At 69.8% G+C, this 57032-nt stretch carries 53 protein-coding genes and 1 tRNA gene (2 of these 54 cut by a window edge); 37 read left to right on the top strand and 17 right to left on the bottom strand.

Going from position 1 to position 57032, the window contains the following annotated elements:
• The 3 genes in view from ACWD5F_RS39255 to ACWD5F_RS39245 are tightly spaced (each overlapping or abutting the next) and all read left to right on the top strand, a layout consistent with a single transcriptional unit that may run on beyond the window.
• Positions 1-162: the 3' portion of a replication initiator gene (locus ACWD5F_RS39255; RefSeq protein WP_451261034.1), read on the top strand. The gene continues 1206 nt to the left of window position 1, outside the view; 162 of the gene's 1368 nt are visible here — the last part of the coding sequence; the start codon falls outside the window, past its left edge; it ends in the stop codon at positions 160-162.
• Complete coding sequence (locus tag ACWD5F_RS39250) at positions 152-355, top strand: helix-turn-helix transcriptional regulator (RefSeq protein ID WP_451261033.1); 204 nt, start codon at positions 152-154, stop codon at positions 353-355. The genes ACWD5F_RS39255 and ACWD5F_RS39250 overlap by 11 nt, the downstream gene beginning before the upstream one ends.
• On the top strand, positions 352-1740 hold the full coding sequence (locus ACWD5F_RS39245) for a tyrosine-type recombinase/integrase (RefSeq protein ID WP_451261032.1): 1389 nt from the start codon (positions 352-354) through the stop codon (positions 1738-1740). Before ACWD5F_RS39250 ends, ACWD5F_RS39245 begins: the two co-directional genes overlap by 4 nt.
• An 860-nt stretch (positions 1741-2600) precedes the next feature.
• On the opposite strand, the gene ACWD5F_RS39240 is transcribed toward ACWD5F_RS39245, so the two are convergent.
• Positions 2601-2672: transfer RNA gene (locus tag ACWD5F_RS39240), tRNA-Arg, on the bottom strand.
• Positions 2673-2908: 236 nt separating this feature from the next.
• On the opposite strand from ACWD5F_RS39240, the gene ACWD5F_RS39235 reads away from it, so the two are divergent.
• From ACWD5F_RS39235 to ACWD5F_RS39115, 25 genes are all read left to right on the top strand, one after another.
• Positions 2909-3406 (top strand): response regulator, encoded by a 498-nt coding sequence (locus ACWD5F_RS39235; RefSeq protein ID WP_451261031.1) that lies wholly within the window; start codon positions 2909-2911, stop codon positions 3404-3406.
• Between the two features lie 300 nt (positions 3407-3706).
• Positions 3707-5161, top strand: coding sequence for an ArgS-related anticodon-binding protein NrtL (nrtL, locus tag ACWD5F_RS39230; protein ID WP_451261030.1), 1455 nt, complete (start codon positions 3707-3709; stop codon positions 5159-5161).
• A 24-nt stretch (positions 5162-5185) separates the two neighbouring features.
• The gene (gene lysA / locus ACWD5F_RS39225) at positions 5186-6577 is read left to right on the top strand and encodes a diaminopimelate decarboxylase (RefSeq protein WP_451261029.1); all 1392 of its coding nucleotides are present in this window, start codon (positions 5186-5188) and stop codon (positions 6575-6577) included.
• A gap of 200 nt (positions 6578-6777) precedes the next feature.
• Positions 6778-8076 (top strand): homoserine dehydrogenase, encoded by a 1299-nt coding sequence (locus ACWD5F_RS39220; protein WP_123999264.1) that lies wholly within the window; start codon positions 6778-6780, stop codon positions 8074-8076.
• A gap of 6 nt (positions 8077-8082) precedes the next feature.
• Complete coding sequence (gene thrC, locus ACWD5F_RS39215) at positions 8083-9141, top strand: threonine synthase (protein WP_401728871.1); 1059 nt, start codon at positions 8083-8085, stop codon at positions 9139-9141.
• A 311-nt stretch (positions 9142-9452) separates the two neighbouring features.
• The gene (thrB, locus tag ACWD5F_RS39210) at positions 9453-10382 is read left to right on the top strand and encodes a homoserine kinase (protein WP_123997739.1); all 930 of its coding nucleotides are present in this window, start codon (positions 9453-9455) and stop codon (positions 10380-10382) included.
• A 417-nt stretch (positions 10383-10799) separates the two neighbouring features.
• Positions 10800-12863, top strand: coding sequence for a transcription termination factor Rho (rho, locus tag ACWD5F_RS39205; RefSeq protein ID WP_451261028.1), 2064 nt, complete (start codon positions 10800-10802; stop codon positions 12861-12863).
• A gap of 332 nt (positions 12864-13195) precedes the next feature.
• Entirely contained in the window at positions 13196-14299 is a 1104-nt protein-coding gene (locus ACWD5F_RS39200) for an LCP family protein (protein WP_451261027.1), read from the top strand.
• A gap of 171 nt (positions 14300-14470) precedes the next feature.
• Positions 14471-14695, top strand: a complete 225-nt coding sequence (gene rpmE, locus ACWD5F_RS39195; protein WP_266772584.1) for a 50S ribosomal protein L31 — start codon at positions 14471-14473, stop codon at positions 14693-14695.
• A 105-nt stretch (positions 14696-14800) separates the two neighbouring features.
• Positions 14801-15877, top strand: coding sequence for a peptide chain release factor 1 (gene prfA, locus ACWD5F_RS39190; protein WP_401728865.1), 1077 nt, complete (start codon positions 14801-14803; stop codon positions 15875-15877).
• A 38-nt stretch (positions 15878-15915) separates the two neighbouring features.
• Positions 15916-16761 (top strand): peptide chain release factor N(5)-glutamine methyltransferase, encoded by an 846-nt coding sequence (prmC, locus tag ACWD5F_RS39185; protein WP_280880681.1) that lies wholly within the window; start codon positions 15916-15918, stop codon positions 16759-16761.
• A gap of 55 nt (positions 16762-16816) precedes the next feature.
• The gene (locus ACWD5F_RS39180; protein WP_280880680.1) at positions 16817-17464 is read left to right on the top strand and encodes an L-threonylcarbamoyladenylate synthase; all 648 of its coding nucleotides are present in this window, start codon (positions 16817-16819) and stop codon (positions 17462-17464) included.
• Positions 17461-18141 carry an arsenate reductase/protein-tyrosine-phosphatase family protein gene (locus tag ACWD5F_RS39175; protein ID WP_451261026.1) on the top strand — a complete coding sequence of 227 codons (681 nt, stop codon included), beginning with the start codon at positions 17461-17463 and terminating at the stop codon, positions 18139-18141. The genes ACWD5F_RS39180 and ACWD5F_RS39175 overlap by 4 nt, the downstream gene beginning before the upstream one ends.
• 70 nt (positions 18142-18211) lie before the next feature.
• A complete protein-coding gene (locus tag ACWD5F_RS39170) occupies positions 18212-19453 on the top strand; it encodes a serine hydroxymethyltransferase (protein WP_451261025.1) in 1242 nt (413 codons plus the stop codon).
• A gap of 150 nt (positions 19454-19603) precedes the next feature.
• Complete coding sequence (locus tag ACWD5F_RS39165) at positions 19604-20911, top strand: MraY family glycosyltransferase (RefSeq protein ID WP_451261024.1); 1308 nt, start codon at positions 19604-19606, stop codon at positions 20909-20911.
• A 288-nt stretch (positions 20912-21199) separates the two neighbouring features.
• Positions 21200-21613, top strand: coding sequence for a hypothetical protein (locus tag ACWD5F_RS39160; RefSeq protein WP_123997730.1), 414 nt, complete (start codon positions 21200-21202; stop codon positions 21611-21613).
• 210 nt (positions 21614-21823) lie between these two features.
• A complete protein-coding gene (atpB, locus tag ACWD5F_RS39155; protein WP_401728857.1) occupies positions 21824-22657 on the top strand; it encodes a F0F1 ATP synthase subunit A in 834 nt (277 codons plus the stop codon).
• 76 nt (positions 22658-22733) lie between these two features.
• Positions 22734-22964 carry an ATP synthase F0 subunit C gene (gene atpE / locus ACWD5F_RS39150; protein WP_103780068.1) on the top strand — a complete coding sequence of 77 codons (231 nt, stop codon included), beginning with the start codon at positions 22734-22736 and terminating at the stop codon, positions 22962-22964.
• A gap of 42 nt (positions 22965-23006) precedes the next feature.
• Complete coding sequence (locus tag ACWD5F_RS39145) at positions 23007-23558, top strand: F0F1 ATP synthase subunit B (RefSeq protein ID WP_401728855.1); 552 nt, start codon at positions 23007-23009, stop codon at positions 23556-23558.
• On the top strand, positions 23555-24370 hold the full coding sequence (locus ACWD5F_RS39140; protein ID WP_401728854.1) for a F0F1 ATP synthase subunit delta: 816 nt from the start codon (positions 23555-23557) through the stop codon (positions 24368-24370). Before ACWD5F_RS39145 ends, ACWD5F_RS39140 begins: the two co-directional genes overlap by 4 nt.
• 169 nt (positions 24371-24539) lie before the next feature.
• Positions 24540-26129 (top strand): F0F1 ATP synthase subunit alpha, encoded by a 1590-nt coding sequence (gene atpA / locus ACWD5F_RS39135; protein WP_401728852.1) that lies wholly within the window; start codon positions 24540-24542, stop codon positions 26127-26129.
• A gap of 20 nt (positions 26130-26149) precedes the next feature.
• Positions 26150-27064 carry a F0F1 ATP synthase subunit gamma gene (locus ACWD5F_RS39130; protein WP_451261023.1) on the top strand — a complete coding sequence of 305 codons (915 nt, stop codon included), beginning with the start codon at positions 26150-26152 and terminating at the stop codon, positions 27062-27064.
• On the top strand, positions 27064-28500 hold the full coding sequence (gene atpD / locus ACWD5F_RS39125; protein WP_451261022.1) for a F0F1 ATP synthase subunit beta: 1437 nt from the start codon (positions 27064-27066) through the stop codon (positions 28498-28500). Before ACWD5F_RS39130 ends, atpD begins: the two co-directional genes overlap by 1 nt.
• 132 nt (positions 28501-28632) lie before the next feature.
• Complete coding sequence (locus ACWD5F_RS39120) at positions 28633-29007, top strand: F0F1 ATP synthase subunit epsilon (RefSeq protein ID WP_401728848.1); 375 nt, start codon at positions 28633-28635, stop codon at positions 29005-29007.
• 148 nt (positions 29008-29155) lie between these two features.
• Positions 29156-29602 (top strand): DUF2550 domain-containing protein, encoded by a 447-nt coding sequence (locus ACWD5F_RS39115; protein ID WP_401728847.1) that lies wholly within the window; start codon positions 29156-29158, stop codon positions 29600-29602.
• A 31-nt stretch (positions 29603-29633) separates the two neighbouring features.
• Here ACWD5F_RS39115 and ACWD5F_RS39110 read toward each other — a convergent pair whose 3' ends face one another.
• The 3 genes from ACWD5F_RS39110 to ACWD5F_RS39100 form a co-directional block, all read right to left on the bottom strand.
• The gene (locus ACWD5F_RS39110; RefSeq protein WP_451261021.1) at positions 29634-31454 is read right to left on the bottom strand and encodes a glycosyl hydrolase family 18 protein; all 1821 of its coding nucleotides are present in this window, start codon (positions 31452-31454) and stop codon (positions 29634-29636) included.
• Between the two features lie 135 nt (positions 31455-31589).
• Positions 31590-32231, bottom strand: coding sequence for a response regulator (locus ACWD5F_RS39105; RefSeq protein WP_451261020.1), 642 nt, complete (start codon positions 32229-32231; stop codon positions 31590-31592).
• A 19-nt stretch (positions 32232-32250) separates the two neighbouring features.
• On the bottom strand, positions 32251-33417 hold the full coding sequence (locus ACWD5F_RS39100) for a sensor histidine kinase (RefSeq protein WP_451261019.1): 1167 nt from the start codon (positions 33415-33417) through the stop codon (positions 32251-32253).
• Positions 33418-33567: 150 nt separating this feature from the next.
• On the opposite strand from ACWD5F_RS39100, the gene ACWD5F_RS39095 reads away from it, so the two are divergent.
• Entirely contained in the window at positions 33568-34200 is a 633-nt protein-coding gene (locus tag ACWD5F_RS39095; protein WP_451261018.1) for a hypothetical protein, read from the top strand.
• Here ACWD5F_RS39095 and ACWD5F_RS39090 read toward each other — a convergent pair.
• Genes ACWD5F_RS39090 through ACWD5F_RS39080 form a run of 3 tightly spaced genes read right to left on the bottom strand, consistent with a single transcriptional unit; the run spans position 34117 to position 36263 of the window.
• Positions 34117-34689, bottom strand: coding sequence for a cob(I)yrinic acid a,c-diamide adenosyltransferase (locus tag ACWD5F_RS39090; RefSeq protein WP_451261017.1), 573 nt, complete (start codon positions 34687-34689; stop codon positions 34117-34119). The two genes, ACWD5F_RS39095 and ACWD5F_RS39090, sit on opposite strands and share 84 nt — an antisense overlap.
• 13 nt (positions 34690-34702) lie before the next feature.
• A complete protein-coding gene (locus ACWD5F_RS39085; protein WP_451261016.1) occupies positions 34703-35452 on the bottom strand; it encodes an ABC transporter permease in 750 nt (249 codons plus the stop codon).
• A gap of 28 nt (positions 35453-35480) precedes the next feature.
• Entirely contained in the window at positions 35481-36263 is a 783-nt protein-coding gene (locus tag ACWD5F_RS39080; protein ID WP_451261015.1) for an ABC transporter ATP-binding protein, read from the bottom strand.
• An 80-nt stretch (positions 36264-36343) separates the two neighbouring features.
• Between ACWD5F_RS39080 and ACWD5F_RS39075 the strand changes: the two genes are divergently transcribed.
• The 4 genes from ACWD5F_RS39075 (at position 36344) to ACWD5F_RS39060 (ending at position 41230) form a co-directional block, all read left to right on the top strand.
• Positions 36344-36985 (top strand): TetR/AcrR family transcriptional regulator, encoded by a 642-nt coding sequence (locus ACWD5F_RS39075; RefSeq protein ID WP_401728836.1) that lies wholly within the window; start codon positions 36344-36346, stop codon positions 36983-36985.
• A 135-nt stretch (positions 36986-37120) separates the two neighbouring features.
• Positions 37121-37969, top strand: coding sequence for a 3-hydroxyacyl-CoA dehydrogenase family protein (locus ACWD5F_RS39070; protein WP_401728835.1), 849 nt, complete (start codon positions 37121-37123; stop codon positions 37967-37969).
• 177 nt (positions 37970-38146) lie between these two features.
• On the top strand, positions 38147-38470 hold the full coding sequence (locus tag ACWD5F_RS39065) for an STAS domain-containing protein (protein ID WP_123997713.1): 324 nt from the start codon (positions 38147-38149) through the stop codon (positions 38468-38470).
• A 243-nt stretch (positions 38471-38713) separates the two neighbouring features.
• Entirely contained in the window at positions 38714-41230 is a 2517-nt protein-coding gene (locus tag ACWD5F_RS39060) for an ATP-binding protein (protein WP_451261014.1), read from the top strand.
• Between the two features lie 102 nt (positions 41231-41332).
• Here ACWD5F_RS39060 and nucS read toward each other — a convergent pair whose 3' ends face one another.
• Complete coding sequence (gene nucS, locus ACWD5F_RS39055) at positions 41333-42004, bottom strand: endonuclease NucS (protein WP_401728833.1); 672 nt, start codon at positions 42002-42004, stop codon at positions 41333-41335.
• A 256-nt stretch (positions 42005-42260) separates the two neighbouring features.
• Here nucS and ACWD5F_RS39050 point away from each other — a divergent pair, with 256 nt between their 5' ends.
• Positions 42261-42653: an SCO5389 family protein gene (locus ACWD5F_RS39050; protein ID WP_280880658.1), complete on the top strand. Its 393-nt coding sequence runs from the start codon at positions 42261-42263 to the stop codon at positions 42651-42653.
• Between the two features lie 97 nt (positions 42654-42750).
• Here the strand turns inward: ACWD5F_RS39050 and ACWD5F_RS39045 are convergent, their stop codons facing one another.
• The gene (locus tag ACWD5F_RS39045) at positions 42751-43779 is read right to left on the bottom strand and encodes an LLM class flavin-dependent oxidoreductase (protein ID WP_401728831.1); all 1029 of its coding nucleotides are present in this window, start codon (positions 43777-43779) and stop codon (positions 42751-42753) included.
• Positions 43780-44001: 222 nt separating this feature from the next.
• On the opposite strand from ACWD5F_RS39045, the gene ACWD5F_RS39040 reads away from it, so the two are divergent.
• Positions 44002-44343 carry an ATP/GTP-binding protein gene (locus tag ACWD5F_RS39040; RefSeq protein ID WP_451261013.1) on the top strand — a complete coding sequence of 114 codons (342 nt, stop codon included), beginning with the start codon at positions 44002-44004 and terminating at the stop codon, positions 44341-44343.
• Between the two features lie 34 nt (positions 44344-44377).
• On the opposite strand, the gene ACWD5F_RS39035 is transcribed toward ACWD5F_RS39040, so the two are convergent.
• The 5 genes from ACWD5F_RS39035 to ACWD5F_RS39015 all read right to left on the bottom strand — a co-directional run bounded on the left by ACWD5F_RS39035 (position 44378) and on the right by ACWD5F_RS39015 (position 49880).
• A complete protein-coding gene (locus ACWD5F_RS39035) occupies positions 44378-45250 on the bottom strand; it encodes an ABC transporter permease (protein ID WP_451261012.1) in 873 nt (290 codons plus the stop codon).
• Positions 45247-46605 carry an ATP-binding cassette domain-containing protein gene (locus tag ACWD5F_RS39030; protein WP_451261011.1) on the bottom strand — a complete coding sequence of 453 codons (1359 nt, stop codon included), beginning with the start codon at positions 46603-46605 and terminating at the stop codon, positions 45247-45249. Before ACWD5F_RS39030 ends, ACWD5F_RS39035 begins: the two co-directional genes overlap by 4 nt.
• A gap of 123 nt (positions 46606-46728) precedes the next feature.
• The gene (locus tag ACWD5F_RS39025) at positions 46729-47499 is read right to left on the bottom strand and encodes an ABC transporter permease (RefSeq protein ID WP_451261010.1); all 771 of its coding nucleotides are present in this window, start codon (positions 47497-47499) and stop codon (positions 46729-46731) included.
• Positions 47500-47501: 2 nt separating this feature from the next.
• Positions 47502-48482, bottom strand: coding sequence for an ABC transporter ATP-binding protein (locus ACWD5F_RS39020; protein ID WP_451261009.1), 981 nt, complete (start codon positions 48480-48482; stop codon positions 47502-47504).
• 9 nt (positions 48483-48491) lie between these two features.
• Entirely contained in the window at positions 48492-49880 is a 1389-nt protein-coding gene (locus tag ACWD5F_RS39015; protein WP_451261008.1) for an MDR family MFS transporter, read from the bottom strand.
• Positions 49881-50016: 136 nt separating this feature from the next.
• Between ACWD5F_RS39015 and ACWD5F_RS39010 the strand changes: the two genes are divergently transcribed.
• Positions 50017-50634, top strand: coding sequence for a TetR/AcrR family transcriptional regulator (locus tag ACWD5F_RS39010; protein WP_451261007.1), 618 nt, complete (start codon positions 50017-50019; stop codon positions 50632-50634).
• Positions 50635-50662: 28 nt separating this feature from the next.
• On the opposite strand, the gene ACWD5F_RS39005 is transcribed toward ACWD5F_RS39010, so the two are convergent.
• The 3 genes from ACWD5F_RS39005 to mce form a co-directional block, all read right to left on the bottom strand.
• On the bottom strand, positions 50663-51598 hold the full coding sequence (locus ACWD5F_RS39005) for a coiled-coil domain-containing protein (RefSeq protein WP_401728820.1): 936 nt from the start codon (positions 51596-51598) through the stop codon (positions 50663-50665).
• A 188-nt stretch (positions 51599-51786) separates the two neighbouring features.
• On the bottom strand, positions 51787-55635 hold the full coding sequence (gene scy / locus ACWD5F_RS39000) for a polarized growth protein Scy (protein ID WP_451261006.1): 3849 nt from the start codon (positions 55633-55635) through the stop codon (positions 51787-51789).
• A 230-nt stretch (positions 55636-55865) separates the two neighbouring features.
• Positions 55866-56306, bottom strand: coding sequence for a methylmalonyl-CoA epimerase (gene mce, locus ACWD5F_RS38995; RefSeq protein ID WP_123997701.1), 441 nt, complete (start codon positions 56304-56306; stop codon positions 55866-55868).
• A gap of 148 nt (positions 56307-56454) precedes the next feature.
• Between mce and ACWD5F_RS38990 the strand changes: the two genes are divergently transcribed.
• On the top strand, positions 56455-57032 hold the beginning of the coding sequence (locus tag ACWD5F_RS38990; RefSeq protein ID WP_123997700.1) for an acetyl-CoA C-acetyltransferase. Its footprint extends 625 nt past the window's final position; only the first 578 of its 1203 coding nucleotides appear in the window; its start codon is at positions 56455-56457; its stop codon lies off the right edge, out of view.

The raw sequence follows: 57032 nt of genomic DNA, 5'->3' as shown, positions 1-57032 counted from the left end.
CGTGCGGAACACCGCGCCGAGGAGCAGCGGGCGGCGCTCGGACTTGCTGACCGACAGACCGTCACGGTCGGGCAGTGGCGCTATGCCGGGCGTGGCTACTCGCCGGAGGCGGCGTTGCTGGCGGCTTCCGTTCGTGAGGGTGGTGGTCTGCATGGTGCGTGAGAAGGCGGCTGAACTGCTCACCGTGCGGCAGGTACTCGACGAACTGGGCGGCATCTCCCGGCGAACCTTCTACCGCTGGCGGGAGCTGCGCACCGCGCCAGCCTGCATCCGCTTACCCAATGGGGAGCTCCGGGTCCGTCGGAAAACGCTCGACGAGTGGTTGGAAGAGCGTGCAGAGGGGGCCGCGTCGTGAAGTCGTACAAGGTCGTCATCTGGAAGCTCAGCATCAATCGCTCTGCCAAGAAGCCGACGTACCTGGTTCGTTGGTCCGTGGGTGGCGAGCCGTTCCACGAGTCGCACAAGACGAAGGCGCTGGCAGACCGCTTCAGGGCCAAGCTCCTCCGCGCCGCTGACAAAGGCGAACCGTTCGATACGGTGACCGGCCTGCCGGACTCACTCCGCGGAGGTAAGGCGGCGCTGTCGTTCCTCGACCTGGCGTTGAAGTACGTGGACGCGCGTTGGGCGGAAGCGTCAGCCAAGCAACGGGACAGCATGACCGATGCTCTGGCGACAGTCGTCCCTCTCCTCGTCAAGCCGTGGAGGGGGCGGCCCACTCCCGAGACGCTCCGGCGGGCGCTGCGCTCGTATGTCCTGCCGGTTCCCCGCCGGGAACGGGAGCGGCCAGAGGAGATCGCGGCGGCTGTGCGGTGGATCGAAAAGGCCTCGCTCCCCGTGGGGGAGTTGCAGGAGATCGCCCGAGTGCATGAGCTGATCGACGGGTTGGGCCGGAAGCTGGACGGCAAGCCCGCGGCGACTCAGACGTACCGGCGACGCAGGGCTGTGGTCTTCAACGCCCTTGAATACGCGGTGGAGTTGGAGCACTTGCAGTCCAATCCGCTGAGCCGGGTGCGGCGTAAGCGCGGCAAGCGTGCGGTGCAGGAGGTCGACCGCCGTGTGGTGGTCAATCCTCGACAGGCGCGGGAGCTGCTGATCGCCCTTACCTACGTGGGCGGTTACGACCGCGCGAGTGGCCGGCGGCTGCGGGGGTTCTTCGGTTGCCTGTATTACGCGGCCATGCGACCGGGGGAGGCGCTTGGGCTACGTCGATCCGACTGCACACTTCCCGCGTCCGGCTGGGGACGCATCGAGCTGGCGGAGACCCGCCCTACGGCTGGGAAGGTGTGGACGGACTCCGGGGAGGCGCACGATCGGCGCGGCCTGAAGCAACGGGCCCGCGGTGAAGTGCGCATCGTGCCGATACCGCCTCCGCTGGTTCGGCTTCTCCGAGAGCACTTGAAGGAGTTCGGTACAGCGAAGGACGGCCGACTGTTCTCCAGCGAGCGGGGCAACGTGATCGCTGCCTCGTCGTACTCCCGAGCGTGGAAACAGGCTCGGGAACTGGCGCTCGTACCGCATCAGGTGTCATCGGTGCTGGTCTTCCGGCCGTACGACCTCCGACACGCGGGCGTCTCCCAGTGGCTCAACTCCGGTGTACCCGCTCCGGAAGTGGCGGCCCGTGCTGGTCACTCCGTCGACGTCTTGTTGAAGATCTACGCCAAGTGCATCGACGGCCAAGAGCAAGAAATGAACGACCGGATCTTGAAGGGTCTGGGGGAGGTGGATGCCGTCGAAGAGTGAAGCGGCGGATGTGACCGTCCTACGCGAGCCCCGGAGAGATCCGGGGCTTTCGTCGTCCTCGAACGCCACACCGGGCGCATGAGCTCCCTGACAGGGGGGTGGCTCGCAATCAGGCGGGAACCGCAATGGCGATTCGTTCCGTTTGACCCTCCCACGTGACCCAAAGATGCGTCGGCATCCGCGTTGTGCCTGTTCGGTAGATCAAGAACTCACGTGCTGCTCCAGGAACAAGATCCACATTGTTGACTCGGTTACGGAAACTGAATTCTCGATCTTGGGTGGTGATGCCCGGTGCGTCGTGAATTCGCAGCCCTCGTGCCTCGGCCCCACCGACGTTGCGAAGACGCAAGCGACCGCTGTTCCCGGAGCGCTCGATCCGTAACTCGACCTGTGGTTCTGCTGCTCTGCGTCGTTCCTCTGCTTCCTGCTGTTGAAGGGTGAGTGACCCCTCCGCGGCGTTTGCCGACCGTTCTGCGGCATCCGAGGAACGTTGCGCCTCCAGCGCGGCTCTCCGTGACACTTCGGCTGACTGCTCGGAAGCCCGAGCGGAACGGACGCCGAGTCGGTAGCTGATCGCCACTGACACGATCGATACCACCAGGCCTGACCAACCCGGCACGTCGCCTATGTCCATGGCTGGACGATACTGATGGAGTCCACATGGGTGAGCCAAAATCTGTGCTGATCCGGGAGGTTGGGATCGGTCCGTGGCCTGCGGAAAGTACCGCGAAGATCATTACGTCGTCATTACGTGATCACTGGCAAACAGCTGCTCTCAGCGGCATCCGCCTGCACACACGCGAAGACCCCGCACTCAGCGAACGCGCTGATGGCGGGGTCTTTAGGCACCTAATCCAAGGTGCCCCCGGCAGGATTCGAACCTGCGCACACGGCTCCGGAGGCCGTTGCTCTATCCCCTGAGCTACGGGGGCGTGTCGGCGGCGCGGTGTGCGCGGCGACGGGTTGAACACTACCAGCTCCCCCGGGGTGTTCATGAACGGGTTTCTCGGGGTCGAGGCGCCGCCCCGCGTCGGTCGAACAGGGTGGACCCGCCTCCGTCGAACGGAGTGGACCCGCATCCGTCGCACCGGGTGGCCCGCGTCGCTCGCACGGGGTGGAAGTGGGGAAAACCCGGACGCGGTGGCCGGTCCGGACCTACTCTCGAGTTGTGCCAGGCGCGTCGGGCCGGGTTCTTGTTGTGGACGACAACAAGGTCATCCGGCAGTTGATCAGGGTCAATCTCGAGCTTGAGGGTCTCGAGGTCGTGACCGCGGCCGATGGTGCCGAGTGTCTGGATGTCATTCATCAAGTGCGGCCCGATGTGGTCACCCTGGATGTGGTCATGCCCCGGTTGGACGGGCTGAGGACTGCCGCCCGGCTGCGTTCCGACCCGCGTACCCGTGAGTTGCCGCTCGCCATCGTCAGCGCCTGTACTCAGTACGAGGTCGAGAGTGGCCTCGACGTCGGCGTCGACGCCTTTCTTGCCAAGCCCTTCGAACCCGCCGAACTCGTACGCCTCGTACAGGAGTTGATCGAGCGGAAGCGGAGTGGGCGGAGCGGGTGGGACGGGTCGAGCGAGTCGGATGGGGGAGACCCGGTCGGTGGGGGTGGAGGGCTGGGGAGCACCTTCGGGGCCGTCGGCGAGGCCGAGCGCGCGAGTAGCTAGAGGTCGAGTGCTCCAGTAAGCAGTTGGTGGTCCGGCTCCGGCCAGTAGTTAGCGGTTGAGTGGGCGGCGCGCTGGGTTCGTTGGCGTTGTCGGTTCAGCGGTGAGTCCGTCGACGTCCGAGCCGCCGCAGGTCTCCCCCTTGCGCGACCCACCCCGCGTTCAGATCCCAGCACCCAACCCAAACCGACTCCCTCACCCGACCCACCCCGTCCTCCCTCCCCCACCCACCCCCGTCCACATCCCGGGACCCCACCCAATCCGGCTCGCCTACCCACCCCCCTCCTCCCATACGCTTGTCCCGTGACCCCCGTCGAGCTCTCCCGTACCGTGCTGCGCGCGGTGCGTCGTGCTGTTGACGAGGGGGAACTGGAGGTGGCGGTGCCGGAGCGGGCCGTGGTGACCGTTCCTGGGCCAGGGGGCTGTGGCGACTACGCCACGAACATCGCCCTGCAGCTCGCCCGCCCCGCAGGGCAGCCGCCCCGGCGTGTGGCCGAGATCCTGCGGCCGCATCTCGTCGAGGTGGCCGGCGTCGCCGATGTCGTCGTCACCGGGCCCGGCTTCATCAACATCAGCTTGCGGGACGCGGCGGACGGCGCGGCCGCCCTCGTCGAGGAGATTCTGCGGGCGGGCCCGCGGTACGGACACGGGGACGCCCTCGCCGGCCAGGTCGTCGAGTTGCGCATTCCGTACGACGTCCGTGCCGAGGTCGTCGCCGACGCGATCGTGCGGATCGTTGCCGCGCAGGGCGGCCGGGTCGAGGTCGACCATGGTGAACCCGTCAATCTCCGGCCCGTTCCCGCGCCCGAGGACCCCGCCCCGCTCGGCCCCGACGCCGCCCGTTGGGCCCTCCTCCACCCCGCCGCTCACGACCGGCCCCGCATCACCGCCGACCACCTGGTCCAGCGCGCGAGCAACCCCCTCTTCCGGGTCCGTTACGCCTACGCCCGCACCCGCGCCCTCACCCGCAACGCCGCGGCCCTCGGCTTCACGGCCGACCCCGGGGCCATCTCCACCGCCCTCGACGTCGACGCCGAGGCACCGGGCAGCGCCCCCATTTCCGGCGAGGCGCCTCCTTCTCTCACCGCAGACTCGATCGCCGCTGCTCCTGAGACTGAGGCCGCCACCTTCGCCACCGCGCCCACCCCTGCCGACGGCGCGCCGCTTCCCTTCGCCCCCGACTCGATCGCCGCCGCCCCTGAGCCAGAAGCCCCCACCTCCGCCGCCACGCCCACCGCCGCCGACGGCGCGCCGCTTCCCCCCGCCCCCGACTCGATCGCCGCCGCCCGTGAGCCAGAGGCCCCCACCTCCGCCACCGCACCCACCCCCGCCGACGGCGCGCCGCTTCCTCTCACCCCCGGCGCCATCACCGCCGCCCCCGGCACCCTTCACTCCACCCCCGTCACCCCCCACCCCAGCACCACTCCCACCCCCGTCACCCCTCACCCCACCACCCCTCCCTCCCTCGCCCCCCTCCTCCCCCCAACCCCCTCCCTCCTCGCCCCCCTCCTCACCGCCCTCGCCACCCACCCCCCCACCCTCACCCGCGCCGCCACCCACCGCGCCCCCGATCGTCTCGCCCGGCATCTCGTCACCGTCGCCGATGCCACGCTCGCCTTTCTCCCCACCGTGCTGCCGTTCGGTGACGAGAAACCCTCGGCCGCCCATCGCGCCCGGCTCGCGCTCGCCGAAGCCGCCGGGGCGGTGCTTGCCGGTGGCCTGTCCCTGCTCGGCATCGACGCACCTGATCACCTCTGAGAGCCACGAGAGAGCCACACAGCCATGAGCCGTTCCGCACACCCCGCCGGGCCCCGCCACGCCGACGTCCTGCCCGAGGGCCACTACGCCGCCCCGCCCACCGACCTCAACGCCCTCGACTCCAAGGTCTGGGCGCAGACGGTCACCCGGGACGAGGACGGTGTCGTCACCGTCGGCGGCAGGGACGTCAAGTCGTTGGCCGAGGAGTTCGGTACCCCGGCCTACGTCGTCGACGAGGCCGACTTCCGGGCCCGGGCGCGGGCCTGGCGCAGCGCCTTCGGGCATGACGCCGACGTCTTCTACGCCGGCAAGGCGTTCCTGTCCCGTGCCGTCGTGCGGTGGCTCGACGAGGAGGGGCTCAACCTCGACGTCTGCTCCGGCGGCGAGCTCGCCACCGCCCTCTCCGCCGGCATGCCCGCCGACCGCATCGCCTTCCACGGCAACAACAAGTCCACCGAGGAGATCGAGCGGGCCATCCGCTCCGGTGTCGGGCGGATCGTTCTCGACTCCTTCCAGGAGATCGTCCGCGTCGCCCACATCGCGCAGTCCCTCGGCAAGCGGCAGCGCGTGCAGATCCGTATCACCGTGGGGGTGGAGGCGCACACGCACGAGTTCATCGCCACCGCCCACGAGGATCAGAAGTTCGGGATCCCGCTCGCGGGCGGGCAGGCCGCCGAAGCCGTGCGGCGCGCTCTTCAGTTGGACGGGCTTGAGCTGATCGGGATCCACTCCCACATCGGGTCGCAGATCTTCGACATGTCCGGATTCGAAGTCGCTGCCCATCGCGTGGTCGGGCTGCTCAAGGACATTCGCGACGAGCACGGGGTCGAGCTTCCCGAGATCGACCTCGGGGGTGGGCTCGGCATCGCCTACACCAGCGACGACGACCCCCGCGAGCCGCACGAGATCGCCAAGGCGCTCACCGAGATCGTCACCCGCGAGTGCGACTCCGCCAAGTTGCGGACTCCTCGGATTTCCGTCGAGCCCGGACGCGCCATCGTCGGACCCACCGCCTTCACGCTCTACGAGGTCGGCACCATCAAGCCCCTCGACGGGCTGCGGACGTACGTGTCGGTCGACGGAGGCATGTCCGACAACATCCGGACCGCGCTCTACGACGCCGAGTACAGCGTCGCTCTCGTCTCCCGCACCTCCGACGCCGGGCCCATGCTCGCCCGGGTCGTCGGCAAGCACTGCGAGAGCGGGGACATCGTGGTCAAGGACGCGTTCCTGCCGGCCGACCTGGCACCGGGTGACCTCATCGCCGTACCCGCCACCGGTGCGTACTGCCGGTCCATGGCCAGCAACTACAACCATGTGCTCCGCCCGCCGGTCGTCGCCGTCAACGAAGGCGAGGCGCGGGTCATCGTGCGGCGCGAGACGGAGGAGGACCTGCTGCGGCTCGACGTCGGATGAGCAGGGAGGGCCCAGAAGTCCAGAGGCCCAGCGGTCCAGCGGTCCAGCGGTCCAAGGGAGATCCGGAGCGGAAGATCTTCGGTTTTCCGGGGCCGCGGAAATGAAATCAATGTCTCACGATCCGGACAAAGGACAGAAACTCCCGTCCGGTGCGTGAGACTGTTCCCACCGTAGACGGTATGAGGAAACGAGGTCGGATGATGCGTACGCGTCCGCTGAAGGTGGCGCTGCTGGGCTGTGGAGTGGTCGGCTCAGAGGTGGCGCGCATCATGACGACGCACGCCGACGACCTGGCTCAGAGGATCGGTGCTCCGCTGGAGCTGGCGGGGGTCGCTGTACGGCGGCCCTCGAAGGTTCGCGACGGGATCGACCCGAGTCTTGTCACCACGGACGCCACCGCCCTCGTCAAGCGTGGGGACATTGATGTCGTGGTCGAGGTGATCGGGGGGATCGAGCCCGCTCGTTCTCTGATCACCACCGCTTTCGAGCACGGCGCCTCCGTCGTCTCCGCCAACAAGGCGCTGCTCGCCCAGGACGGCGCCGCCCTGCACGCGGCGGCCCAGGAGGCCGACAAGGACCTCTACTACGAGGCCGCCGTCGCCGGCGCCATTCCGCTGATCCGGCCGCTGCGCGAGTCCCTCGCCGGCGACAAGGTCAATCGGGTCCTCGGGATCGTCAATGGGACGACCAACTTCATCCTCGACAAGATGGACTCCACGGGGGCGGGGTACCAGGAAGCCCTCGATGAGGCGACCGCGCTCGGGTACGCCGAGGCCGATCCCACCGCCGATGTCGAGGGCTTCGACGCCGCCGCCAAGGCCGCCATCCTCGCCGGCATCGCCTTCCACACGCGCGTGCGTCTCGACGACGTCTACCGCGAGGGCATGACCGAGGTGACCTCGGCCGACTTCGCCTCCGCCAGGAACATGGGCTGCACCATCAAACTGCTCGCCATCTGCGAGCGCGCGCAGGACGGCGGGTCCGTCACCGCGCGCGTGCACCCCGCGATGATCCCGCTGAGCCACCCCCTCGCCTCCGTGCGCGGCGCCTACAACGCCGTGTTCGTCGAGTCCGACGCGGCCGGGCAGCTCATGTTCTACGGTCCCGGCGCGGGTGGTTCCCCGACCGCCTCCGCCGTGCTCGGCGATCTCGTCGCCGTGTGCCGCAACCGGCTCAACGGCACTACGGGGCCAGGGGAGTCGGCGTACGCGGCCCTGACCGTGTCGCCCATGGGCGATGTCGTCACGCGCTACCACATCAGCCTCGACGTCGCCGACAAACCGGGCGTCCTGGCGCAGGTGGCGACCGTGTTCGCCGAGCACGGTGTCTCGATCGACACCGTGCGCCAGCACGGTCGACAAGACGGAGACGGCGAGGCCTCTCTCGTCGTCGTCACCCATCGCGCGTCCGACGCCTCCCTCACCGGGACCGTCGAGGCGTTGCGCAAGCTCGACACCGTGCGGGGTGTCGCCAGCATCATGCGGGTTGAAGGAGAGTAACCAGCAATGACCCACCAGTGGCGCGGAATCATCGAGGAGTACCGGGACCGGCTTCCGGTGTCCGACAGCACGGAGGTCGTCTCCCTCCGCGAGGGCGGTACGCCCCTCGTGCCCGCGCAGGTGCTCTCCGAGCGCACCGGCTGCGAGGTCCACCTCAAGGTGGAGGGTGCCAACCCCACCGGGTCCTTCAAGGACCGCGGTATGACCATGGCCATCACGCGGGCCAAGGAGGAGGGCGCGCAGGCCGTCATCTGCGCCTCCACCGGCAACACGTCCGCGTCCGCCGCCGCCTACGCGGTGCGCGCCGGGATGGTCTGTGCCGTCCTCGTTCCGCAGGGAAAGATCGCGCTCGGCAAGATGGGCCAGGCCCTCGTGCACGGCGCGAAGATCCTCCAGGTCGACGGCAACTTCGACGACTGCCTCACCCTCGCGCGCGAGTTGAGCGACAACTACCCGGTGGCACTGGTCAATTCGGTCAACCCGGTGCGCATCGAGGGGCAGAAGACAGCCGCCTTCGAGATCGTCGACATGCTCGGCGACGCGCCCGACATCCACGTCCTCCCGGTCGGCAACGCGGGCAACATCACCGCGTACTGGAAGGGGTACAAGGAGTACGCCGCCGACGGCATCGCCGCCAAGTCGCCCCGCATGTGGGGCTTCCAGGCGTCCGGCTCGGCGCCCATCGTGCGCGGCGAGATCGTCAAGGACCCCTCGACCATCGCGACCGCGATCCGCATCGGCAACCCGGCCTCCTGGCAGTACGCGCTGGCCGCGCGGGACGAGTCCGGCGGCGCCATCGACGAGGTGACGGACCGTGAGATCCTGCGCGCCTACCGGCTGTTGGCCGCGCAGGAGGGCGTTTTCGTCGAGCCCGCGTCGGCCGCTTCGGTCGCCGGTCTGCTGAAGGCGGCCGAGCAGGGCAAGGTCGACCCGGGCCAGACCATCGTGTGCACCGTCACCGGCAACGGCCTCAAGGACCCCGACTGGGCCGTCGCCGGCGCCCCGCAGCCGGTCACCGTCCCGGTCGACGCGGCGACGGCGGCCGAGCGTCTCGGGCTCGCGTAACTCCGTACGACCGCCCGTCACTCCGTACAACCGGCGGGCGCCAGGGGGTTTCCCGCGTGGGGGTGCACAGGGGGCTTACGACACGCATCGTGCGCCTCCTGTGCGCCCTATGTCGCCACAGAACCTTCCTTCGATAGGCTGTACCGAACCCGCCCGATGCATATGCCTCCACGCATGGAGCATGTGGGCGGTGCCGCGCCGTCTCCGCGGCCCGGAGACGGCCCCAGGGGATTCCCCGTGGGTTCCCCGTACGCATCGAACTCCATCGAATGTCTTCGACAGTCACGCAGCTCAAGGAGAGTCATCGAGCGATGGCCGGTCCAGCCTTCCGCGCCGCCGCCGTCAGGGTGCGCGTCCCCGCCACCAGCGCCAACCTCGGCCCGGGCTTCGACGCCCTGGGCCTCGCGCTGGGGCTCTACGACGACGTGGTCGTCCGGGTGGCCGACTCCGGGCTGCACATCGACATCGCGGGCGAGGGCAGCGAGACGCTGCCCCGCGACGAGAACCACCTTCTGGTACGCGCGCTGCGCACCGCCTTCGACCTGCTCGGCGGACAGCCGCGCGGCCTGGAGATCGTGTGCGCCAACCGCATTCCGCACGGACGCGGCCTCGGTTCCTCCTCCGCCGCGATCTGCGCCGGCATTGTCGCCGCGCGCGCCGTGACCATAGGCGGCGAAGCACGGCTCGACGACATCGCCCTGTTGGAGCTCGCGACCGAGATCGAGGGCCATCCCGACAATGTGGCGGCCTGTCTGCTCGGCGGATTCACGCTCTCCTGGATGGAGTCCGGCGCCGCCCGCGCCATTTCCATGGAGCCCGCCCATTCCATCGTTCCGGTGGTTTTCGTGCCCGGAAAGCCGGTGCTCACGGAGACCGCGCGCGGTCTGCTTCCGCGCACCGTGCCGCACGTCGACGCCGCCGCCAACGCGGGCCGTGCCGCGCTGCTCGTCGAGGCCCTCACCAGGCGCCCCGAGCTGCTGCTGGCCGCCACCGAAGACCGGCTCCACCAGGAATATCGCGCTCCGGCCATGCCGGAGAGCGCCGCTCTGGTGGAGCGGCTGCGGGCCGACGGAGTCCCGGCAGTCATCTCCGGAGCAGGACCCACCGTGCTCGCGCTCGTCGACGGGGACAGCGCGGACAAGGTGGCCCATCTGGCGGGCGAGGGGTGGGCCGCCAACCGGCTCGACCTCGACGCCCAGGGCGCGTGCGTACTGCCGCTCGCGGCCTCCGGAGACATCTAGGAGTGCACGGTTGCCGGATTTCGAGAGGGGGAATGTTTGTTGGATCCGGTAGTGTTAATCTCAAGTCTGCACCCGACCCCACCATGGCGAGGTGCTTGTTGTCCCCGTCAGGGACAGACATTCTTCCGGGAGCCTCCCAAGCCGCACTGTGTTCCGTACGACGTACGTGGGCAGTACCTCGTACGCGGGCGCTGAGCGACTTGCCGGGCACGCTCCGGAATCGGTGCTACCGAGCCACGTGACACTGAAACACCCGGTGCCGCGCCCAGGCTCAGGCAAGTGCCATCCCAGAAATTCCCTCCGCCTGCATTGGCGGACCACCGCCCCGGCACGGTCCACACAGCAAGGACCACTGCCGGACAGCACAACCGGTCGCCGAGCCAGAAGGCCGACGTCCGCTCCAGGGAAGGACCCTTCGTGAGCGACACCACCGATCTGATGGGCGCACGTGTCGAGGAGACCGCTGCCGCGCCCGCCACGGACGCCTCCGCGCCTGCCACCGGTGCCGGCTCCCGGCGGCGCCGCGGTACCGGCCTCGACGGCATGGTGCTGGCCGAGCTGCAGCAGGTCGCCTCGGGCCTCGGTATCAGGGGCACCGCGCGTATGCGCAAGAGCCAGCTGATCGAGGTCATCAAGGAGGCGCAGGCCGGGGGCGCCCCGGCGAAGGCTGCCTCTTCCCCCGCCGGGGAGACCGCCGAGACCAAGCCCAAGCGCCGCGCCACCTCCAAGGCCCGTACGGGCGACGAGGCCGCGCCCGCCGCCGAGAAGGCGGTCGCCGAGGCTCCCGCCGAGAAGGCCGTGGCCCAGCAGCAGATCGAGATTCCCGGTCAGCCCGCCTCCGACGACGCCCCCGCTGAGCGCCGTCGTCGCCGTGCCACGGCCGAAGCCGGCAGCCCGGAGACCGTAGTCGCCGAGGCGAAGAGCGAGTCGAAGGCCGAGACGCCCGTCCAGGCGCAGTCGCAGGGCGAGGCCAAGGGCGACGCCGACGCGGACGGCCGTCAGGGCCGCCGTGACCGTCGCGACCGCGGTGAGCGCGGTGACCGCACCGACCGTGACCGCGGCGGACGCGACCGCGACCGTCGTGGCAACAAGGGCGACGAGCAGCAGGGCGGCCAGGGCGCCGGCCAGGGCCAGCCGCGCCAGGAGCGCCAGGACCGCGGGGACCGTCAGCAGCAGGGCGGCGGCGCACGCCAGGACCGCCAGCAGCGGGACAACGGCCCCCAGGACGACGACGACTTCGAGGGCGGCCGGCGCGGCCGTCGTGGTCGCTACCGGGACCGGCGCGGTCGCCGCGGCCGTGACGAGATCGGTGGCACGAGCGAGCCGCAGGTCTCCGACGACGACGTCCTGATCCCCGTCGCGGGCATCCTCGACATCCTCGACAACTACGCGTTCATCCGGACCTCCGGCTACCTGCCGGGCCCGAACGACGTGTACGTCTCCCTCGCCCAGGTCCGCAAGAACGGCCTGCGCAAGGGCGACCACGTCACCGGCGCGGTCCGTCAGCCCAAGGAAGGCGAGCGCCGCGAGAAGTTCAACGCGCTCGTCCGCCTCGACTCCGTCAACGGCATGGCGCCCGAACACGGCCGCGGCCGCCCGGAGTTCAACAAGCTCACGCCGCTCTACCCGCAGGACCGCCTCCGCCTGGAGACGGACCCGGGTGTCCTCACCACGCGCATCATCGACCTGGTGTCGCCGATCGGTAAGGGTCAGCGCGGTCTGATCGTGGCCCCGCCGAAGACCGGCAAGACCATGATCATGCAGGCGATCGCCAACGCGATCACGCACAACAACCCCGAGTGCCACCTGATGGTCGTCCTGGTCGACGAGCGTCCGGAAGAGGTCACCGACATGCAGCGGTCGGTGAAGGGCGAGGTCATCTCCTCGACCTTCGACCGTCCCGCCGAGGACCACACCACGGTCGCCGAGCTCGCCATCGAGCGCGCGAAGCGGCTGGTGGAGCTGGGCCACGACGTCGTCGTCCTGCTCGACTCGATCACGCGTCTGGGCCGTGCGTACAACCTCGCCGCGCCCGCCTCCGGCCGCATTCTGTCCGGTGGTGTCGACTCGACCGCGCTGTACCCGCCGAAGCGGTTCTTCGGTGCGGCGCGGAACATCGAGGACGGCGGTTCGCTGACGATCCTGGCCACGGCGCTGGTGGACACCGGGTCGCGCATGGACGAGGTCATCTTCGAGGAGTTCAAGGGCACGGGTAACGCCGAGCTGAAGCTCGACCGGAAGCTCGCCGACAAGAGGATCTTCCCGGCCGTTGATGTCGACGCGTCCGGTACTCGTAAGGAAGAGATCCTGCTCGGCAGCGACGAGTTGGCGATCACCTGGAAGCTTCGTCGGGTGCTGCATGCGCTTGATCAGCAGCAGGCGATCGAGCTGCTGCTGGACAAGATGAGGCAGACGAAGTCGAACGCGGAGTTCTTGCTGCAGATTCAGAAGACGACGCCTACTCCTGGTAACGGTGACTAGGTAGTTCGTCGGCTGCCGGCCGAATGTGGCTGGTCGCGCAGTTCCCCGCGCCCCTGGCGGCGATCAGGTCGGCCCCCGTCCATATGTGACGGGGGTCGACCTTTTTTCGTGCGAGATCTTTGCCACAGGCGGCTCGGTCGGTGGTGATTTTCGGCGAGGCGCGGTTGTGCGGCTAAAGCCCAGGTCAGGGACGTAGGAGCCCTCGTGATCGTTACGCAGTGTGTCTAAGTTTGTTCATATTGGGCACAGGGCGTTGTGCAACTCTTTGTCGAGTTTCGCCGTCTGACCGGACGGGAGCGACGATGGAGCTGTAGCCGAGATTCGAGGAGCACATGTCCGCCGACGACACGACCGAGACCGACGCCACAGGACCGCGTCACCGCAAGACCCGCGACAAGCGTCGTAAGGGTCTGGTCGTGACGGCCTGGGTCGCCGCGGGCATCGTCGTGCTCGGCGGTACCGGGGCCGGCTACCTGTACTTCAAGCTCAACGGCAACATCAAGAGCGTCAACATCGACCAGGCCCTGGGCAGCGCCCGGCCGACGAAGGTCGACAACGGCTCCGAGAACATCCTCGTGCTGGGCTCCGACTCCCGCTCCGGCACCAACAAGAAGCTCGGCGGCGGCACGGACGACGGCAGTGCCCGTTCGGACACCGCGATGATCGTGCACGTCTACAAGGGCCACAAGAAGGCCAGCGTGGTCTCCATACCCCGCGACACCCTCATCGACCGGCCCGAGTGCACCGACACCAAGGGCGGTACGCACGACGCGGCGTCCGGCGTCATGTTCAACTCCGCGTACACCACGGGTGGCGCGGCCTGCGCGGTGAAGACCGTCGAGTCCCTCACCGGTATCCGCATGGACCACTACCTGGAAGTCGACTTCAGCGGCTTCGAGAAGCTCATCGACGAGCTCGGCGGGGTCCCGGTCACCACGACCAAGAACATCAGCGACCCCGACAGCCACCTGAACCTGAAGGCCGGCACGCACACGCTCAACGGCGAGCAGGCCCTGGGCCTGGTCCGCACCCGGCACGGCGTCGGCGACGGCTCCGACCTCGGCCGCATCCAGCTCCAGCAGGCCTTCATCAAGGCGCTGGTCAACCAGGTCAAGCACATCGGCGTCTTCACCAGCCCGAAGAAGCTCTACGACCTCGCCAACACCGCCACCAGCGCCGTGACGACCGACTCCGACCTCGGCTCGGTCAACTCCCTGATGTCCTTCGCCAACGGCCTCAAGACCATCAGTTCCAAGAACATGACCATGGTCACGATGCCGGTCCAGTACGACCCGGCCAACCCCAACCGCGTCATCGTCGAGAAGTCCAAGGCCCAGCTGGTCTGGACGGCTCTGAAGAACGACCAGGCGATCCCGAAGGCGGCCACGAAGGGCACGGCAACGGGGGAGGCCAAGGGCGTAGTCAGCGCCCCGTAAGGGGCGCGGGGAACTGCGCGCTCAGCCCCCACCGGGCCCGCAGGGAATAGACCACACCCGCCCCCGGTTTTGGGGGATGGCCCCAGTCCTGGCAGACTGGTACGTCGGCCCCGGTTCACGCCCCGCAAACCCGCGGAGCGACCCGGTGCCCTCCCGAAACTAGGAGACACCTTGAAGCGCGAGATCCACCCCGAGTACGTCGAGACCCAGGTCAGCTGCACCTGTGGCGCGTCGTTCACCACCCGCAGCACGATCACGAGCGGCAACATCCGCGCCGAGGTCTGCTCCGAGTGCCACCCGTTCTACACGGGCAAGCAGAAGATCCTCGACACCGGTGGCCGCGTGGCCCGCTTCGAGGCCCGCTTCGGCAAGGCTGCGGCCGGCTCCAAGAAGTAGCGAGCTCCATTCCGCCGGTCCACGGCCGCGCCCTCCACAGGCGCGCCGGGACCGGCGTTTTTGGTCGCCCGCCTTCCCTCTTCTTACGTAGTTCAGGAGCCCAAGATGTTCGAGGCCGTCGAGGAACTCGTCGCCGAGCACGCCAACCTGGAGACGAAGCTCGCCGATCCGTCGGTCCACGCCGACCAGGCCAACGCGCGCAAGCTGAACAAGCGCTACGCCGAGCTCACCCCGATCGTCGCCACGTACCGCTCCTGGAAGCAGACCGGCGACGACATGGAGACCGCGCGCGAACTGGCCGCCGACGACCCGGACTTCGCGGCCGAGGTCAAGGAGCTGGACAAGCAGCGCGACGAACTCACCGAGAAGCTGCGCCTGCTGCTCGTACCGCGTGACCCCAACGACGACAAGGACGTGATCCTTGAGGTCAAGGCGGGGGCCGGCGGTGACGAGTCCGCGCTGTTCGCCGGTGATCTGCTGCGCATGTACCTGCGCTACGCCGAGCGCGTGGGGTGGAAGACCGAGATCATCGACGCCACCGAGTCCGAGCTGGGCGGCTACAAGGACGTCCAGGTCGCCGTGAAGACCAAGGGCGGCAACGGCGCCACCGAGCCCGGTCAGGGCGTGTGGGCCCGGCTGAAGTACGAGGGTGGCGTGCACCGCGTGCAGCGGGTGCCGGCGACCGAGTCCCAGGGGCGCATCCACACCAGCGCGGCCGGTGTCCTCGTCACCCCCGAAGCGGAGGAGGTCGACGTCGAGATCAATCCGAACGACCTCCGCATCGACGTCTACCGCTCCTCGGGACCCGGCGGGCAGTCCGTCAACACGACCGACTCCGCGGTGCGCATCACGCACATTCCCACCGGAGTCGTCGCCTCCTGCCAGAACGAGAAGAGCCAGCTGCAGAACAAGGAGCAGGCGATGCGTATCCTGCGCTCCAGGCTGCTCGCCGCGGCGCAGGAGGAGGCGGAGAAGGAAGCCGCCGACGCCCGCCGCAGTCAGGTCCGCACCGTCGACCGCTCCGAGAAGATCCGCACGTACAACTTCCCGGAGAACCGCATCTCCGACCACCGCGTCGGCTTCAAGTCGTACAACCTGGACCAGGTCCTGGACGGCGACCTCGACGCGGTGATCCAGGCCTGCGTCGACGCGGACTCCGCGGCGAAGCTGGCAGCCGCGTAAGACACGTCGGCGCGTACGAGTACGACACGGAGGAATGCGTGAACCTGCTGCTCGCAGAGGTGGCACAGGCCACCCAGCGGCTGGCCGACGCCGGCGTGCCCTCGCCGCGCAACGACGCGGAGGAGCTGGCCGCGTTCGTGCACGGTGTGAAGCGGGGCGAGCTGCATTCCGTCAAGGACTCGGACTTCGACGCCCGCTACTGGGAGGTCATCGCCCGGCGTGAGCAGCGCGAGCCGCTGCAGCACATCACCGGCCGGGCCTACTTCCGCTATCTGGAACTCCAGGTCGGGCCGGGCGTGTTCGTGCCCCGGCCCGAGACCGAGTCGGTGGTCGGCTGGGCCATAGACGCCGTGCGCGCCATGGACGTCGTGGAGCCCCGCATCGTCGATCTGTGCACCGGCTCCGGCGCCATCGCGCTCGCCCTGGCCCAGGAGGTCCCGCGCTCGCGCGTGCACGCCGTGGAGCTGTCCGAGGACGCCCTGGCATGGACCCGCAAGAACGTCGAGGGCTCCCGGGTCGACCTGCGTCAGGGCAACGCCCTGGACGCCTTCCCCGACCTCGACGGCCATGTCGACCTGGTCGTCTCCAACCCGCCCTACATCCCGCTCACCGAGTGGGAGTACGTCGCCATCGAGGCACGGGACTACGATCCCGAACTCGCCCTGTTCTCGGGGGAGGACGGCCTCGACCTGATCCGCGGCATCGAGCGCACCGCGCACCGGCTGCTGCGCCCGGGCGGTGTCGTCGTCATCGAGCACGCCGACACCCAGGGCGGCCAGGTGCCGTGGATCTTCACCGAGGAGCGGGGCTGGGCCGACGCGGCCGACCACCCCGACCTCAACAACCGCCCGCGCTTCGCCACCGCCCGCAAGGCGATGCCGTGAGCTCCGCCCCGACTTTCGACCCGCAGCAGTACGTGTACGAGGAGGCCCGCTAGATATGGCACGGCGATACGACACCAACGACGCGACCGACCGCACGACCGGTCTGCGCGAGGCCGCGTCCGCCGTCCGCCGTGGCGAGCTCGTGGTCCTCCCGACCGACACGGTGTACGGCATCGGCGCGGACGCCTTCACCTCGGAGGCCGTCGCCGACCTGCTGGAGGCCAAGGGCCGGGGCCGCAACATGCCCACGCCCGTCCTCATCGGCTCCCCGAACACGCTGCACGGCCTCGTCACGGACTTCTCCGAGCTGGCCTGGGAGCTGGTCGACGCCTTCTGGCCCGGCGCCCTCACGCTGGTCGCCAAGCACCAGCCGTCCCTCCAGTGGGACCTGGGGGACACCCGGGGCACGGTCGCCATCCGTATGCCGCTGCACCCCGTCGCCATCGAACTGCTCACCGAGGTCGGCCCGATGGCCGTCTCCTCCGCCAACCTGACCGGCCACCCGGCGCCGGAGGACTGCGACGCCGCGCAGGAGATGCTCGGCGACTCCGTCTCCGTCTACCTCGACGGCGGCCCGACCCCGGGCAACGTGCCGTCCTCCATCGTCGACGTGACCGGCCCGGTGCCGGTGCTGCTGCGCGCGGGCGCGCTGTCGGCCGAGGAGCTGAGGAAGGTCGTACCCGACCTCGAGGTGGCGAATTGACGGCCCCTGAAGCGGGGCGTGGCATAGGCAACGGGGAACGCGCCACGGAGATCACGACGACGTTCGTCGGGCTCCCGCGCGACAGCTTCCGCATCCTCCATGTCAGCACCGGAAACGTATGCCGCTCACCCATCACCGAGCGGCTGACCCGGCATTACGTGAAGCAGCGGCTCGGCATCCTGGGCGGCGGGCTGATCGTGGAGAGCGCGGGCACCTGGGGTCACGAGGGCGCGCCCATGGAGGCCAACGCGGAGGCGGTGCTGGCCGACTTCGGCGCGGACGCCTCCGGCTTCGTCGGCCGCGAGCTGCTGGACGAGCACGTCATCAGGGCCGACCTGGTGCTGACCGCGACCCGCGACCACCGTCAGCAGGTCATCTCCATGGGCCACTCCGCGGGCCTGCGCACCTTCACGCTGAAGGAGTTCACCCGCCTGGTGCGGGCGATAGACACCGCGACCCTGCCGCCCCTGGAGGACGGCGTGGTCGTCCGCGCGCGTGCCCTGGTCCGCGCGGCCGCCGCCCTGCGCGGCTGGCTCCTGGCCCCGACCGCCGAGGCGGACGAGGTCTACGACCCGTACGGCGCCCCGCTGACGTTCTTCCGCTCCATCGGGGACGAGATACACCAGGCCGTGGATCCGGTCGTCACGGCACTCACGGGTGTCTCCACACGCACATAACGGCCGCGCACCCCGTCGGCCCCGGGCCTACATTGGACGTACGTCATCCTCGACGCCCCCGGAGCCCATCATGGCGGTCATCCACACCCTTGAGGCCACGGACGTCCTGCGTCGCCAGGACCCGGAACTCGCCGAGATCCTGCTCGGGGAACAGGAGCGGCAGTCGACGACGCTCCAGCTGATCGCCGCCGAGAACTTCACCTCGCCCGCCGTGCTCGCCGCACTCGGCTCACCGCTGGCCAACAAGTACGCCGAGGGCTACCCCGGCGCCCGTCACCACGGCGGCTGCGAGATCGTCGACGTCGCCGAACGCGTCGCCGTCGACCGCGCCAAGGCCCTGTTCGGCGCCGAGCACGCCAACGTCCAGTCCCACTCGGGCTCCTCGGCCGTCCTGGCCGCGTACGCCGCCCTGCTGCGCCCCGGCGACACCGTCCTCGCCCTCGGCCTGCCCTACGGCGGCCACCTCACGCACGGCTCACCGGCCAACTTCTCCGGCCGCTGGTTCGACTTCGTCGGCTACGGGGTGGACGCGGAGACCGGCCTCATCGACTACGACCAGGTCCGCGCCCTGGCCCGTACCCACCGCCCCAAGGCGATCGTGTGCGGCTCGATCGCCTACCCCCGGCACATCGACTACGCCCTGTTCCGCGAGGTCGCCGACGAGGTGGGCGCCTATCTCATCGCCGACGCGGCCCACCCCATCGGGCTCGTCGCCGGGGGAGCGGCGCCCAATCCGGTGCCGTACGCCGATGTCGTCTGTGCCACCACCCACAAGGTGCTGCGCGGGCCGCGCGGCGGGATGCTGCTGTGCGGCGCGGAGCTCGCGGGGCGGGTGGACCGGGCCGTGTTCCCCTTCACGCAGGGCGGGGCGCAGATGCACACCATCGCCGCGAAGGCGGTCGCGTTCGGGGAGGCGGCAACACCGGCGTTCACCGCGTACGCCCATCAGGTGGTCGCCAATGCGAGGGTTCTCGCGGCCGGGCTCGCGGCGGAGGGTCTTGTCGTCACGACCGGCGGGACGGACACCCATCTGATCACCGCCGACCCCGCGCCCCTCGGCGTCGAGGGCCGTGCCGCCCGCGGCCGGCTCGCCGCGGCCGGTCTCGTCCTGGACTGCTGCGCGCTGCCGCACGGGGACGGGCGGGGACTGCGCCTGGGCACGGCGGCCCTGACCACGCAGGGAATGGGGGAGGAGGAGATGGCGTACGTGGCGGCGCTGGCGGCGCGGGTGCTGCGCGGGGAGACCGAGAGCCAGAAGGCGCGTGACGAGGTACGTGAGCTGGCGGGTAGATTTCCTCCGTACAGCGGCTGAGCGGGGGTACACGCACCTGCGTACACCTGGGTGCAATCCGCGTGCACAGGCACGCGTGCAACCATCGTCGCTACCCGGAAGTCCCCACTCATATGCGTCCCTCGCTAGGGTGTGGGGCTGAGATGGCCAGCGAGACCTGTGGGGAAGCCTGTGCGTGAATACCTGCTGACGCTCTGCATCACGGCCGCGGTGACGTATCTGCTGACAGGGCCGGTGCGGAAGTTCGCGATCGTGGCCGGAGCGATGCCGCAGATCAGGGCCCGTGACGTGCACCGGGAACCCACTCCGCGGCTCGGCGGTATCGCGATGTTCTTCGGCCTGTGCGCCGGACTGCTGGTCGCGGACCACCTGACCAACCTCAGCGAGGTCTTCGACAACTCCAACGAGCCGCGGGCGCTGCTCTCCGGGGCGGCCGTGATCTGGCTGATCGGTGTCCTGGACGACAAGTTCGAGATCGACGCCCTGATCAAGCTGGGCGGCCAGATGATCGCCGCGGGTGTGATGGTCATGCAGGGTCTGACGATCCTGTGGCTGCCCATCCCGAAGGTCGGCACGGTCGCGCTGACCCAGTGGCAGGGCACCCTGCTGACGGTCGCGCTCGTCGTCATCACGATCAACGCCGTCAACTTCGTGGACGGCCTCGACGGTCTCGCCGCCGGCATGGTGTGCATCGCGGCCGCCGCGTTCTTCATGTACACGTACCGCATCTGGTACTCGTACGGCATCGAGGCCGCCGCCCCCGCGACGTTGTTCGCGACCATCCTCATGGGGATGTGCCTGGGCTTCCTGCCGCACAACATGCATCCCGCGCGCATCTTCATGGGGGACTCGGGCTCGATGCTGATCGGGCTGGTGCTCGCGGCGGGCGCGATCTCCGTCACGGGTCAGGTCGACCCGGACAACCTGTTCAGTTCCGAGCGCTCCACCGTGCACCAGATGGTGCCCGTCTACATCCCGCTGCTGATGCCGCTGACGATCATCGCGGTGCCCACCGCCGACCTGGTGCTGGCGATCGTGCGCCGCACCTGGAAGGGCCAGTCGCCGTTCGCCGCCGACCGCGGGCATCTGCACCACCGGCTGCTGGAGATCGGCCACTCGCACAGCCGGGCGGTGCTGATCATGTACTTCTGGTCGGCGCTGATCGCGTTCGGCGCGCTCGCCTACTCGGTCAACTCGGCTTCCATGTGGATCGTGTTGGGGATCGTGTTCCTCAGCGCGATCGGTCTCGCGCTGTTGCTGCTGCCGCGCTTCACACCGCGTGCCCCGCGCTGGGCCGAGGCGTTCGTGCCGCCGCGCTACCGGCGCCGCCGGCGGGCCGCCGCGGCGGAGCACACCGAGGAACTGGAGCCGGTGGCCGCCGCGTTGGCGGAGGAATGTGCGGAATCTCGCACTCCGGTTGCCGTCGGGGTATCGGGAGTCAACGGGGCGACCGCCCTCGGCGCCCGACGCCGTAGGTAAGAATCTGACTAGAGCATTGCCAACTCGTGGGGGAGCAAAGCTTCCCAATACCAGACAAGTTGCCCGTGAATCCGCACAGACGCGCACTGTCACTCTCATGTGTGACAGCGAGCACACCTACTTGGTAAAGACCGCATCAAATAGTTTGTGATACGGTTCACGAGAACCCCGGACAGAGCCGAAGGACCGTAGTGCGACGGTCCATTGGCGTGAGACTCCTCATCGCCCCGGGGCTACGCTCGTCCATGACGACACCCCCAGCCCCCCTGCGAAAGCGGAGTTGCCGCCATGCCGTCCAATGACGTCCGGATCCTGGCCCAGGCCGCCGTGCCCACGGCTGCCGTCGGCGCGATCGCCGCCGTCGTCAGCGGCGTGGTCGCGGGTGGCAAGGGTGCGATCGGGGCGGCCGTCGCGACGCTGATCGTCATCCTCTTCATGGGAATCGGGCTCTACGTTCTTCAGCGCACTGCCAAATCGCTTCCGCACCTGTTCCAGATGATGGGTCTGATGCTCTACGCGGCACAGATTCTTCTGCTGTTCATGTTCCTCGCGATCTTCAAGAACACGACGTTGTTCAACCCCCGGGCCTTCGCGCTCACGCTCGTCGCCGGCACTCTCGCCTGGATCGCCGCGCAGACGCGAGCCCACATGAAAGCCAAGATCCTCTACGTCGAGCCCGAAAAGACGGGGCACTCGTCGTGAGAGGTAGGGCCGGGATAAAAGCGCACGCGGGACCCTGCTATCGTCCGGTGCCAACTGCGGCATCGCGGGCGCGGGCATCTGAGCTGACGCCTGCTCAATCGCGAGGCGAGATGCCCCCCAGCCGCCCCCACATCCGTCACACCAGTCCCGTGCCGAACCGCGGCCTCGCGCCGCGCCGACACAACGAGGTTGTCGTACCCATGCGCCACGATGAAGGAGCCCGCGGTGAGTGCTGATCCGACGCAGACGCTCGCTTTCGACGCAAGCTGCCACCTGTTCGACGGGTGCGGCTTCCCGGCTCCGGGCCTGCACTCGTTCCTGTTCGAGCCGATCGCCGGCGACACCGACGGCCTGTACTTCAACAAGCCGATGCTGCTCGCCCTGCTCGGTTCGATCCTCGTGGTGGGATTCTTCTGGGCCGCGTTCCGCAAGCCCCAGATCGTGCCGGGCAAGCTCCAGATGGTCGCCGAGGCCGGCTACGACTTCGTCCGGACCGGCATCGTCTACCAGACGATCGGCAAGCGCGAGGGCGAGAAGTACGTACCGCTCGCCGTCTCGCTGTTCTTCTTCATCTGGATGATGAACCTCTGGTCGATCGTCCCGCTCGCGTCCTTCCCGGTGACGTCGATCATCGCCTACCCGATGGTGCTGGCGGCGATCGTCTACATCACCTGGGTCTCGCTCACCTTCAAGCGGCACGGCTTCGTCGGCTTCTTCAAGAACGTCACCGGCTACGACAAGTCGCTCGGCGCCGTCCTGCCGCTCTCCATGACCATCGAGTTCTTCTCGAACCTGCTGGTCCGTCCGTTCACGCACGCGGTGCGACTCTTCGCGAACATGTTCGCCGGTCACACCCTGCTGCTGCTCTTCACGATCGCCAGCTGGTACATGCTGAACGGCATCGGCATCGCCTACTCCGCTGTCTCGTTCGTGATGGTCATCGTGATGACCGCCTTCGAGCTCTTCATCCAAGCGGTTCAGGCGTACGTCTTCGTGCTCCTGACCTGCACCTTCATCCAGGGCGCGCTCGCCGAGAACCACTGAGCGACCCCCTGACCCAACCGACAGACCCACCGGTGGCCAACCCCCACCGGTCACTGAAAGAGAAGGAAGAACCGGCATGTCCGCTCTCCAGACCCTCGCTGCGGTCGACGGCAACCTCGGCTCCATCGGTTACGGCCTCGCCGCGATCGGCCCGGGCGTCGGCGTCGGCATCATCTTCGGCAACGGCACCCAGGCCCTCGCCCGTCAGCCCGAGGCGGCCGGCCTCATCCGCGCCAACCAGATCCTCGGCTTCGCGTTCTGTGAGGCGCTGGCCCTCATCGGCCTCGTCATGCCGTTCGTCTACTAAGACGAACGACGACGACAGCCCCATTCGACGAAAGGCACTGATGTGAACCACGCACTGGTTCAGCTGGCGGCCGAGGCGGAGAAGGAGAATCCCCTCGTTCCGCCGTGGCCGGAGCTCGTCATCGGCCTGATCGCCTTCGTCATCGTCTTCGGCTTCCTCGCCAAGAAGCTCCTTCCGACCATCAACAAGGTCCTGGAAGAGCGTCGCGAGGCCATCGAGGGCGGTATCGAGAAGGCCGAGGCCGCGCAGACCGAGGCCCAGAGCGTCCTTGAGCAGTACAAGGCCCAGCTCGCCGAGGCCCGGCACGAGGCCGCGCGACTGCGCCAGGAGGCGCAGGAGCAGGGCGCCACGCTCATCGCCGAGATGCGGGCCGAGGGCCAGCGTCAGCGCGAGGAGATCGTCGCCGCCGGTCACGCCCAGATCGAGGCCGACCGCAAGGCCGCCGCGTCCGCGCTGCGCCAGGACGTCGGCAAGCTCGCCACCGACCTGGCAGGCAAGCTGGTCGGCGAGTCCCTCGAGGACCACGCCCGGCAGAGCCGCGTGATCGACCGTTTCCTCGATGACCTTGAGGAGAAGGCCGAGGCGGCTCGATGAACGGAGCGAGCCGCGAGGCCCTGGCAGCCGCACGCGAGCGTCTCGACGCCCTGACGGACAGCACGTCCGTGGACGCCGGCTCGCTCGCCGACGAGCTGGCCGCCGTCACCGCGCTGCTCGACCGCGAGGTGTCCCTGCGTCGGGTCCTCACCGACCCGGCGCAGGACGGTGCGGGCAAGGCCCAGCTGGCCGAGCGCCTGTTCGGCGGTCAGGTCGGCGGGACGACCGTGGACCTGGTGTCCGGCATGGTCCGCTCGCGCTGGTCGCAGTCGCGTGACCTGGCGGACGCGCTGGAGGAACTGGCCAACGTCGCCGACCTCACCGCGGCCCAGCAGGCCGGCGCGCTCGACGACGTGGAGGACGAGCTGTTCCGGTTCGGCCGGATCGTCTCCTCGAGCACCGAGCTGCGCGCCGCGCTGACCGGCCGCAAGGACGTCGGCACCGCCAAGACCGAGCTGCTGCACCGGCTGCTCGGCGGGCGGGCCAACCCGACCACCGAGCGTCTGGTGACGCGACTGGTCACCGCGCCCCGGGGACGTAGCCTGGAGACGGGACTGGAATCCCTGTCCAAGCTCGCCGCCGAGCGCCGGGACCGCATGGTGGCCGTGGTCACCTCGGCCGAGCCGCTGAGCGACTCGCAGAAGCAGCGCCTGGGCGCCGCCCTCGCGAAGCTCTACGGCCGCCCGATGCACCTGAACCTCGACGTCGACCCCGAGGTCGTCGGCGGGCTGCGGGTGCAGGTCGGTGACGAGGTCATCAACGGTTCGGTCGCGGACCGCATCGAGGACGCCGCCCGCCGCCTGGCGAGCTAGCAGCACCTTCAAAGCAGCAGAGCAGTACCGCAGTACCGCAGTAGCAGTGACAGAGCAGTACGTACCTACGGCCCGGTTGGGCCGTGCAGAGGATTCACCTCTTTCAGGGGGGAGTCCCCATCCCCCCAAAGTGAAACTTCGGGCCCAACAAGGAGAGCAGGGAACCCAGATGGCGGAGCTCACGATCCGGCCGGAGGAGATCCGGGACGCGCTGGAGAACTTCGTCCAGTCGTACAAGCCGGACGCGGCCTCGCGCGAGGAGGTCGGTACGGTCACCCTTGCCGGCGACGGCATCGCGAAGGTCGAGGGCCTCCCCTCGGCCATGGCCAACGAACTGCTGAAGTTCGAGGACGGCACCCTCGGTCTCGCGCTCAACCTCGAAGAGCGTGAGATCGGTACCGTCATCCTCGGCGAGTTCAGCGGTGTCGAGGAGGGCCAGCCGGTCACCCGCACCGGAGAGGTCCTGTCCGTCGCCGTCGGCGAGGGCTACCTCGGCCGTGTCGTCGACCCGCTCGGCAACCCGATCGACGGCCTCGGCGAGATCGAGACCACCGGCCGCCGCGCCCTGGAGCTGCAGGCGCCGGGCGTCATGGTCCGCAAGTCGGTGCACGAGCCGATGGAGACCGGCTACAAGGCCGTCGACGCGATGACCCCGATCGGCCGTGGCCAGCGTCAGCTGATCATCGGCGACCGCCAGACGGGCAAGACCGCCCTGGCCGTCGACACGATCATCAACCAGCGCGACAACTGGCGCTCGGGCGACGTGAACAAGCAGGTCCGCTGCATCTACGTCGCCATCGGTCAGAAGGGCTCCACCATCGCCTCCGTGCGTGGTGCGCTCGAAGAGGCCGGCGCCCTGGAGTACACGACCATCGTCGCCGCCCCGGCGTCCGACCCGGCCGGCTTCAAGTACCTGGCGCCGTACACCGGTTCGGCCATCGGCCAGCACTGGATGTACGACGGCAAGCACGTCCTCATCATCTTCGACGACCTCTCGAAGCAGGCCGACGCCTACCGCGCCGTGTCCCTGCTGCTGCGCCGTCCGCCGGGCCGTGAGGCCTACCCGGGTGACGTCTTCTACCTGCACTCCCGTCTGCTGGAGCGCTGCGCGAAGCTCTCCGACGACATGGGCAAGGGCTCGATGACCGGTCTGCCGATCGTCGAGACCAAGGCCAACGACGTCTCGGCGTTCATCCCGACCAACGTCATCTCCATCACCGACGGCCAGTGCTTCCTGGAGTCGGACCTCTTCAACGCCGGTCAGCGCCCCGCGCTGAACGTCGGTATCTCCGTCTCCCGAGTCGGTGGTTCCGCGCAGCACAAGGCGATGAAGCAGGTCTCCGGCCGACTGCGCCTCGACCTCGCCCAGTACCGCGAGCTGGAGGCGTTCGCCGCCTTCGGTTCCGACCTGGACGCCGCGTCGAAGTCGCAGCTGGAGCGCGGTCAGCGGCTGGTCGAGCTGCTCAAGCAGCCGCAGTACCAGCCGATGCCGACCGAGGACCAGGTCATCTCGGTGTGGTCCGCGACCACCGGCAAGATGGACGACGTACCGGTCGACGACATCCGGCGCTTCGAGAAGGAGCTCCTGGAGTACCTGCACCGCAAGCAGCAGGGCCTCATGACCTCCATCAAGGAGGGCGGCAAGATGTCGGACGACACTCTCACCGCCGCCGCGGACGCGATCACCGAGTTCAAGAAGCAGTTCGAGACCTCGGACGGCAAGCTCCTCGGCGAGGACGCCCCGGCCGCGGCCAAGTGACGTAGGAAGGGACCTGACTCATGGGAGCCCAGCTCCGGGTCTACAAGCGTCGCATCCGATCCGTCACCGCGACCAAGAAGATCACCAAGGCGATGGAGATGATCGCCGCCTCGCGCGTCGTCAAGGCGCAGCGCAAGGTGAGGGCCTCCACGCCGTACGCGACCGAGCTCACCCGCGCGGTCACGGCGGTCGGCACCGGCTCGAACACCAAGCACCCGCTGACCACCGAGGCCGAGGCACCGACCCGTTCCGCGGTTCTGCTCCTCACGAGCGACCGCGGTCTGGCCGGCGCCTTCAACTCCAACGCCATCAAGGCCGCGGAGCAGCTGACCGCGCGTCTTGAGGCCGAGGGCAAGGAGGTCGACACGTACATCGTCGGCCGCCGCGGTCTGGCCCACTACAACTTCCGCGAGCGCAAGGTCGTGGAGTCGTGGTCGGGCTTCACCGACGAGCCCACGTACGCGGACGCGAAGAAGGTCGCGGGTCCGCTCATCGAGGCCATCGAGCTGGACACGGCCGAGGGCGGCGTGGACGAACTCCACATCGTCTACACCGAGTTCGTCTCGATGATGACGCAGACGGCGATCGACAGCCGGCTGCTTCCGCTCAGCCTCGAAGAGGTGGCGGAAGAGGCGCCCAAGGGCGAGATCCTTCCGCTGTACGACTTCGAACCGTCGGCGGAGGACGTCCTGGACGCCCTGCTGCCGCGGTACGTCGAGAGCCGTATCTACAACGCGCTGCTCCAGTCGGCTGCTTCCAAGCACGCCGCCACGCGCCGCGCGATGAAGTCGGCCACCGACAACGCGGGAGACCTGATCACCACGCTCTCCCGCCTTGCCAACGCGGCCCGCCAGGCCGAAATCACCCAGGAAATCAGCGAGATCGTCGGTGGCTCCGCAGCCCTGGCCGACGCGACCGCGGGGAGTGACAGGTAATGACGACGACAGTTGAGACGGCCGTTGCCACGGGCCGCGTCGCCCGGGTCATCGGCCCGGTCGTCGACGTGGAATTCCCCGTCGACGCCATGCCGGAGATCTACAACGCCCTTCACGTCGAGGTGGCCGACCCGGCCCTCGCCGGCGAGAAGAAGACGCTGACCCTGGAGGTCGCCCAGCACCTGGGTGACGGCCTGGTCCGCACCATCTCGATGCAGCCCACCGACGGTCTGGTCCGCCAGGCCGCCGTCACCGACACGGGCACGGGCATCACCGTCCCGGTCGGCGACTTCACCAAGGGCAAGGTGTTCAACACCCTCGGCGAGGTGCTGAACAGCGACGAGAAGTACGACGGTGAGCGCTGGTCCATCCACCGCAAGGCCCCGCGCTTCGACGAGCTCGAGTCGAAGACCGAGATGTTCGAGACCGGCGTCAAGGTCATCGACCTGCTCACCCCGTACGTCAAGGGTGGCAAGATCGGCCTGTTCGGCGGTGCCGGCGTCGGCAAGACGGTGCTCATCCAGGAGATGATCTACCGCGTCGCCAACAACCACGACGGTGTCTCCGTGTTCGCCGGTGTCGGCGAGCGCACCCGTGAGGGCAACGACCTCATCGAGGAGATGGCCGACTCGGGCGTCATCGACAAGACCGCCCTGGTCTTCGGTCAGATGGACGAGCCCCCGGGCACCCGTCTGCGCGTGGCCCTGGCCGGTCTGACCATGGCGGAGTACTTCCGCGATGTGCAGAAGCAGGACGTGCTGTTCTTCATCGACAACATCTTCCGCTTCACGCAGGCCGGTTCCGAGGTCTCGACCCTGCTCGGCCGTATGCCCTCCGCGGTGGGCTACCAGCCGAACCTGGCCGACGAGATGGGTCTCCTCCAGGAGCGCATCACCTCGACCCGCGGTCACTCGATCACCTCGATGCAGGCGATCTACGTCCCCGCGGACGACCTGACCGACCCGGCCCCGGCCACCACCTTCGCCCACCTCGACGCGACGACGGTTCTCTCCCGTCCGATCTCCGAGAAGGGCATCTACCCGGCCGTGGACCCGCTGGACTCCACGTCCCGCATCCTGGACCCGCGGTACATCGCGGCGGACCACTACAACACCGCCATGCGCGTCAAGACGGTGCTGCAGAAGTACAAGGACCTCCAGGACATCATCGCCATCCTCGGTATCGACGAGCTCGGCGAGGAGGACAAGCTCACCGTCCACCGCGCCCGTCGCGTGGAGCGCTTCCTGTCCCAGAACACCCACGTCGCCAAGCAGTTCACCGGCGTCGACGGATCGGACGTCCCGCTGGAGGAGTCGATCACCGCGTTCAACGCGATCATCGACGGTGAGTACGACCACTTCCCGGAGCAGGCGTTCTTCCTGTGCGGTGGCATCGAGGACCTGAAGGCCAACGCCAAGGAGCTGGGCGTCTCCTGAGCCCTGAGCTCGACGTGAGTCCTACGACTCACAGGTGAGGGGGCGGGGCACGTCCCGCCCCCTCATTCACGCCCACTAGACTTGTAACCAACACCCGGCACAACCGCCGGGTGGTGACCCGAGGAGCCAACCTTGGCTGCTGAGCTGCACGTCGCGTTGGTCGCGGCCGACCGAGAGGTCTGGTCCGGCGAGGCCACCCTGGTCGTCGCGCGCACCACGTCCGGCGACATCGGCGTCATGCCCGGTCACCAGCCGCTGCTCGGTGTGCTGGAGTCGGGCCCGGTGACCATCCGTACAAGCGACGGGGGAACGGTCGTGGCGGCTGTCCACGGCGGTTTCATCTCGTTCGCGGACAACAAGCTGTCCCTGCTGGCCGAGATCGCCGAGCTGTCGGACGAGATCGACGTCCAGCGCGCGGAGCGGGAGCTGGAGCGCGCCAAGGCGGAAGGGGACGCGTCCGCCGAGCGTCGCGCGGACGTACGACTGCGTACGGCGGCTGGGAGCTGAGCTTGATCCCAGCGCAGCTGCGATGACGTCACTCAGCCGCGATCGGCACCGGAGCAATCCGGAGCCGGTCGCGGCTGAGGCAGATCTGGATGTTTTTTCCGTTCCGTTATCTGTTTTCGGTACCTAGGAGACGAGGAGGTCGGTGTCGATGGTCCTCGCTCTGACTGTGTGCGGAATCTTGGTGGCCCTGGTGGTACTGGGGCTGTTCGTCTTCGGTCTGCGCCGCAGACTCATCCAGCGCTCCGGCGGCACCTTCGACTGTTCCCTGCGCTGGGACGTCCCGGAGAAATCCGACACCAGTGGCAAAGGCTGGAGTTACGGCGTCGCCCGCTACAACGGCGACCGCATCGAGTGGTATCGCGTCTTCTCCTACGCCTACCGTCCGCGCCGGGTCCTTGAGCGCGCCGCGATCGAGGTGGCCGGCCGCCGACTGCCCGAGGGCGAGGAGGAGTTGGCGCTGCTGTCCGACGCCGTGGTCCTCACCTGTCTGCACCGGGGCACGCGTCTCGAACTCGCCATGAGCGATGACGCGCTGACCGGATTTCTCGCGTGGCTCGAAGCAGCCCCGCCCGGTCAGCGCGTCAATGTCGCTTAGGTCCTACGGATAACTCTTACGGTCAACCCGCTTACGCGAGCCCGTTGTTGATGGCCGTCACCAGCTCACCGTTGCTGGTGTCGCCGCTGAAGTCCCAGAAGAACGCGCCGCCCAGACCCTGGGTCTTGGCCCACGCCATCTTCGTGCCGATGGTCGCCGGGGTGTCGTACGACCACCAGTTGTTGCCGCAGTAGGCGTACGCCGTGCCGGCGATCGTGCCGGTGGCCGGGCAGGATGTCTTGAGGACCTTGTAGTCCTCGATGCCCTGCTCGTACGTGCCCGGGGCGGGGCCGGTCGCCGAGCCGCCGGGTGCGGCCTGGGTCACGCCGGTCCAGCCTCTGCCGTAGAAGCCGATGCCGATGAGCAGCTTGCTCGCGGCGACGCCCTTCGACTTGAACTTGGCGATCGCGTCGGCCGTGGTGAACCCGGCCTGCGGGATGCCGCTGTAGGTGGTGAGCGGGGAGTGCGGGGCGGTCGGGCCGTCCGCGTCGAAGGCGCCGAAGAAGTCGTACGTCATCACGTTGTACCAGTCGACGTACTGGGCCGCGCCCGCGTAGTCGGCGGCGTCGATCTTGCCGCCGGAGGTGCCGTCCGCCGTGGTGGCGGCGGTGACCAGGTAGTTGGAGCCGAACTTGGCACGCAGGGCCTGCATCAGGTTCTTGTAGGCCGCCGAGCCGCTGCTGTCGCAGGACAGACCGCAGGCGTTGGGGTACTCCCAGTCGATGTCGATGCCGTCGAAGACATCGGCCCAGCGCGGGTCCTCGACCAGGCTGTAGCAGGAGTTGGCGAACGCGGTCGGGTTGGCCGCCGCCTGGGCGAAGCCGCCGGACCAGGTCCAACCGCCGAAGGACCACAGGATCTTGATGTTCGGGTACTTGGCCTTCAGCTGGCGCAGCTGGTTGAAGTTGCCCGCCAGCGGCTGGTCCCAGGTGTCGGCGACGCCGCTGACCGACTGGTCGGCGGTGAACGTCTTCTGGTAGTCGGCGTAGGCGTCACCGATCGCGCACTGCCCGTTGGTCACGTTGCCGAAGGCGTAGTTGATGTGCGTGATCTTCGAGGCCGAGCCCGAGGTCACCAGGTTTTTGACCTGGTAGTTGCGGGTGTAGGTGCCCCACTCGGTGAGATAGCCCAGCTTGACCTTGTTGCCGGTGGGCGGGGTCGTGGTGCCGCCCGTGGTGTGCACGGCGACCGCGCCGCTGACCGGGCCGGTCTGGTCGACGGTGTCCCGGGCCTGGATCGTGTACGAGTAGTCGGTGCCGGCGGTGAGGCCGGTGTTGGTGTACGACGTCGTCGTCACCGTGGCGACCTTGGCGCCGTCGCGCAGGACGTCGTAGTTCTTGATGCCCTTGTCGTCGGTGGCCGCCGACCAGGACAGGTTCACCGAGGTGTCGGTGATGTTCGAGGCGGTCGGGGTGCCGGGCGCGGAGGGCGCCGCGTCGCCGGGAACCGTGGTGCCGTCACAACTGTCGCCGTTCAGCTTGCAGTTGGAGGGCGAGCCGGAGCCGGCGCCGTTGAAGCCGAAGGAGACGGAGGCGCCCGCGGCGATGGTGCCGTTGTAGGACTTGTTCTTCGCGGTCCAGTGGGTGCCGGAGGACGTGACGTCGGCGTCCCAGGCGGAGGTGACGGACGTGCCGGAGGGGAAGTCCCACTCGACGGTCCAGGTGCTGATGGCCGTGGTGCCGGTGTTCTTGACGGTCCACTGACCGCCGAAACCGGTGCCCCAGTCGCTGGTCTTGGTGAAGGTGGCGGTCGCGGTGGTCGCGGCCTGGGCGGGGCTCGCGAGGCCGACGAGACCGGCCAACGGGAGCAACAGGGATGCGAACCCTGCGGCGGCTCTGTGTCTGAAGCGCATCGTGCGCCTCCTCTTTTCAAAGAGCTCAAAGAGCGGGGGTGGGGGTGCGACTGAGCCTTCGCACCCACGGTGCCGCGAGAATAGAAAGGTCTGGACCACAGGTCAAGAGGTCTGGACCACTACTCGTATACGGGATCAGATCCCCAACTCCTGCGCCAGTACGGCCGCTTGCACCCGGCTGCGCAGCTCCAGCTTCCCCAGCAGTCGGCTGACGTGCGTCTTCACCGTCGCCTCCGCCATGTCCAGCCGGATCGCGATCTCCGCGTTGGACATTCCCTCACCGAGGCAGGACAACACCTCCCGCTCGCGCCGGGTCAGGGCGTCCAGGACGGTCAGGTCGGCTTCCGGCCGTCGTGCCGGTCCCGCGGCGAACTCGGCGATGAGCCGCCGGGTGACGGCCGGGGCGATCAGACCCTCGCCGCGCGCGACCGTACGCACCGCCTCCAACAGGTCCTTGGCATCGGTGTTCTTCAGCAGGAAACCCGCGGCGCCCGCGCGCAGCGCCCCGAAGACGTACTCGTCGAGGTCGAACGTGGTCAGCACGAGGACGTCCGCGAGGTGTTCCTCGACCACCTGCCGCGTCGCCGACACCCCGTCCAGGCGCGGCATCTGAACGTCCATCAGCACCAGGTCCGGGCGCAACTCCCGGGCCAGGGCCACCGCCTGCTCCCCGTCCGCCGCCTGGCCGACCACCTCGATGTCGGGTGCGCTGCGCAGGATGAGGACCAGCCCGGCGCGCACGGCGGACTGGTCCTCGGCGACCAGGACACGGATCATGCGGCGGTCCCTTCGGGGATCATGCGGAGGTTCCTTCGGACAGGGGGAGGGTGGCGTGCACGGCCCACCGCGCGCCGGTGGGGCCCGCCTCGAAGGTGCCGCCGAGGAGCGCGGCCCGCTCCCGCATCCCCACCAGCCCGGCGCCGGAACCCGGGGCGCGCGGACCCTCCCGGTCGCCGTACGGACTGGTCACACGGACGTCGAGGACGCCGTCCCGCTGGGCCAGCCCCACGGTGACCCGGCCGGGCGGGGCGTGCTTGAGCGCGTTGGTCAGGGACTCCTGGACGATCCGGTAGGCGGCGAGTTCGACCGGGGCCGGGACCTGGTCGTGGTCGGTGTCGAGGACGACGTCGAGGCCGTTGGCGCGGGCGGTGTCGACGAGGGCGCCGACGCCGTCCAGGGTGGGGGTCGCGGTGGGCGTGCCGTCCCCGGTCCGCAGGATGCCGATCAGCCGGCGCATCTCGGCCAGCCCCTCGACGCTGTTCTCCCGGATGACGGCCAGCGCGTCCTTGGACGTCTTCGGGTCGTCGAGCGAGAGCGCCGCCGTGGAGTGGATGGCGATCGCCGACAGGTGGTTGGCGACCATGTCGTGCAACTCCCGTGCCATCCGGGCGCGTTCGGCGGTCACCGCCTGGACGCGGTCCATCTCGGCCAGCAGCGCGGTCTGTTCGGCGCGCAGCCGGGCGCTGTCGGCGGCGTCACGGTGGTTGCGGACGATCCAGCCGGTGGCCGCGGGCGTGAACGCCACAAGACCGACGGCCACCCCGATCAGCAGCGCCTCGGGCTTGCGCAGGGTGGCGAGGGGCAGCACGGTGGCGACCACTGTCGTCAGCCCGCTGATCCACAGCACCCGGCGGGCGGTGGCGGGCGGGGTGTACAGGACCCCGGCGTAGACGAGGTCCGTGAACATCACGAGGGTGGCCAGGTTGCCCTGGGTGATCGTGTCGACGGTCAGCGCGGCCACGCCGATCAGCAGGCCCGTACGGGGGCGGGTCCGGCGCAGCAGCTCGCAGCCGGCCATCACCACCAGCGGCACCAGGATCGGCCAGTGGCCGTGCCAGCGGACGATGGGGTCGTCGTGCGCCCGGATGCCGACGCTCACCGACCAGACGAGCAGTCCGCCGAGCAGGCCCCCGACGGCGATGCGTACGTCGTCGCGGTGCGGGCGGGGGAGCGTCACGGCCATGACTCCATCCAACACGGCACACGCGCCGCCCGCCTGCTCCCCGGGAAGGGTCCCGAACTGCATCGTTCGATGTACCGCGACTTCGTCACTCGCGACGACGAACCGTCCGGCGGCTGCCGGGAGCCTGGAAGGGAAGGAAGGGAGCACATCGTGATCGTCGCGCTGATCATCGCCTGCGAGGTCGGGTTCTGGGTGCTGCTGGCCGCCGGGCTGGCCGTCCGCTACCTGCTCAGGATGCGCCGCACGAGCGTGGCGCTGCTGCTGTGCGAGCCGGTCCTCGAACTGGTCCTGTTCGTCGTGACGGCCGTGGACCTGAAGAACGGCGCCGAACCGAGCTGGGAACACGGCCTCGCCGCCCTCTACATCGGCTTCACCGTCGCCTACGGCCACTACACGATCCGCTGGCTGGACGGCCACGCCGCCCATCGCCTGGCCGGCGCCCCGCGCCCGCCCAAGCCGCCCCGCTACGGGGCGGCCCGGGCCCTGCACGAGGGCCGGCTGTGGCTGCGCACGGTCCTGATGGCCGCCGTCGCCTGTGCCCTGCTCCAGGCCGCCATCCGGTACGTCGGCGACGGGGACACCTCGTCCCTGCGCAGCTTCCAGTGGGTGGCGCTCAGGGCCGCCGGCATCCACGGCCTGATCGCGCTGACGTACGTGATCTGGCCCAAGCAGCGCCCGGAGAAGGAATCCGAGACCGGGTCAGCGCTCTCCGCCGGGGACCCACAGGACATCCCCGACACTCGCGTTCGCCGTGCGCGCAAGGATGAAGAGCAGGTCCGATAGCCGGTTGAGGTAGGTCGCGGTGAGGGGGTTCATGACCTCGCCGTGGACCTCCAGCGCGGCCCATGTCGACCGCTCGGCCCGCCGTACGACCGTGCAGGCCTGGTGGAGCAGGGCTGCGCCGGGCGTGCCGCCGGGGAGGATGAAGGAGCGCAGCTTCTCCAGTTCCTCGTTGAAGCGGTCGCAGTCGGCCTCCAGCTTGTCGACGTAGAACTGCTCGACGCGCAGCGGCGGGAACTCCGGGTTCTCCACCACCGGCGTCGACAGGTCCGCGCCCACGTCGAAGAGGTCGTTCTGGACGCGGACGAGGACCTTGACGATCTCCTCGTCCAGGCCGCCCAGCGCGATCGCCGTGCCGATCACCGCGTTGGCCTCGTTGGCGTCGGCGTACGCGGAGATCCGCAGATCGGTCTTGGCGACCCGGCTCATGTCGCCGAGGGCGGTGGTGCCCTGGTCGCCGGTCCTGGTGTAGATGCGCGTCAGATTGACCATGGGGCCAGCGTAGTTACGCCCCGGCGGTCCGGAACACGCGTGTGCCCACCGTCACGGTCAGTGTCGCGAAGGCGACGGCCACCAGGACCCCGTGGAGCATGGCGGCGCTCGTGTACGAGCCGACGTACGCGTCCCGCACCGCGTCCACCAGATAGCGCAGCGGCATGACGCGCGAGAGCAGGTCCAGCCAGCCCGGGGCCAGGGTCATCGGGAGCATCAGACCGGACAGCAGCATCGACGGCAGGGTCACGGCGTTGACCAGCGGGCCGAACTCCTGCGGGGTCGAGACCCGCATCGCCAGGGCGCACGACAGCGAGCCCAGCGAGACGGTGAGCAGACCGACGAACGCGAACCCGATCAGTACGCCGGCCAGCGGTGCGCGCAGTCCCATCACCGCCGCCGCCAGCACCAGCAGGACCGCCTGGACGATCAGGACCGTGGCGTCCCGCAGCACCCGGCCGAGCAGCAGCGCGAGCCGGCTGACCGGCGTCACCCGCATCCGCTCGACCACCCCCTGCCCGTTCTCGACGATGACCGAGAACCCCGCGAACGCGGCCCCGAACAGCCCGAGTTGAAGCAGCAGCCCCGGCACGAGCACCTGCCAGGAGCTGCCTCGACCGCCGAGCGGCAGCCCGGTGAGCAGCGGACCGAAGAACAGCAGATACAGCAACGGCATCAACAACCCGAAGAGCAGCGCGAACCGTGAGCGGAGGGACTGGCGCAGATAGCGGCCGTAGATCAGCGCGGTGTCGTGGACGAACATCGGTCTCCTGTAGGGCGGTTCGGGTCGGTCATACGGCTACGGGGGCGGCGTCGGCCGGGGCGGGGCCGCGGCCGGTGATCGCGAGGAAGGTGTCCTGGAGGGTGGCGTCGATCGAGCCGCCGTACCGCAGCTTCAGGGCGCTCGGCGTGCCTTCGGCCACGACGACGCCCTTGTCGACGATCACCAGCCGGTCCGCGAGGGCGTCGGCCTCGTCGAGGTAGTGGGTCGTCAGGAAGACGGTCGTGCCGTGCTCGTCGCGCAGTCCGCGGATCAGGTCCCACAGGTCGGCGCGGCTGCCGGGGTCGAGGCCGGTCGTGGGCTCGTCGAGGAACAGGACCTTCGGGCGGTGGGCGAGCGCCAGCGCGATGTCCAGGCGCCGCCGCTGACCGCCGGAGAGCGTGCCGCACCTGCGGTCGAGGAGATCGGTGAGGCCGAGGGAGTCGGCCAACTCCCGCGCCCGCGCCGCCGCTTGATCCTTCGACAGCCGGTACAGGCGCCCCTGCGTGACGAGTTCCTCCCGTACGGAGATCTGCGGGTCGACGCCGCCCGACTGGGCCACGTATCCGCAGACCCGGCGCACTCCGGTCGGGTCGGTGGCGAGGTCGCGGCCGGCGATGGTGGCGGCGCCGCCGGTGGGCTCGAGGAGGGTCGTGAGCATGCGGAGGGTGGTCGTCTTCCCGGCGCCGTTCGGGCCCAGGAGGCCGAGGATCTCGCCCTCCCGGACGGCGAGGTCGATACCGCGCACGGCCGCCACCGGGCCGAGCCTGGTCTGGAAGGTACGGGCCAGTGAGGCCGTACTGATGATGGGCATGGCCCTAGAAAAACAGAGTCTCTGAAAGTTTGCAATGACCCCAAAGTTTCATAGGGTCCATCGAAGTTAGGATGTGGACCATGGCGGAAGGGCTCAGGGAGCGGAAGAAGCGCGAGACGCGGCAGCGCATCTCGGACATGGCCACCGGGCTGTTCCTGGAGCGCGGGTTCATGGAGGTGACCATCGCGGAGATCGCGGAGGCGGCCGACGTCTCGGTCAACACCGTCTACAACTACTTCCCCGCCAAGGAGGACCTCTTCCTCGACCGCTCCGTCGAGGTGGTGGAGCGGACCTCCCGTTGGGTGCGCGGCCGGGACGCGGGGGAGTCGGCGGCCCGGGCCGTGCTGCGCGAACTCCGTGCCGAGGTCGAGGTGGTCTCGCCGCGGGTCGGTCTCATGGCGGGCTACGGCCGCTTCATGCGCGTCATCCACGAGGCCCCGCCCCTGCGTTCGCGGCTGTGGACGCTCCAGCAGGAGATCCTCGACCACCTCGAAGCGACCCTTCGTGAAGAGGTGGGCGCCGCCGCGGACGACCCGCTGCCCGGCCTGATCGCCGGTCAGATCTGCTGGGTCCAGCAGATGGTCATGGTGAGCGTCGGCCGCGCGATGCTCGCCGGGCGCAATCCGGACGTAGTGTCACGAGAAGTGCTCGTCCTCCTCGACGAGATCGAGGAGCTGTTGGGCGAGAAGGTGCTCAACTACGCCGTCCGTGGCGCCCCGTGACCCGTGCCGGTGTGATGTCCGTCAGATGAGACGTGACGCGCGTTACTTACCGGTCACACAGCGCTTCACGAGCGCTAAGGTCCGCCGAAGAGGCAACTAAACAGCGTGTAAGGCGTTCAAAAGGGGAGTCGCACAGTGGCACGGAAGCTGGCCGTCATCGGCGCCGGTCTGATGGGTTCCGGTATCGCCCAGGTCGCCGCGCAGGCGGGCTGGGAGGTGGTCCTCCGGGACGTCACCGACGAGGCGCTGAAGCGTGGCACCGACGGCATCAAGGCGTCGTACGACAAGTTCGTCAGCAAGGGCAGGCTGGAGGCGCACGACGCCGACGCCGCCCTCGGCCGGATCACCGCGACCACCGATCTGGACGCCGCCGCGGACGCCGACCTCGTCGTCGAGGCCGTCTTCGAGAAGCTGGAGGTCAAGCACGAGATCTTCCGCGCGCTCGACAAGATCGTGCGCCCGGATGCCGTGCTGGCGTCCAACACCTCCGCCATCCCGATCACCAAGATCGCGGCGGCCACCGAGCACCCCGAGCGGGTGGTCGGCGTGCACTTCTTCTCGCCGGTGCCGATGATGCAGCTCGTCGAACTGGTCCGCGGGTACAAGACGAGCGACGAAACCCTCGCCACCGCGCGGGAGTTCGCCGAGTCCGTCGGTAAGACCTGCGTCGTCGTCAACCGTGATGTCGCCGGCTTCGTGACGACCCGTCTCATCTCGGCGCTCGTCGTCGAGGCGACCAAGCTCTACGAGTCGGGCGTGGCGAGCGCCGAGGACATCGACCTCGCCTGCAAGCTGGGCTTCGGCCACGCCATGGGTCCGCTGGCCACGGCCGACCTGACCGGCGTCGACATCCTGCTGCACGCCACCGGCAACATCTACACCGAGACGCAGGACGAGAAGTTCGCGCCGCCGGAGCTGATGCGCCGGATGGTTGACGCCGGTGACATCGGGCGCAAGAGCGGGCAGGGCTTCTACACGTACTGAAACACCCGTACGTACCGCCACTGAAACCGCACAGTCCCCAGAGGCATCACTCTCTGGGGTGAATTCGGTATCGGTTCGCTTACAGACGGCAACCTGTCCGCCGCTGAAGCAGTCAGACGTTGCACAGCCACCGTCACGGAGTACGAGGACACACCACCGCACTCACGGGGAGCGCATATGCACATCAGGGGCGACCACGCCGAGCTGGTCGTCGGGGGCCGCCTCGACGTCCGCAGCGCGGCGGACGCCCGTACGGTCCTGCACTCGGCCGTCGACGACGGAGTCGGCGATCTGGTGCTGGACCTGTCCGAGCTGGACTCCTGGGACGCCACCGGACTCGGCGTGATCATGGGTGTCCACCGACGGGCCGGCCGCTGCGGCCGGCGTCTGGTGCTGCGCGACGTACCGCCGCAGATGCAGCGCCTGCTGGTGGCCACCCGGCTGCACCGGATCCTGGCGATCGAGGGCGGCATCGGCGTGGAGTCACTGCCCCGCGTGTGACGCGCGGCGCGGGCGGACGGGCGGGGCGCGAAACACCGGGCGCGCGCAATCCTCACGAGACTGTGACGTCTCGGGCGGCGCGGTACCCCGGGCTGTCGGACATACTGTGCGAAGGTTTAGGGTTCGCCTGCCCGCCACCTTGATCCCTCGTGTGGGCACCGGACCAGAAGCGACAGCGTGGTGTGCGGCAAGGCCGGGAGGGGCTTGAAGAGCACACGAGCGCTTTTGGGGGGCTTGAAACCTATGGACCCGAACGACCGGGGACCCGAGGAGTACGGCCATGACGCCGACGGCAGCCCGCCGCGTCAGCGCCCGCCCAGGGAACCCCTCACCACCGACTTCGGACAGCCCGCACCCGCGCTCGCGCGCACGGTGCAGCTCGTCACCGGCGACTACCTGCTCACCGTCAATCCCGTGGACGGCAGCGAGATAGAGGCCTGCCCGCCCAGCGAACGCCCCGGACGGCCCGCCAAGCTCACGGCCGACGAGCGCGTCGAGACGGACCGCGCCGCCCGGCCGCCCGTCCCACCGGGACAGACCCGACCGGCCCTGCCTCTGCTGGAACGCCAGGACGACCGCGAGCGCCTGGTGCGGCTGCTCGCGCGCGGCCGCTCGGTGCTGCTGACCGGCCCCGCCGGCTCCGGCCGCACCAGCCTGCTCGACCTGGTCGCCGAGGACTGCGAGGACCTCGCCCCCGACGGCGTCGTCCGCCTCGACGGCTTCCACCGCACCGCCGACGACCTGCTCCACGACCTCTTCTACGCCGTCTACAACGCGCCCCTGTACCGGCCGGCCCCCGACGAGGTGCGCGCCCTGGTCCGGGAGATCGGCGCGGTCGTCGTCCTCGACGACCTCGAGTTCGGCGGCGCCGCGCTCGACGACCTGCTGGACGCGACACCCGAGTGCGCCTTCCTGATCGCCGCGACGCCCGACGTACCGGCGCCCTCCGTCGACTCGTCCGTCGAGGAGGTCTTCCTGGCCGGCCTCGACCGCGCGGGCAGCGTGGAGATCCTGGAGCGCGCCGTCGGCCGGGTCCTCACCGAGGAGGAGGCCAACTGGGCCGGCGACGTCTGGTTCGAGTCCGAGGGCCTGCCGCTGCGCTTCGTCCAGGCCGGCGCCCTGCTGCGCCAGCGCGACCGGATCCGCAACGGCACCGGCGCGGTCGACGAGTTCGGCGTCTTCGCGGACGCCCTCCCGGTGGACGCGCCCTTCGAGACCGAGCCCGGCGACGAGGTGCCCCTGCCGTCCCTCGGCGAGGCCGCCGCGCCCGCCCCGCTGCTCGCGGCCCGGCTCAGCGCCTCGGCCCGCGCCACCCTGCGGTTCGCCGTCGCGCTCGGCGGCGAGGTGCCGCACCAGGCCCATCTGCCGGCGCTGGTCGGCGACACCCACGCGGACGCCGCCCTCGGTGAACTCGCGGGCTGCGGCCTGGTCACCCCGGTCGGCACCCGCTACCGGCTCGCCGCCGGAGTGGCCGCCCAGCTGGTGGCCGCCGGATACGGCGACGACGCCGAGACGCAGGCCCTGGCCGCCGCCCGGCACTACGCCTGGTGGGCCGGGCACCCCTCGGTCACCCCGGAACGGGTGTGCGCCGAGGCCGACGCCCTGCTCACCGCCCTGGACCTCCTGGTGCCGGGCACCACGGCGCCCGCCGAGGACGAGGAGAGCGTCACCGTCCAGCTGGCCCGCACGGCGGCGCCCGCGTTCGCCGCGGGGCTGCACTGGAGCGCCTGGGAGCGGGCCCTGCGGTCCGGTGTCCAGGCCGCCGGGCTGTCCGGCGAGGCGTCGGAACAGGCCTACTTCCACCACGAGTTGGGTATTCTCGCGCTCTGCGGCGGAGAGTTCGACCAGGCACGCGCCGAGTTGGAGGCCGCCGTCGGCCTGCGCGGCGCGGTCGCCGACAAGCGCGGCACCGTCGCAGGCCGCCGGGCCCTGGCCCTGGTCGCCGACCGGACCGGCACCACGCCGGGCTTCGGTTCGACCGCGGCCGAGGAGGTGCCGGACGCGCGCTCCGAGGAGTCGCAGTCGCCGCCCGGCGGTGTCCCCGCGGTCGTCCTGGCGCTGCCGCCGGGCGGCGACGGCACGACGCTGGTCACCCACCGCTCCGCGACCCCCGGCCCCTCCAGGGCCCGCCGCGGCGGCCTGCGGGGCCTGGCCCGGCGCAACCTCGTGGCGGCCGGCGCGGGCGCCCTGCTCGCGGCCGTGCTCGGCACGGTGGTGACGCTCGGCGCCACGTCCAACAACGACGCCGACAACCCGTCGAACCAGGTCGGCCCCGACCCGTCCGCGAGCCAGGGCCTCGAGGACGGCAGCCTGGGCGCCGACCTGCCGACGAGCGGCGACGGCAAGGGCGACACCGGTACGGCGACCAGCCGGCCGACCGACCCGGGCCCCGACGGCACCTTCGGCACGTCCGACGACCCGACACCGCCGTCGGACACGTCCAAGCCGTCCGACGACCCGAGCGGGACGCAGGGCGGTTCGTCGCACTCGCCGTCGCACTCGTCCTCGTCGAAGCCGCCGTCGAACACTCCCTCGACGACGCCGACGGATCCCGGTACGCCCACGGATCCCGGTACGCCGACCGATCCGGGCACGCCGACGGACCCGGGCACGCCCACCGGGACGCCGTCGACGACACCGACCGAGCCGACCACGACCGACACGGCCAGTGGCCCGGTCTCAAGTGCCCCCGCGGAGACCACCGGTTCGGCGTCCGCGCCGGAGTCCGGCACCGCGAGCGGTTCGGCCGACGTGATCTGAGGCAGACACGACGCATGAGGGCCGGGTCCGTTGTCCACGGACCCGGCCCTCACTGTCGTAGAAGTGGCTGTGTCTCGGTCGGAAGAGGTGGCGGAACAGGCCTCAGAACAGGCGGAGTTTGTCGTCCTCGATGCCGCGCAGGGCGTTGTAGTCCAGGACCGTGCAGCCGATGCCGCGGTCGGTGGCGAGGACGCGGGCCTGGGGCTTGATCTCCTGGGCCGCGAAGATGCCGCGGACCGGGGCGAGATGGGGATCGCGGTTCAACAGCTCGAGATAGCGCGTGAGTTGCTCCACGCCGTCGATCTCGCCGCGCCGCTTGATCTCGATCGCGACGGTCTGCCCCTCGGCGTCCCGGCACAGGATGTCGACCGGGCCGATGGCCGTCATGTACTCGCGGCGGATGAGCGTGTAGCCCTCGCCGAGGGTGTCGATGCGGTCGGCGAGCAGTTCCTGAAGGTGTGCTTCCACGCCGTCCTTGATCAGGCCCGGGTCCACGCCGAGTTCGTGCGAGGAATCGTGGAGGATCTCCTCCATCGTGATGATCAGCTTCTCGCCGGCCTTGTTGACGACCGTCCAGACGCCTTCCTCGTCGCCCGTGCCCTCCTTGAGGGTGCAGGGCGGCGACATCCAGTTCAGGGGCTTGTAGGCGCGGTCGTCCGCGTGGATGGAGACGCTGCCGTCCGCCTTCACCAGGATCAGGCGGGGTGCCGCGGGGAGGTGGGCGGTGAGCCGGCCCGCGTAGTCGACGGAGCAACGGGCAATGACGAGACGCATGGTCGGCAACGCTACTCGACGGGCAGTGGTCCACGCGATTCGCCCCGGAAGACCCGAGACAACCCCTGTTCATATATGGCCGATTGTGGGTCTAACGAGGTCTCCGCATGTACGCATTCGCCTGGTGCCGTCACGGTCGGTTGCTTACCGTAGTAAACGGGAGGTCGCGAAACGTGTACGCAGCGTGTTCGGTATCGCGAACTCCCTTACCTGTCCGGGAACCCCTGTGGACTACAGGGGTCTGAGAGGAGAACCCATGTCGCTCGACGTCTCACCGGCCCTACTCGAACAGGCCGAGCGAGGCGAGGTCGACGAAGCGGAATTCGTCGACTGCGTCCGGACCTCCCTGCCCTACGCGTGGGAGATGATCAGCTCCCTGGTGGCCCAGCTGAAGGTGGACGGCGGTAACTTCGCCGACAACCAGACGCCGCCGCCGGACGAGCAGGCACGCGGTCAGCTGCTGCGTGCGCTCGCGAGTGACGCGATACGCGGCGCGCTGCAACGCCACTTCGGTGTACGGCTGGCCTTCCAGAACTGCCACCGGGTGGCGGTGTTCCCGCTGGACGCCTCGGTCGACGAGACGCTGGCCCGCTTCACCTCGGTGCGCAGTCAGTTGCTCAACCAGTCCCCGGAGTTCAGGGACTGCTGAGTCGCACCACCGACTTGCCGCTCCGTACGCGGGAGGTGCATTTCAGTACGGAGCGGCAAGTTCCACGCCGGGCGGGGCAGTTGGGATCCGTCCACGGTCAGTCGAGCTGCGGGAGCACTTCGGTGCCCAGCCGCCGTACGTTCTCCTCGGTGGCCGCCAGATCGCCCGAGCCCTCGACGAGCAGGGCGAAGCGGGTGATGCCGGTCCGCTCGCTGGTCGCCGCGAGCCGGTCGGCGCACAGCCGGGGCGTGCCCACCGGATGCAGTCCGCAGAGCAACTCCGTGTAGGCCAGCGGGTCGCGCATCTGCCGGGCCCGGCCGTCCACCGTGACATGGGCGTCGAGCCCCTGCTTCAGCCAGCCCGGCATCGCCTTGGTGAGCGCCTCCACCGCGTCCGTGCGCCGGTCCGCGATCTGGCAGACGCCGGCCGAGACATGGGCCGCGCCGAGGATCTCGTCGGCGGGACGGTCGGCCGCGCGCGCGTACTGCCGCCACAGGGCGATCATCTCGGCCTTCTCCTCGTCCCCGACATGCATCCCGAGCAGCATCGGCAGCCCGCGCTCGGCGGCCAGCCGCACACTCGCCGGGGACGTGCACGCCACGACGACCTCGGGTCCCGCCGCCTCCGACAGGGACTCCGAGGGCCGCGGCACGACCGGCACCTCACGGAAGGCGAACCGCCCGCCGGGGCCCGCCACCGAGGGCTCGCGCAGCCAGCGCAGCAGCAGATCGAGTGACTCCGGGAACCCCTGCTCGTACGCGGCCAGACCCGTGCCGAACACCTCCAGGTCGACCCACGGCCCGCCGCGCCCCACGCCCAGCGAGAAGCGTCCGCCGGAGGTGACGTGCAGCAGCGCGGCCTGCTCGCCGAGGGCCACGGGGTGGACGGTGGGCAGCACGCTGACCGCCGTACCGACGCGGATGCGGCTGGTGCGGCCGAGCAGCAGCGCGGCCAGGGTGATCGCCGACGGGCAGGTGCCGTACGGCACGAAGTGGTGCTCGGCCAGCCAGACCGAGTCGAGCCCGACCTCTTCCGCGATCTCCGCCGAGCGGACCGCGCGGTGCAGGGCCTCCCCCTGGCCCTGCCCCGGGAACTGGGCCGCCAACACGAAACTTCCTACGTGCATCGCTCTTTCCTGCTTCCTTGGCTCCGACATGGAGCTCCCCCACCGGGCATAACCGGACGACACGTGCCGAGGACACGGCCTGGCGAAGAGATTTGCGGATTGTCTGCAGAATGCGTCACGGCGAGGGGGACTTGAGATGATTGGTGCCCTACGCGTACCCCTGCTCGCGCCCCGTAGGCTGGAGCGGACACATGCTTCCTGTATAGCCCCGTGAGGTGTTCCGTGTCCCCGCGTCGCAACCGACCCAAGGGATCCGATCCGTCGAATTCGTCCGGCGGCGGCGCCGACGACGAGCGGTCAGGCCGGTACGGCGGCTGGCAGTCGACGGAGACCTGGCAGGGCGAGGAGTGGAGCGTGCGCCATGTCGCGGGCGCGAGCGCCCAGGGGAAGACGTACCGCTGTCCCGGCTGCGACCAGCTGATCCCCTCCGGCGTCCCGCACGTGGTGGCCTGGCCGGAGCACTCGGGCGTGGACGACCGCCGCCACTGGCACAAGGCGTGCTGGAACGCGAAGGACCGCCGCACCACACGGGTGCAGCGGTCCAGGAACAGCCCGAAGTTCTAGGCCCGTCGCGCGGCCGCCGGGCCTCTTCTACGGCTCAGACGTCCCGCTTCTGGAGCAGCGCGACCGCGCCCGCGAAGGCCACGGCCGTCACGCCCACCGCGATCCACAGCGGCTCCCAGCCCGAGGGCCCGGAGTCGCTGAGGGCGTCGGTGTAGAAGACGCTGAGCTGGTTCGGGATCGAGTAGTCGAACAGCGCCTGGCGCAGGCCCTCCAGGGCCGAGGAGAACATGAACAGCGCGATCACCAGCGGGGCCAGCACCAGGCCGATCATGATGGTGATCGCGCCCGCGGAGTGCCGGATGATCGAGCCGATGATCAGCGAGAGCAGGCCGAGCAGCGCGATGTAGAGCGAGATGCCGAGGGTGCCCTTCAGCCACTCCGTGCTGCTCGGGGTCCGGGCGCCGTCCAGCAGGGCCACGTCCGCCAGCGCGACCAGCAGCACGGACACGAACGTGACGCTGAAGGCCACGACGAAGAAGACGATCGCCTTCGCCGCGAGCACCCGGCCCCGGGTCGGGCACGCGGTCATCGTGGTCCGGATCATGCCCGTGCCGTACTCCGAGGCCGTGGTCAGCACGCCGAGCGTGATGATGCACATGGTGCCGAGCAGCAGCCCGAAGACCCCGAACGACAGCGGGTTCTCGCCGGACAGGTCCGCGTCGCCCGAGTTGGCGGCGACCAACGTGGCCACCAGCATCCCGATGCCGACGACGAGCAGCACGAACACACCGAGCGTCCACATCGTGGAGCGCACCGACCGGATCTTGGTCCACTCCGAGGCGATCGCGTTCCCGAGGTGCGTAGGCGTCACGGGGATCGGCGAGGTGTAGCTGGGATACGGCGAACCGGGCACCGCCTGCCACTCGGCTCCGGCGACCTGCGGCATCGGGGTCTGGGGCGTGCTCATCGGGCGTCCTCGGGCTTGGTCAGGTCGGCGGGCTGCTGCGCGGGCTGAGCGGACGCGGCGACGGGAGCCGGCGGGGCGGGCGTGGCGGTGGGTGCCGTGCCTGGCGTGGCCGACCGTGGGTCGGCGGACGTCGTCGGGACGGCCGCGGGCTGCGCGGGCGTGGCGGACGGGGCCGAGGCGGGCGCCTGGGGCGCCTGCGGCGCCTGCTGGGCGTACGGGTTGGGTGCGTCCGCGGCGGGGGCGCCCGGGGCGCCGTACGCGCCCGCCGGCGGCTGCCCGGCGCCGTACGGGCCCGGTTGTCCCGGCTGCATCGCGAACGGCTGGCCGCCCTGCTGCGGCGACGGCGGGGCGTACCAGTCCGGCTGGCCCTGTCCCGGCACCGGCATCGGCGGTTGCGCGCCGGGCGGCAGCGGCTGCATCAGGCCCGCCTTCTGGTCGACCGTCGAGCGGTAGTCGACCGCGCCCTGCGTCATCCGCATGTACGCCTCCTCCAGCGAGGCCTGGTGCGGCGAGAGCTCCCACAGGCGTACGTCTGTGTCGTGCGCGATGTCGCTGATGCTCGGCAGCGGCAGCCCGGTCACCCTCAGCGCGCCGTCGTGCTCGGACATCACGTGCCCGCCCGCCTCGGTCAGCGCGGAGGTCAGCTTCTCGCGCAGCTGCGGCTCGGTGTCAGGGGTGCGCACGCGCGCGAAGCCGGCGGAGTTCGCCGCGATGAAGTCCCGGACGCCCATGTCGGCCAGTAGCTGACCGCGTCCGATCACGATGAGGTGGTCGGCGGTCAGCGCCATCTCGCTCATCAGGTGCGAGGAGACGAAGACCGTACGGCCCTCCGCCGCGAGCGCCTTCATCAGGTTGCGCACCCACAGGATGCCCTCGGGGTCGAGGCCGTTGACCGGCTCGTCGAAGAGCAGCACCTGGGGGTCGCCGAGGAGCGCGGCGGCGATGCCGAGCCGCTGTCCCATACCGAGCGAGAAGCCCTTGGAGCGCCGCCTGGCCACCTCGTGCAGACCGACCACGCCGAGCACCTCGTCGACCCGGCGGGCCGGGATGCCCGACAACTGGGCCAGGCAGAGCAGGTGGTTGCGGGCGGACCGGCCGCCGTGCACGGCCTTGGCGTCGAGCAGGGCGCCCACCTGGCGGGGCGCGTTGGGCAGGTTGCGGTAGGGGTGGCCGCCGATCGTCACCTGACCCGCGGTGGGGTTGTCGAGGCCCAGGATCATGCGCATGGTCGTCGACTTGCCCGAGCCGTTGGGCCCCAGGAACCCGGTGACGGCGCCGGGCCGCACCTGGAAGGAGAGGTTGTACACAGCGGTCTTGTCGCCGTAGCGCTTGGTCAGGCCGACTGCCTCGATCATGCTCCGCACCCATCGAAAGGTTCAGGACAGCGGGGCACACGCCCCCCGTAAGGGTTAGGAGGATACCGAGGCGCTGACGGTTCCGCTCAAGGGCAAGTAAAAGGTTGCCGTCCGCCTCCGATACTAGGCGTCACGCCTCTTCAGCAGCACGTAGGCGCCGATGATCGACGCGAGCACCCACAGGGCCATGATTCCGAGGCCGCCCCAGGGGCCGTACGGGGTGTCGTCGTCGATCGGGGTGACCACCTGCATGATCTTGCTGCCGGCCTGGTCGGGCAGGAACTGGCCGATCTTCTTCGTCGCCGAGACGTTCCCCAGGATGTTGGAGATCAGGAAGAAGAACGGCATCAGGATGCCCAGCGAGAGCATCGGCGAGCGCAGCATCGTGGCCACGCCCATCGAGAACAGCGCGATCAGGGTCATGTACAGCCCGCCGCCGATCACCGCCCGCAGCACGCCCGAGTCGCCGATGGACGCCTTGTGCGAGCCGAGCATCGCCTGTCCGAGGAAGAAGGTGACGAAGCTGGTGACCAGGCCCACGACCAGGACGAGAGCGGACGCGACGGCGATCTTGCTGAAGAGGAAGGTGGCGCGCTGCGGTACGGCGGCCAGCGAGGTGCGGATCATGCCGGTGCTGTACTCGTTCGAGACGACCAGCACGCCGAACACGATCATCGCGAGCTGGCCGAGGCTCATGCCGGCGAAGCTGATGAACGTCGGGTCGAAGGAGAGCTTGTCGTTCCGGCTCAGGTTGTCGAAGTCGTTCGCCGACAGCGCGGAGATCAGCATGCCGAGACCGATGGTGACGACCACGGCGAGGGAGAGCGTCCACACCGTCGAGGCCACCGACCTGATCTTGGTCCACTCGGACCGTACGACCTGGGTCGCCGCCATGGTCAGCTCCTCTTCCAGTCGTCGCCCCACGGCTGCCGCGGGGTCGCCGGGGTTTCCGGTGTCGCGGCGGAGGGGTCGTCGGAGTGCGCGTGGTACTCGACCGACTCCGCGGTCAGCTGCATGAACGCCTCCTCCAGGGAGGCCTGTTGGGGGCTCAGCTCGTGCAGCACGATCTGGTGCTGCGCGGCCAGCTCGCCGATCCGCTCGGCCTTGCCGCCGTCCACCTCCAGCGTGCCGCTGCCGGACTCGACGACGGTGACGCCGGCCTCGTGCAGCACGTCGAGCAGCCGCTCGCGCTGCGGGGAGCGGACCCGGACGAAGGAACGGGAGTTCTGCTGGATGAAGTCCGCCATGGAGGTGTCCGCGAGCAGCCGGCCCTGTCCGATCACGACCAGGTGATCGGCCGTCAGCGCCATCTCGCTCATGAGGTGGCTGGAGACGAACACCGTCCGCCCTTGCCCCGCAAGGGACTTCATCAGGTTGCGGATCCAGTGGATGCCCTCGGGGTCGAGCCCGTTGACCGGCTCGTCGAACATCAGGATCCGCGGATCCCCGAGCAGCGCCCCCGCGATCCCGAGCCGCTGTCCCATGCCCAGCGAGAACCCCTTGGCCTTTTTCTTGGCCACCGAGGTGAGCCCCACGGTGTCCAGCACCTCGGAGACCCGGCTCTTGGGGATGCCGTTGCTCTGCGCGAGGCAGAGCAGGTGGTTGAACGCGCTGCGCCCGCCGTGCATGGCCTTCGCGTCGAGCAGCGCGCCGATGTACTTGAGCGGGTCCTTGAGATGGTCGTAGTGCTCGCCGTCGATACGGACGTCACCCGCCGTCGGCCGGTCGAGCCCGAGCATCATGCGCATCGTCGTCGACTTGCCGGCGCCGTTCGGCCCGAGGAAACCGGTCACGATTCCTGGTCTCACCGCGAAGGTGAGGTTGTCGACCGCCACTTTCTCGCCGTACCGCTTGGTCAGCCCCTCGAGCTCGATCATGCGGCCACGCTAAAGGGACGGTTCGGCCGATGCCACCCGGACGGGCAAACAAAGTCCGACGGCACAGGCAACAACCGTGAACACGGTCGTCCACGCGAAGGTGTGCGGGAACGCGGTCGCTCCCGTGCCACGGGTCAGGAGCGCCGCGAGGACGGCCGTGCCGAAGGAACCGCCGAGTTGCTGAAGGACGCGGATCGTCGTGCCGGCGTCGGGGATCCGGCGGGGTTCCAGGCCCTCGTACGCGCCGACCATCACGGCCATGTTGGCGGCGCTCATGCCCAGGCCCCGGACGACCAGGGCGGCGGGGAGCAGGGCGGGGGCGGGGTGCCGGAAGGCGAAGGGGAGGGTGCCGAGGGCGGTCAGGAGCAGGCCGGCCACGACGACCGGGCGCGGGCCGACCCGGTCGGTGAGCGGGCCGGTGACGCGGGCCAGCAGACTGCCCAGGCCCTGCGGTGCCAGCAGCAGACCGGCCGCGATCACGCTCTCGCCGCGGGACTGCTGGTAGTAGAGGGGGAGCAGGAACATCCCGCCGAAGAGCGTCAGGCCGTTCAGGAACATCAGCGCCGAGGAGACGGCGAAGGCGCGGTCGCGGAACAGCCGGACGTCGACGAGCGGTGCCTTGGAGCGCAGGGCGTGGACCACGAAGCCGGCGACGAGGACCGCGCCCACCGGGAGCCCTACCGCGCGGGCGAGGCCGTTCTCGGAGAGGCCGTAGATCAGGGTCGCCAGCCCGGGGGAGAGGAGCAGCAGGCCCAGGACGTCGATACGCGGCGCCGGGCCCGGTTCGTCCTCGGGGACCCCGCGCCAGGCGAGGGCCAGGGCGACGAGGCAGATCGGCAGATTGACGTAGAAGATCCAGCGCCAGCTGAGGTGGCCGACGATCAGGCCGCCGAGGACCGGGCCGAGGATCGGTACGACCACGACGGGCAGGGTGATCAGGGCCATCAGGCGGCCGAGGTTGCGGCCGCCCGAGGCCCGGACGACCAGGGTCTGCAGGACCGGGAGGAGCAGTCCGCCGCCGATGCCCTGGACCACCCGGAAGACGATGAGCGCGCCGACGTTCCAGGCCAGTCCGCACAGCGCCGACCCGGCCAGGAACAGCAGCAGCGCGCCGAGCCAGACGCGCCGGGCGCCGAACCGCTCCACCGCCCAGCCGGAGACCGGCACGACCGTGGCCAGCGCCAGCAGATAGCCGGTGCTCACCCACTGCACGGTCGCCGTGGTGGTGTGCAGTTCGCGGCCGAGGGTGTCGATGGCGATGGACACGATCGTGCTGTCCAGCAGGGCCGCGAGGGCGCCGAGCACGAGGATCCCGGCGAGCCGGAGGACGGCGGGATCGAGGCGTTCGGGGGCGGGGCGGGGCGCGGTGGTGGCGGGCACGGCGGGCTCCTCGGGCACGGGTCGCTCTTTTAGAGACGGTGCGTCTCTAATCGACCGTAGGTTAGTCTCGTAGGAGACGCAAGGTCTCTTAAGGTGCGGGGTTTCTCAGGACGCACGATCGCTCGGGACACGAGGTCCCTCGAAGGGATGGCCGATGACCGCCGACAGCGGGAGCACCACGCGGCGCCGGGGCGCGGCCCTGGAGGCCGACATCCTGGACGCCGTCTGGGCGGAGCTGGCGGCCGTCGGCTACGCCGGGCTCACCATGGAGGGCGTCGCCGCCCGGGCCCGGACCGGCAAGCAGGTCCTCTACCGGCGCTGGCCCAACCGCGCCCAGCTGGTCAAGGCGGCCCTGCCGCACCGCTTCGGGACGATCACGGACCACGTCCCGGACACCGGCGAGCTGCGCGCGGACGTCCTGACCGTCCTGCGGCTGATGGCGGAACGGCAACGGGACATGGGGACGGACGTCGTGGTCGGACTCCTGGGCGAGGCGCCCGATCTGGACCCCGCGACCTTCGGGATCATGCCGGACATCATGCGCACCCTGCTGGAGCGGGCCGCCGAGCGCGGCGAGATCGCCACCGCCGACCTGCCCGCCCGGGTCGTCTCGGTGCCGGCCGCCCTGCTGCGCTACGAGATGCTGCTCAGCCGGACCCCGATCGAGGACCACGTCCTCGTCGGGATCGTCGACGACGTCTTCCTGCCCCTGACCGGACGGCCGGACACGCCAGAGGCCCGTACCTCCGGGGGAGACGGTACGGGCCTCTGATCGCGCTGTTCGTCAGCGAAGCCGGTGCTTACCGGGACTGCTGGGCCGGAACCCCACGGGAGATGGGCTCGTCCTCGACCGGCGAACCGGCAGCGGCCACCGCGGCACCCGTGAGCGTCGCGAGCATCTCGCGGACGTTCGTCAGCTGGGCGTTGATGCTGTCGCGGCGGTTGGTGAGGGCGGCCAGCTCGCGCTCGGACTCCGAACGGATCCGGTCGGCCTTGGCGTTCGCGTCGGCGACGATGTCCTCGGCCTGGCGCTGAGCCGTCTCCACCGTCTGGCGGGCACGACGCTCGGCGTCCGTGCGCAGCTTCTCCGCCTCGAGCCGGAGCTGCTCCGCGCGGTGCTCGATCTCCGCGAGACGCTTCTCGGCCTTCTGCTGACGGGACGCCAGGTCGCGCTCCGACTGCTCGCGGCGCTTGGCGAGGTTCGTCTCGAAGTCCGCGGCGGCCTGGGCGGCCTTGGCGCGGGTCTCCTCGAAGAGAGCGTCGGCCTCCTCACGCTTCTGCTGTGCGTCCTTCTGGGCCTCGCCGCGCAGCTGGGCGGAGTCGCTCTTCGCCTTCTCGACGATCCGGACGCCCTCGTCCTCGGCCTTCGCCTTGCGCTCCGCAGCGAACGATTCTGCGTCGTTGCGGACCTGCTGAGCAGCGGACTCCGCGAGTTCGCGGTGCTGCTCGGCCGCGCGCCGGGCCTCCTCGCGCAGATCCTTGGCCTCTTCCTCGGCGAGGCGAAGGATCTTCTCGACCCGCGCGCCGAGACCGGCGTACGACGGCTCCGCGTCGCTTACCTGGGCCGCGGCGTTCTGCGTTTCGAGATGGAGCTCCTCGATGCGCTTTTCCAGGGCGGTGATACGGGCGAGAGCGCTGTCACGGTCGGAGACGAGCTTGGAGATCCGTTCGTCCACCTGAGCGCGGTCGTACCCACGCCGCACTAGCTCGAAGCCGTAGGGGGAAGTGTCGCTCATGGGGTTCCTGTCAAATGAGACCGGTGAGGTGATAGGGGGAATCCTAGGGGCCGAAGCGGTGTGTCATCGAGCGGATACGTGTTTGATCTGGAGAATGACACCCCTTTTGAGTGGCTAACCTGTGGACGACTTGCCAAAGATCCGGCCAAAGGCCCCAGAAGGTACCTGAACCGAACTCGCTTGCCGGGCTAGCCGTCTGACGACTTGCCACTCGATCGAGGGGCCCCCACCGTAGCGCCCGTCTTGACTCCGCCGTCCTTGCCGGCCGACGGAGTCTCAAAAGACTCCAACGCTTCCAGGACGTCCTGGACACGGGAGATCTCGGCATTGATGTTCTCGCGCCGGCGCACAAGGATCTCCAGCTCGCGCTTTCCTTCCTCGACCGTGTGCTTGGCCTCGCGGATCGCCTCCGCCTTGAGCTCCTCCGCCTCCTTCACGAGGGCCGATTTCTTCTGCTCGGCCTCCTTCAGGAGCCCCTCGGCCTTCTTCACCGCGGCGATCCGGACCTTGCCCGCCTCCGAGTTGGCCTCCGACACCAGCTCCTTGGCCTTCGCCTGCGCCTTGGCCAGCTGCTCCTCGGACGCCTTGATGAGCGCGTCGCAGCGGTCGCCCGTCGACCGCATCGTCTCCGCCGACTCGCGCCGGGCCCGCTCGTGCAACGACTCGATCTCGCCGGTGATCCGGTCGCGCAGCTCCTCCGCGCGCTCCCGGATCGAGGTGGCGTCCCGGCGGGCACCGACGAGCAGCTCGTCCGCGTCCGTACGGGCCTTCTCCACCAGCGAGTTGCCCTCGACCGTCGCCGTCGACACCAGCCGGTCGGCCTCCGTGCGGGCCGCGCCCACCATGGAGTCGGCCTGCCCCTCCGCGTCGGCGGTGGTCTGGTGCGCCTGCTGCTGGGCCTCGGTGAGCAGCTTGTCGGCCTCGGCCGTGGTCTCCGTGATGAGGGTGTCGACCTGCTCGGCGACGTCCGAGCGCCGTTTGTTGGCGTCCCTGCGGGCCTCGTCGAGGGTGCGCTCGGCCTCCTCGCGGGCCGCCGAGGTGACCCGCTCGGCCTCCTCGCGGGCGTTGGACTTGACGCGCTCGGACTCGGCGCGGGTCCGCTCGGCGTGCAGCTGGGCCGCCCCGACCGTGTCCGCGGCCTCGGCGCGCAGCCGCTCCGCGTCCCCGGTGGCGTCCGCGATGAGCCGCTCCGCCTTGGAGATGGCCTCGGACCGCACCCGGTCCGCCTCGGTGATCGTCTCGGTGGTGAGCCGCTCCGCCTCGTTGCGCGACTCGGTGATGAGGGTGTCCGCCTGGTTCGCCGCGTCCGAACGGATCCGGTTGGCGTCCTCGCGGGCGTCCGCCCTCGTCCGCGCGGCGGCCTGGTCGGCCTCCGCGATCGAGTCCGACGCCTCCGTACGCACCCGCTGGGCGTACTCCGAGGCCTCCGAGCGCAGCTGCTCCGCCTCCGCGATCGCCTCGCCGACCGTGTGCTCGGCCAGCGCCTTGGCCGCGTCCGTCTCGTTGCGTGCCTCGCGCCGGACCCGGTTGGCGTCCTCGGTGGCCCGCTCCCGCTCGGCGTAGGCGTCGGCGCGGACCCGGTCCGACTCCTCCTCCGCCTCGCGCCGGGTGCGGTCCGCCGCGTGCTCGGCGGCCGAACGCAGCCCGACGATCTCGTCCTGCGCCTGCTCGTGCAGCCCGGCCACGGAGTCCCGTACCTGCTGGGCGTGCTGCTCGGCGGCCGACACCATCTCGTTGGCGCGCCGGTCGGCCTCCTCGACCAGCCGGACCGCCTCGGCCTGCGCCTCCTCGACGCGGTTGCGCGCCGAGGCCAGCAGCTCCTCGCTCTGGTCGCGGGCCCGCTCGCGCTCCTGGTCGGCCTCGGTGTGCGCGGCGCCGAGCAGTTCCTCGGCCTCGCGGCGGCGCCGGTTGGCCTCCTCCTGCGCGGCGGCCAGCGTCTCGGACGCCTCCGTGCCAAGGCGCTCGGCGGCGGCCAGCGCCTCCGCCCGTACCCGGTCGGCGGTGTCCTGCGCCTCGGTCTTGAGCCGCTCGGCCTCCGCCGCCGCGTCCGACCGCAGGCGTACGGCGACGGCCTCGCCCTCGGCCCGGGACGCGGACGCGTCGCCGGCGGCCTCGTCGCGCAGCCGCTCGGCCTCCGCCTCCGCCTGCTGCTGCAGGGTGCGGATCCTTTCGGCGGCCTCGGTCCGCAGCCGCTCGGCCTCGTCGGCCGCCTCGCGGCGGATCCGGTTGGCCTCCTCGCGGGCGTCCGTCAGCGCCTGCTCGGCGGCGACGATCCGCTCCTCCGCCTCGGTGTGCAGCCGCGTCAGCTCGCCGGCCGCCTCCTGGCGCCGGGCCTCCACGCCCCGCTCGGTCTCCTCGCGCAACTCGCGCGAGGCCCGCTCGGCGTCGGCCTTGATGCCCTCGGCCTGCTCGGTGACCTCCTCGCGGTGCCGCTCCGCCTCCTGCCGGGTGCGCTGGAGGGTCTCCTCGGCCTGCCGGCGCAGCGTGGTGGCGCGCTCGATGGCCTCGGTGCGGACCTTCTCGCTGTCCGTCGTGGCCTTCTGACGCAGCTCGTCCGCGTCCTGCTTGGCCTTGGACAGCAGCTCCTCGGCGGTCTTGGCCGCCTCCTCGATCTGCTGGACGGCCTCCTTGCGGGCCGCCGCGCGGATCTTCTCGCCCTCCGCGACCGCGTCGGCGCGCAGCTGCTCGGCCTCGCCGCGCAGCCGGCGGGCCTCCTCCTGCAGCTCGACCGTCTTGGCGCGGTACTCCTTGGTGTCGTCCTTCGCCGTGCCCTTGAGCTGCTCGGCGATGTCGTGCGCCTCGGCGCGCAGCCGGTCCGCCTCGGCCTCGGCCTCCGCGCGGATGCGCTCGGCCTCCTCGATACCGGCCTTCGTGGTGTTCTTGGCCTCCTCGGAGGCCCGGTTGAGGACCTCCTCGGCGGTCTTGGCCGCCTTGCCCAGCTGGGAGGCGGTCTCCTCGGCGGTGAGGGTGCGGGCCCGCTCGTCGGCCTCGGCGATGATCTTCTCGGCCTCGGCGCGGGCGTCGGCGACCACCTGCTCGGCGTCCGCCTTGGTGGTCTCGGCCTCTTTCGTGGCCTCCGTGACCAGCCGGGCGACCTGCTCCTTCGCCGTACGCGTGCGCTGCTCGTTGGTCGACTCGGCGCTGGCGAGCGCCTTGGCGGCGGCCTCCTTGGCCTCCGTCAGGACCTTCTCGGCCTCCAGGCGCGCCTCGCGCAACGAGGCCTCGGCCTCGGCGATCCGGGACTCGGCGGCCCGGCTCAGCTCGGTCGCCTGACGGCGGGCGGAGTCCGACTCGTTCGCCGTCGAGCTGCGCAGCTGCTCGGCGTGGTCGGTGGCCTCCTGGGCCTGGGTGGAGGCCGCGTTCAGCAGGCGCTCGGCGTCCGTGCGGGCGCGGCGCAGCAGCTGCTCGGTCTCCGCGCGGGCCGCCTCGGCGTCCATCTCAAGGCGCTGCCGGGCCTCGGTGGCGACCCGCTCGGCCTCGGCGCGGGCGGCGGCCAGGGCCTGGTCGGCCTCGGCGCGCGACTCGTCGAGCAGTCGGCGGGCCTGGGACTCGGAGCGGGTGCGCAGGTTCTCGGCCCACGCCACGTTCTCGTTGACGTGCGACTCGACGGTCTGGCGGCGCTCCGACAGTTCCTGGTCCAGCTGCTGGCGACGGGTGACCGCCTCCTGGTGCAGCTCCGCCTGGAGCCGGGCCGCGTTCTCGGCGTGCTCCTGGAGGATGCGCTGGGTCTGCGCCCGGGCCTGGCTCAGCTCCCGCTCCGCGTCCTGACGCAGCTGGTCGGCCTGCATCTGGGCATTGCGGAGCATCTGCTCGGCCTGATAGCCGATGTCCCCGCCGTCGTATGCCGGCCGGGACATGAGGGTGCGGCGCGCCTCGTGCAGCTTGGCGCGCAGCACCTCGACCTGGTAGCCGAGGTCCTCGGCGTGCTGAATCGCCTTTTCCCGCTCGGTCTTCAGCCGCTCCATCTCGGCCTCGAACCGAGAGAGGTGGTCGACGTCAGCCGCCGGCTCTCGCTCCTGGCGTTCGTAGCCCCGCACTGCGCGGTCCCATCCGTCCCCTGGTCGCGTCTGTCTCCAAGAACTCCGTTCATCCGCCGAACGGGGCCCCCGGGGAATGGTGTCAGATCAACGGCGGAGCACGGGCTGCTGCCCGACGCTCGCCCCCCGAAACCCGGACCCCGGCTCCGTCCCGCCGACGACGGCAGGACCCGGCCGCCCACGTTCCGGCGACGACCGCCCCCAACCCTACCGGCCCTTATGTACGAGGGTCAGTGCTCAGGTGACTCAACAGGCGCCGAAGTGACCAGTTCTGTCAGTACACCGTGGCAATCCTTTGGATGCAGGAACGTGATTCGTGACCCCATGGAGCCGCGTCGCGGCTCTTCGTACAGAACCCGTACGCCCTTGTCGCGGATGTCCGTCGAGTCCGTGTCGACGTCCGCCGTACCGAAAGCGATGTGGTGGACGCCCTCGCCGTTCTTGTCGAGCCACTTGGCGACGGTCGAGTCCGGGCGGGTCGGCTCCAGGAGCTGCAGGTAGGAGGCGCCGCCGTCGGAGGTGTCGTTGATCTTGAGCATGGCCTCGCGGACGCCCTGCTCCTCGTTGACCTCGGAGTGGAACACTTCGAAGCCGTACGTGGCCCGGTAGAACTCGACGGTCCGGTCGAGGTCGAAGCAGGCGATCCCGATGTGGTCGATTCGCGTCAGCATGGAGTCAGTGCAGCGCGACCGCGGTGGTTACGCAACGTGCGCGCGATCACACCGACGGCCCGATGACGGGGTGCACTACCGCTCAGTACATTCGAAGTAAACCCTCGTTCACTTCTTCAGCTGTGCAGCTGGAAGGGGATCGCACCTCATGTCTGGAACGAACAGCACTACCTCCGTGATCGTCGCGGGGGCCCGCACCCCGATGGGACGATTGCTCGGCTCGCTCAAGTCCTTCTCCGGAGCCGACCTCGGCGGCTTCGCGATCAAGGCCGCCCTCGACCGTGCGGGTATCGGCGGCGACCAGGTGCAGTACGTGATCATGGGCCAGGTGCTCCAGGCCGGGGCAGGGCAGATCCCGGCACGCCAGGCCGCGGTCAAGGCGGGCATCCCGATGAGCGTCCCGGCGCTCACCGTCAACAAGGTGTGTCTGTCGGGCCTCGACGCGATCGCCCTCGCCGATCAGCTCATCCGTGCAGGTGAGTTCGAGATCGTCGTCGCGGGCGGCCAGGAGTCCATGACCAACGCGCCCCACCTGCTCCCCAAGTCCCGTGAGGGCTACAAGTACGGGGCGATCGAGATGCTCGACGCCATGGCGTACGACGGTCTCACCGACGCCTTCGAGAACATCGCCATGGGCGAGTCGACGGAGAAGCACAACACGCGGCTCGGCATCGCGCGCCCCGAGCAGGACGAGATCGCCGCCCAGTCCCACCAGCGGGCCGCCGC

The organism is Streptomyces sp. NPDC002499 (assembly GCF_053595415.1).
This window is presented reverse-complemented; position numbering and strand designations above follow the sequence as displayed.

Coding starts and splice junctions, on each gene's coding strand:
- ACWD5F_RS39045 (WP_401728831.1), bottom strand. CDS start 43,779: ATGCACGTAGGAAGTTTCGTGTTGGCGGCCCAGTTCCCGGGGCAGGGC.
- ACWD5F_RS39080 (WP_451261015.1), bottom strand. CDS start 36,263: ATGCCCATCATCAGTACGGCCTCACTGGCCCGTACCTTCCAGACCAGG.
- ACWD5F_RS39250 (WP_451261033.1), top strand. CDS start 152: ATGGTGCGTGAGAAGGCGGCTGAACTGCTCACCGTGCGGCAGGTACTC.
- ACWD5F_RS39030 (WP_451261011.1), bottom strand. CDS start 46,605: ATGATCGAGGCAGTCGGCCTGACCAAGCGCTACGGCGACAAGACCGCT.
- thrB (WP_123997739.1), top strand. CDS start 9,453: ATGGCCGGTCCAGCCTTCCGCGCCGCCGCCGTCAGGGTGCGCGTCCCC.
- ACWD5F_RS39105 (WP_451261020.1), bottom strand. CDS start 32,231: ATGATCCGTGTCCTGGTCGCCGAGGACCAGTCCGCCGTGCGCGCCGGG.
- ACWD5F_RS39075 (WP_401728836.1), top strand. CDS start 36,344: ATGGCGGAAGGGCTCAGGGAGCGGAAGAAGCGCGAGACGCGGCAGCGC.
- lysA (WP_451261029.1), top strand. CDS start 5,186: ATGAGCCGTTCCGCACACCCCGCCGGGCCCCGCCACGCCGACGTCCTG.
- ACWD5F_RS39160 (WP_123997730.1), top strand. CDS start 21,200: ATGCCGTCCAATGACGTCCGGATCCTGGCCCAGGCCGCCGTGCCCACG.
- atpD (WP_451261022.1), top strand. CDS start 27,064: ATGACGACGACAGTTGAGACGGCCGTTGCCACGGGCCGCGTCGCCCGG.
- prfA (WP_401728865.1), top strand. CDS start 14,801: ATGTTCGAGGCCGTCGAGGAACTCGTCGCCGAGCACGCCAACCTGGAG.
- atpB (WP_401728857.1), top strand. CDS start 21,824: ATGAAGGAGCCCGCGGTGAGTGCTGATCCGACGCAGACGCTCGCTTTC.
- ACWD5F_RS39005 (WP_401728820.1), bottom strand. CDS start 51,598: ATGAGCGACACTTCCCCCTACGGCTTCGAGCTAGTGCGGCGTGGGTAC.
- ACWD5F_RS39200 (WP_451261027.1), top strand. CDS start 13,196: ATGTCCGCCGACGACACGACCGAGACCGACGCCACAGGACCGCGTCAC.
- ACWD5F_RS39115 (WP_401728847.1), top strand. CDS start 29,156: ATGGTCCTCGCTCTGACTGTGTGCGGAATCTTGGTGGCCCTGGTGGTA.
- ACWD5F_RS39065 (WP_123997713.1), top strand. CDS start 38,147: ATGCACATCAGGGGCGACCACGCCGAGCTGGTCGTCGGGGGCCGCCTC.
- ACWD5F_RS39100 (WP_451261019.1), bottom strand. CDS start 33,417: ATGGCCGTGACGCTCCCCCGCCCGCACCGCGACGACGTACGCATCGCC.
- ACWD5F_RS39085 (WP_451261016.1), bottom strand. CDS start 35,452: ATGTTCGTCCACGACACCGCGCTGATCTACGGCCGCTATCTGCGCCAG.
- ACWD5F_RS39180 (WP_280880680.1), top strand. CDS start 16,817: ATGGCACGGCGATACGACACCAACGACGCGACCGACCGCACGACCGGT.
- ACWD5F_RS39010 (WP_451261007.1), top strand. CDS start 50,017: ATGACCGCCGACAGCGGGAGCACCACGCGGCGCCGGGGCGCGGCCCTG.
- atpA (WP_401728852.1), top strand. CDS start 24,540: ATGGCGGAGCTCACGATCCGGCCGGAGGAGATCCGGGACGCGCTGGAG.
- ACWD5F_RS39090 (WP_451261017.1), bottom strand. CDS start 34,689: ATGGTCAATCTGACGCGCATCTACACCAGGACCGGCGACCAGGGCACC.
- ACWD5F_RS39050 (WP_280880658.1), top strand. CDS start 42,261: ATGTCGCTCGACGTCTCACCGGCCCTACTCGAACAGGCCGAGCGAGGC.
- thrC (WP_401728871.1), top strand. CDS start 8,083: ATGACCCACCAGTGGCGCGGAATCATCGAGGAGTACCGGGACCGGCTT.
- ACWD5F_RS39035 (WP_451261012.1), bottom strand. CDS start 45,250: ATGAGCACGCCCCAGACCCCGATGCCGCAGGTCGCCGGAGCCGAGTGG.
- ACWD5F_RS39130 (WP_451261023.1), top strand. CDS start 26,150: ATGGGAGCCCAGCTCCGGGTCTACAAGCGTCGCATCCGATCCGTCACC.
- ACWD5F_RS39020 (WP_451261009.1), bottom strand. CDS start 48,482: ATGATCGAGCTCGAGGGGCTGACCAAGCGGTACGGCGAGAAAGTGGCG.
- mce (WP_123997701.1), bottom strand. CDS start 56,306: ATGCTGACGCGAATCGACCACATCGGGATCGCCTGCTTCGACCTCGAC.
- ACWD5F_RS39170 (WP_451261025.1), top strand. CDS start 18,212: ATGGCGGTCATCCACACCCTTGAGGCCACGGACGTCCTGCGTCGCCAG.
- ACWD5F_RS39060 (WP_451261014.1), top strand. CDS start 38,714: ATGGACCCGAACGACCGGGGACCCGAGGAGTACGGCCATGACGCCGAC.
- ACWD5F_RS39140 (WP_401728854.1), top strand. CDS start 23,555: ATGAACGGAGCGAGCCGCGAGGCCCTGGCAGCCGCACGCGAGCGTCTC.
- nucS (WP_401728833.1), bottom strand. CDS start 42,004: ATGCGTCTCGTCATTGCCCGTTGCTCCGTCGACTACGCGGGCCGGCTC.
- ACWD5F_RS39220 (WP_123999264.1), top strand. CDS start 6,778: ATGCGTACGCGTCCGCTGAAGGTGGCGCTGCTGGGCTGTGGAGTGGTC.
- ACWD5F_RS39110 (WP_451261021.1), bottom strand. CDS start 31,454: ATGCGCTTCAGACACAGAGCCGCCGCAGGGTTCGCATCCCTGTTGCTC.
- ACWD5F_RS39025 (WP_451261010.1), bottom strand. CDS start 47,499: ATGGCGGCGACCCAGGTCGTACGGTCCGAGTGGACCAAGATCAGGTCG.
- atpE (WP_103780068.1), top strand. CDS start 22,734: ATGTCCGCTCTCCAGACCCTCGCTGCGGTCGACGGCAACCTCGGCTCC.